Consider the following 45,926-nt stretch of genomic DNA (forward strand, 5'->3'; position numbering starts at 1 on the left):
GCCTTTGGGCGATCACATCACCGTCGTGCCAGGACATGGGCCGAATACCACGATTGGCGATGAACGTCGCACCAATCCCTTTGTACATTGAGTCATGCTGCGTTCTCTAGCGCTCTTCACTTTAAGTTTAAGCTGTGCAGCTTGTGCGGTGACTTCAAGTGTACCAGCACGCTCCTTACCCATTAATCAACGCATGATGTTAGCTGCTCATAATGAGGTGCGTGCGCCGCTAGGGTTGCCGAAACTTACTTGGTCAGAGCGTTTAGCGGATTATGCTCAAGTTTGGGCAGCGACTTTAGCCAGCCGTTATGGATGCAGTATGCAACATCGTAGTGAGGTCGGCAGAGATGAATGGCAGGTCGGTGAAAATTTGTTTTGGGCAGGTACGCGGCGTTGGACGGATGGACGTAGAGAGTTGGAACCGATTAGTCCAAGACGTGTAGCTGCTTTATGGGCGAGTGAAGTGCGTGATTATGATTACCCGAGTAATCAATGCCGTCCTGGAGCACAATGTGGGCATTACACACAGATGGTCTGGCGCGACACTCAAGAGGTAGGTTGCGCTGCAGCCGTATGTGGAGATTTAGGGCAGATTTGGGTCTGTAACTATAGCCCTGCAGGCAATTGGTTGGGGCAGCACCCTTATTGAAGCTTGATACTGTAAAACACCTCATGGGGCGGTTGCCCTTTGAGGTCAGGTTGTTTAACCCCTAATTTAATTTGCTCCCCCGGCTTATATTTAGCGAGGTAAGTATATAAATCGCCTGCATTCTCGATCATTTTACCATTGATACTCGTAATCTTATCACCCTCATGTAAACCTGCCTTATCAGCAGCACTATTAGGGACAAGTTTGCCAATCGTTACTCCATTATTGGCCGGAACGAGCCAAGCGCCCAATTTACCTGTGGGTGGTAAGCTTAGAAATTGAGTCAGCAGTTGATAATCCACCTCATCATTTAGGCGTTCACGTACATCCACACTATGGATAGTAGCCTTGGAAATTTTGGGTAAGCGCCGACTCACATCATTCGGAATAGCAGCTTTAGCACTGACATGTCCAGAGCCTGCAAACACAACCATACGGGATTTTTCATTAGCCTGTAGAAACTTCACAATGTTAGCAGCCATCGTTTCGTCCCAAATCCGCTGTACCATGGCAAAGTTTTCAAATTGACCATGTCCATGTGCATGATCAGCAAAGACTTGACGTAGTTTGTTCAGATAAGAACCTGCGGCTGGAGTAATTTCTTCAGGGAGTTGTGCGCGCTCGGCTTTGGTTAAGCTGTCTAAGCCTTGCATGCCAACTTTACTTGTCAGTTCAGCCGGAGCGTTTAAAGCAATCACTGGTAGCTTATTTGCTCTGGCATATTCCAATATCGGGCGTAACATCCGAAAATCATAGCGCCAACGATTATAATAATCGGTTTGTGCAAGGAGCTGATCTTCGTCAATTTTACCGGCTAGATAATTATTGATAATGGGCTGAAAGCTTTGCTGAAACCACTCGACTCCAATGCCAATATTGGGATTTTGGCGGTGCATTGCGCGCAGGATCAACAGTTGATTCATGTGATGATCGTAGCGGTCATGGGTTTCACCCACGAAGACGACCCGCTTGTTTTGTAGCCTTTGCATGAGTTCTGGGAAGCTAATTTGCTTATTGCCATCAATAGCGACTGGCTTCCAGCCATCTAAAAAGGCATTTACCTCAGCTAAGTTTTGATGCTCAAGCGTCGTGGCTTGTACAGGCAAGGAGAGAGTGCTAGTGAGCAGACAGATTAAGGCTAAAAGTGAAGTAATTCGATCTCGCAGTATCATAGCTGTATTTTGTATCCTTAAGCGAATCTTGGTGTCAGGTAGAGTTTAAAACTCTGTGTGCTAACAGATGCTTCCATGCCATCTCTGTTATGTTAGCACCCTGTCAGAAAAGTGCGCATTTCCCTTAGATAATCGGATAATCCAATGATCTTAATCAGGCTTTTCATGATTTGTGTTGTGCTTATCTTAGCTTGGACTGGGCAGGTAAGTGCTAACCCAAGCAACGCTAACTCAACGATCCTGCTACAACATCAACTGAAATTAAAAATTGATCTCGTATCTACTCGTTTGTCGGTGGCTGACCAGTTAAGGTTCAGCACTGAGGACGCGGAAACTTGGCAATTTAGCTTAAGTGAGCATTTTAATTTAGAGCCTAATCCTGCCATAGAGTTACTCAGGAATGAGCAAGGTCTGAAGTATTATCGCGCTAAACAGGCAGAGCTCAGTTTAAGCTATAGCGGTCAGCTTAAGTCTACTCCAGATTGTGCTTGGTTAACCCAAGTTTGTGTACAGTTTGATGCTAAAGGCATCTATTTAGACGCGAATAGCCAGTGGTATGCCGATGCGCCGAACGCGTTACATAATTTTGAGTTAACAGCGGAATTACCCAAAGATTGGGTGAGTTTAACTCAAGATGAGCAAGTACAAAGCACTTGGAAAGAATTGCAGCCACAGCAGGCTATTTACTTCTTAGCAGGGCCATTTAAGGTCTATAGTGAGCCTGGTAAATATGCAACTGCTCAAGTTTATCTACAAAGCGCGGATGATGAGCTTGCCAAAAAATATCTTGCAGCGACTCATCAATATTTGGAGGCTTATTCCAAGCAGTTGGGGGCGTATCCTTATCGTAAATTCGTCACTGTCGAAAGTTTCTGGGAAACAGGCTGGGGAATGCCTTCCTTTACCTTATTGGGTTCTAAAGTGATGCGCCTGCCATTTATTTTGAGCAGTTCCTTCCCACATGAAATCGTGCATAACTGGTGGGGCAATAGTGTCTATGTGGATAGCTCACAAGGTAATTGGAGCGAGGGCTTAACGGCTTACTTAACTGATTATCAAAGCAGTGCGGGCAAGGGTGAGGCGATGAATTATCGGCGCGATACTTTGCAAAAATACGCTAGTTTCACCAGTCATTTTCAGGATTTTCCGCTCAAAGATTTTCAAAGTCGTCATGATCAAACGACGCAAGCGATTGGCTATGGCAAATCGCTGATGCTGTTTCATATGCTCAAACACCAAATTGGTGCAGCCGCTTTTGAGCAAGGGTTGCAGGCTTTATATAAGGATTATGCCTTCAAGGCAGCCAGCTTTACTGATGTGCAAGCAGTTTTTGAAAAAGTCAGTGGACAGCATTTACAAACTTTCTTTAAGCAATGGCTAGAGCGTACCGGTGCACCGCATTTGGCTTTAGGCGAGCACCAATTTACCGATCAAGAAGGTAAAGTACAACTGAGGATTACCTTAAAACAAACTCAAGCCAGTGAGCCTTATCAACTTAAAGTACCTATCGTAGCTGGCTTTAAAGATGGAACAACTGCAACCCAATGGCTTGATTTTAATACGGCACAGCAAAGCTTTAATTTAAGTTATACACAAAAGCCGGTGGCAGTCAGTATCGACCCTGAATTTGAAGTCTTGCGCATTCCCGAATTCGGCGAGGTGCCTGCCGCTTTAAATGTTTTATACACTGCTGAGCCGAAAACTTTTGTAATCGCACGACAAGTGCCTGCTGGTATGGAGTTAGCTTGGGAAGAGGCAATTACTGCTTTCAGTCGTGGTGATAAACCTAAGCAGCAATACGATGATGCCCCTTTACCGGATGAAGGTACTGTAATTTTATTGGGGGGCGATAATACGGCCTTGACAGGTTTATTAGAGCGCGCTAAGCAGCCCTTTAAACTCAGCGAAACGGCTTATACTTTAAACAGTGTGAATTATACTTGTGGTTTGCATTCTTTAGCTTTGACTCTAACAGCGGGTAAACAGCAATTAGTGCTCTTAGATGCAACTACGCCTGAAGCTTTGCAGCAGCTAATTAATAAGCTGCCGCATTATGGAAAATATAGCTATGTGCTGTTTAATAGCGCTAGCGGCGAAAATGTAGCCAAAGGCCAATGGGAAGTGAATGATTCACCGTTAACTCTGCATTTTGATTAGTTAGGCGATTTTAACCACCGTGCGCCCGACAATTTTATTCTGTAAATAGTCGGGGAAAGCTGTTAAGAGTCCGTCGAAATTAATTTCACGCTGGATGATTTTATCCAAATGCTGTGGTTTTAAATCAGCCCCGAGGCGCTGCCAAGCCTCATCGCGCATTTCCCGTGGTGCTTCAATATTAATTCCAATCAGAGATACACCGCGCAGAATAAATGGCATGACAGTGGTAGCAAGCTCAAAACCACCCGTTAAACCGATGCTAGCGATACTGCCGAACGGTTTAATCGTGCGGGTTAACCAAGCTAGCGTCTCGCCACCCACATTATCAACCGCGCCACCCCACAGTGCGGTTTCGAGCGGACGTTTACCCATCGCTAAACTATTGCGATCCACAAAGCGGCTTGCACCTAGTGCGCTTAAATAGTCGTGATGTTCGGTTTTGCCGGTATAAGCAACTACTTCATAACCGCGTGAGGACAATAAATCTACCGCGAAGCTACCCACGCCACCCGTTGCACCCGTGACTATCATTGGGCCATGCTGCGGTGTTTGCCCCATGCGCTCTAAACGAATCACCGCTAACGCAGCGGTAAAGCCTGCTGTACCAATCGCCATCGCTTCACGTTCACTTAAGCCATGCGGAACTGGAACTACACAAGCTGCTGGTACTCGTGCATATTCAGCATAGCCACCATCAAGGGTTTCGGAGATACCACCACCCACGACTAATACTGAATCACCCTCCTGAAAGCGGGTATCAGTGGAGCGATGAACTTTGCCAGCTAAATCAATACCACCATTGAGGGGAAATTGACGCACAATCTTCGCGCTACCCGTTGCGGCCAATGCATCCTTGTAATTAATGCAGGACCAGCTAACCTTAATTACCACCTCACCCGCGGTTAAGTCGTCTAGCTGCATAGTTTCAAACGCAGCACTGACTTTATTTTCATGCTGACGAATACGTAAGGCTTTAAATGGATGCATCGCAGATCCTCTCCTTGCGATTAAAAAGATTGGGTGTGCTTGAGTCTAGCGGTGGCTAATTCAGTTAGTCCAGCAAAAACGGGTTTTAGGTTACAAGGATAAACATAGTTTTCCTAAGGGATAGACGCTATTCAGTACTAGCTATCCTAGGTTATCATCGGCGCTCCTTGCCATGCATCGGATTGGCTGAATACGAATGATCGATTTCCTGATTCTCTTGCTGCTGATGCCAGTAGCAGGTGCACTATTTATTCTGTTTTTGCCCGAGCAACGACAGCCTTGGATTCGCCCGACGGCTCTAATCACTGCCACCCTCACTTTACTCTATACCCTCTATTTGGCAACCCAAATGGATTTCAGCAATCCAGCCGTGCAATTAGTCGCTGAATATCAATGGAATAAACGCTTAGGTACTTATTTTTCCTTTGGGGTGGATGGTTTGTCTTATCCCTTAGTGGCTTTAACCAATCTATTAACCTTGGCAGCAATTGCTGTTTCTACACAAATTAAAGAGCGTATTAAAGGTTATTATATTTTGCTCTTACTATTAGAAGCAGCAACGATGGGCGTGTTTCTAACTCAAGGTTGGGCGCTCTTTTATGTTTTCTGGGAATTAGTATTGATTCCGCTGTTTTTCTTAATTGATCGTTGGGGCGGAGTGAATCGCCAACGAGCTGCCTTAAATTTCGTGTTGTATACCATGGGTGGCTCGGTATTTATGCTCTTAGGCTTATTAATGCTATTTGATGCTAATCCAGAACACCGCTTTCTCTTTGCCTCAGTTAAACGTGCCTCTGCAGTGATTCCGCCTGAAACCCAAACTTTAATTTTTTTAGGGTTAATGATTGGCTTGGGTGTGAAAATGCCGTTGTTTCCTTTGCATGGTTGGTTGCCCTTAGCCCATGTGGAAGCACCTAGTCCCGTGAGTATTTTATTATCAGGTATTTTGCTCAAAATGGGGGCTTATGGGCTGATCCGTAGTGCTGAAATGCTGCCTGCGGCCGCGCTTAATCTGCAGAATTTTATGATGGCGCTGGGCATGATTGGTATGTTGTATGGTGGCTTGTTAGCTTGGCGGCAAAGCGATTTGAAGAAAATGATCGCTTATTCCTCGGTGAGTCATATGGGGGTAGTGATGATTGGCATTGCTGCCTTAAATGAAAATGGCTTAATGGGGGCAGCTTATCAGATGGTGGCACATGGCTTAGTTGCGGGGGCTTTGTTTATGCTGATTGGCCTCTTATATGAGCGTACACACACCCGCGATATTAATGATTATGGCTCACTGTTAAGAGCGACACCACGTTTTGCAGTCTTAATTATTTTAGCTTTGGTTGGTGGTGTGGGTTTGCCAGGAACAGCAGGCTTTATTGGTGAGTTGCATGCTTTAATCGGTGGCTTTGAGCGTTGGGGTTGGTTAGTCGCTGTTCTATCCTTAGGCATGTTAATTACTGCGACCTATAGCCTGCGCACAGTTAAGCAACTTTACACTGGGCCGGTGAACTTGAGTATGCAACAAGTGCCAGACTTAAAGCCGCTAGAACTAGCTGCAGGCGGGATATTGGTAGCGGGTACGCTCTTACTGGGCTTTTATCCTTTGCCTTTACTCAACGTACTACTCAGCAGTTTACAAGCAATTGCTGCACCTTTTGGAGCTTAAGCGATGACTGAATGGCTGCATCGATTACTCTTACTGATTCCTCTCTTGCCCCTGCTTGCCGGTTTTTGGATTGGTTTAGGGGTAATTTTCAAATGGAATCGTGGTGAACAAGGTGAACGTGAAACCGCCTTGCTTGCGGTGGGTTCGGCGCTGTTAGTGTTTTTGGCTTTGCTGGGTTTAGCCGTTTATAGCGCTGTGAACGGTTCTCTAGGCACTATTATAATTTCCCGCTGGCTGGAAAGTGGCAATATCCAAGCGAGTGTTAGCCTGCTATTCGACGGCTTAAGCCTGAGCTTAGCGACGGTTTTCAGTTTTATTATTTTGCTGACTTTACACTTTTCAGTGAATTACCTACATCGTGAAGCTAGTTTCCAGCGCTTTTTCCTGATTATGTGCCTGTTTCATACCGCTATGCTGTTGATTGTCCTTGGTGGCAATCTGATGGTGACTTTTGTTGGTTGGGAACTAGCAGGGATTAGTTCTTATTTATTGATCAGCTATTCATGGCAACGTGAATATGCTAGCACCAATGCTACGCGTGCTTTCGTGACCAATCGGGTGGGTGATGCTGGCTTTCTATTGGCTATTTTCATGGCTTTAATTTACTGGGGCAATTGCGATTGGGAGGCGCTCTTAGTGCAAAGCCAAATGGAGCCGGGTTTGGTCGCCAATCTGATAGTGCTGGGTCTGATTCTGGCAGCCTGTATCAAATCTGCACAGTTTCCATTTTCAGCTTGGATTTCGCATGCCTTAGAAGGGCCAACGCCTTCCAGTGGGGTTTTCTATGGCTCAGTGATGGTACATGCGGGTATTTATCTTTTATTGCGCTTATCGCCCATGTTGGAGCAAATGCCGATTATTGCTTGGCTCTTAGCGGCAATGGGTTTAGCAACGGTCGTTTATGCTTGGTTTTTAGCACAAATGCAGACGGATATTAAAAGCTCGCTAATTTTCTCAACCCTGATGCAGGTGGGTATGATGGTGGTGGCGATTGCAGCAGGTTGGACGACCTTAGCTTTAATCCATTTAGTGCTGCATGCTATTTGGCGGATTTATCAATTTTTATGGTCACCCTCATTTCTACAGCAAACTTCTAGTCCTGCCCCCGCTGCACCCGCTTGGTTTCAGAACAATTTATGGCTGCATAATGCTTGCCTACAACGTTTCTGGTTGGATCGGTTAGCGGATACTTTTTTAGTGAAGCCCACCCGCTTATTGGCACATGAAGCACAGTTATTTGATCAACAAGTGGTAGACCGTTTAACCGGTACACCCTCTCATACCAATGTCTTGTCGACGTTAGTACAAATGCAAGCCCTTCAAACTGGGAGTTTGCAGCTTAGTAATCAGGTGGGAATAGGCTCGGGGATCTTTGGTAAGCTCCTGCAACGTATTGCTGAAATCATGGAGTGGTTTGAAGAACGCTTAGTCCTAAAAAGTAGTAGTGATGGTTTAGCTGGTTTAGCCACAGTTTTAGGTGAACGAGCTGAGTTGGTGGAAACTTATCTGCGGCAACCCCGTTATATGCTGGTCTTGATTGCTGCTACTTTAGTGGTTGTGTTATGAGGGCGCGCTAGTGGAATACCAAACAATCAGCGCCACCTGGCCACTCTTAAGTTTATTACAGCTTGTGCCTTTACTGGCTGGCTTGCTGCTGATTCGAATTCGTCAGCGGAATGCAATGATCTTAGCTTTAGTGGCTTCTTTGCTAGAAATTGCGTTAGCGCTCACCTTGTATCTAAATTTTGACAGTACGCAGCCTACAGGTGTCATGCAGTTTGCTGAGCAGGTGCCGTTTTGGGCAGCGGTTCAGTATCATGTGGCTGTTGATGGTATGAGCGTCTTATTTATTCTGCTCACGACCTTGCTGGGCTTTTTGTGTGTGGTGTTTATTCTCTTCCGGCGCTTACATGGTAGCTCTGTGCTTGCTGTCATGATGTTGGTGCAAGCAACGCTAGTAAGCCAGTTAGTCACTGTGGATTTACTCTGGTTTAATCTAGCTTCCATTCTGGAAATGCTCTTGATTGCTTATCTAACCAAACGCTGGCCTGCCTCTGACGATGTCATGCCTGCTTTAGTGCGCTTTTTGCAATTTATGGCCGTCGGTTTGATTTTGTTATTTGCCGGCACTTTATTACTGGGTTGGAATTACGCCGCGCTTAAAGGTAGTTGGTCGTTTGATTTAGCTAAGCTTGCCACCGTAAACGTACCAGAAGAAATGGAGGGTGTTCTGTTCTTTCTCCTGTTTTATGGTTTAGCAGTGCGTATTCCTCTCTTTCCTTTTCATGGCTGGCTACCGGATTTTCTACGTTTTGGGAATGTGGCGATTGCCCCAATTTATCTTTTAGGTTTAAAACTTGGTGTATATGGACTATTGCGTTTTGTGTTTCCACTAATGCCCAATGCGATTTGGCAATGGCATTATGTCGCGGTGGCCTTTGCCATGGTGGGGGTATTTTATGCAGCTTTACTCGCTTTAAAGCAGCAGAATCTACGTAGCCTTTTAGGGTTTGCGGTGGTGAGTCATACCAGTATTCTAACCATTGGCTTGTTTAGCCTTGATCCTTTGGCTTTGCAAGGTAGTGTCTTATTAGCCGTGAATTTTGGTTTAGCTATTTCAGGTTTGCTGCTAATGACCGGTTTGGTTTGGCAACGCACTCGTACCACGAACTTGCATCGTTTAGGTGGCATGTTTGATTACATTCCTTTAGTAGGCATTGCTTTCCTGATTGCAGGTTTAGCGATTGTGGGGATGCCGGGTACACCGGGCTTCAATGCAGTCCATTTTGTGTTAGAAGGGGCGATTAAAACCTTCGGTGCACCGGTCACGATTGGTGCAGCCATTGGTAACTTAATTGCCGCTGGTTTTTTATTGCGTGCTTTCCAGCGAGCCTTTTTAACGAAACCGAGTGGTAACACCAGCCATTGGAATACTGAACCTTCTCAACTCACTGAAAAAATCTTAGCTGGCACCGTGATTTGTGTAATTGTGGTGGTAGGTTTTTATGATGTACCTTGGCTGACTTTAATTGCTGAACCTGTCGGCGGAGTAGGCGAGTTATTTAATGAATTACGGGCTATGTCTGGGATAGCGAATCATGACTGAAGCCATTCCAATGACGAGTGCAGCCTTTCCTTGGTTGAGCTTACTGATTCTATTGCTCCCTCTAGGGGGGCTGATTGCAGCAAGTTTAGCGCCACGTGAAGCCCGATGGGCGGCTTTGGCTACTTCAGTCGGGGCACTGCTGATTTCATTAGTGATTGTGGCAGGTTTTAATCCAGCCCAGTCAGGCTTTCAATTTGTTGAACGTAGCCCGTGGATTCCCTCGTTAGATATTAATTATTTGCTGGGGGTCGATGGTTTATCAGTACTGTTCTTGCCGTTTACTGCTTTGCTGTTTATTGGTGTGATTTTAGCCTCATGGAATGCGATTCAAACTCTGCCACGGTTGTTTTTTGCCCTACTGCTGCTGCTAGAAATGGCGATGATGGGGATCTTTTCGGCTTTAGACACCATTCTGTTCTTTCTCTTCTGGGAGCTGAGTGTCTTACCGATTTATTTCCTGATTAGCCTTTGGGGTATCGGGCCAAATCGGCGTTATGCAGGGGTGAAATATACCTTGTTTATGCTAAGTGGTGGAGTCCCGCTCCTCTTAGGATTTGTGGTCTTAGCTTTACAAGATCCTAATGGGGTTAGTTTTGATTACACACGTCTTTTACATATTGCACACACGCATGACTATCAAACGGCGATCTTTATTCTGTTAGCCGTGGCGTTTGCGGTGAAGCTCCCGCTATTTCCCTTGCATTCATGGTTGCCAGTGGTCGCGCAAGAAGCACCTACGCAAGTGGTGGCTTTATTGGTGGGCTTAAAAGTGGGTGTGTATGGAATGATTCGCTTTGCCTTTCCTTTAGCCCCGAGTGCTGCTCAGGATTTCCAATATATCTTAGTCGGTTTAGGCATGTTAGGTGTGCTCTATGGTGCCTTAGCCGCTTTAGGACAAACTAACCTACGGCGAATGTTAGCCTTTTCAAGTCTAAGCCATGTAGCAATGGTGTTTCTGGGCGTGGTGAGTATGACGCAGCAAGGTTTGCAAGGGGCAATTTTTCAATTACTGAATTTCACCGTTATTGCTGGAGGTTTATTTATTCTTATTGGTTTTATCTATCAACGAGTAGGCTCTAGCGAAATTCCAAGCCTTGGGGGTATTGCGAAAAGTATGCCCTTATTGACTAGTTTCTTTTTTATTTTAGGGGCTGCTAGTTTAGGAATTCCGGGGACTAGCGGTTTTCCGGCAGAGTTTTTGCTGATTGTGGGTGTTTTGGAAACGTATTTGGGGGCGGGTTTACTTGCATTGTTTAGCATTATCTTAGCCGCCGCTTATTTCTTATCCGCTTATCGCCAAGCTTTTCTAGGGAAGACTCGGCATGCCTCGATTGGTGAATCACCTGATCTTAAACCGCGGGAGCTAGTGATTATGCTGTTATTCACTGCGATTGTTTTACTGTTTGGCTTTTATCCGCAAGGACTACTAGACTTCATCTCTACCAGTAGTATGAGTTGGTTGGAGCGCATGACCTTATTAGTTGAGTAAAGTTCCCTATATACCCCTAACGGCTAGTGCGTATAATCGCCTTGCTGGTAGGTTTCCACCTAGAATAGCACCCCCGAAAATAAGCAAAGAATTGAACCTATGGAACTGCTGCTAGACATTAATGTATGGAGCGCCTTCTTAACCTTAACCCTATTAGAAATAGTGTTAGGGATCGACAATATAATTTTCTTAACCCTTATGGTGAATCGCTTACCACCAGAACAGCGTGCTTTGGCGCGTAAGCTGGGTTTATTTGGCGCTATGATTAGCCGTGTCTTACTTTTGCTCTCGATTGCTTGGGTGGCAAAGTTAGTTGAGCCTTTATTTACGATCATGGGGCATGCTGTTTCAGGTCGAGATCTAGTTTTAGTATTTGGTGGTTTATTTTTGATTTATAAAGCAGTCACCGAGATTCACGGTAGCTTAGAAGGCGGTGTTGAAGACGGTGAGAGTGCGATTAAAAAAGGCGCTTCAACCTTTATGGGAGTAATTGCACAAATCGCAGTGATCGATATTGTGTTCTCACTGGACTCAGTGATTACTGCGATTGGTTTGGCTGACCAAGTTTTTGTCATGGTGGCGGCGATTGTAGTCGCGATTTTAGTGATGATGTTTGCAGCTGGGCCAATTGGTGATTTCGTTGAGGCACATCCAACAGTCAAAATGTTGGCACTTACTTTCCTAGTCTTAGTGGGAGTCGTGCTGGTGGCTGAAGGTACAGGCCATGAAGTACCCAAAGGTTACCTCTACTTCGCGATGGCTTTCTCGTTTGGTGTGGAAATGCTAAATATGAAAATGCGCAAAAACTCCAAGAAAGTGGTGGATTTGCACGATACCATGCCGCAAAAAGAGCAGGATGTAGAAAGATAAGATGCGACTGCTTAGCCGTTACGGGAGTTTATTAGTGTGCTGTGGGGTTTTAGCTGCCTGCAGCGCCCCGCCTGTAACGGCTGCTCCTAAAAAGACCTATTCCAAAATCAAGCTCTTAAGCGAATTTACAATACCCCGTGCCAGTTTTAATGGTTTAACTATTAGCGAGCTTTCTGATCTGGCTTGGGATCAGGATGAGCAACTACTTTATGCTGTTTCTGATCAAGGGCGTATTTTTCATTTCAAGCTTAAGCTGGAAAATGAGCAAATTACGGCAGTAGACCCTGTTTTTGCAGCCGGTTTAGTGGATAACAAGGGTAAGCCGATTAAGCTGCGGGATTCGGAAGGTTTATTTGCGCTTAATGCGAATAATGGCAAAAAAGGCGATACCCAATTAATTGTTTCCTTTGAGCATGGCCCCCGAATTTATCGGATGACTCCACAAGGCCGCCAAGTGGGTGTCGTACCCATTCACAAAGATTTGCAAAACGCCAAAGCTTATCGCTCGCAAAACGCTATGTTGGAGTCGGTAGCTTATCATCCTAAATACGGTTTTCTTACTGCGCCCGAGCGTAGCCTTAAAGGTGAACCGAATAATTTACAGACTATTTATTCGGCTAAACAAAAGTGGTCTTTTTTAGCTTATCCTGCTGAAAATAGCTCAGTAACTAGTTTGGAAATTCTGCCAGATAAAAGTGTCTTAGTGTTGGAGCGGGCTTGGGTTGGTATTTTACATCCAATGGTGATTAGTTTGCGTCGAGTCGACTTGGATGCCTGTGCTAAAGCGGAAGTCTGTGAGGTGCAAGATTTAGGGGTTTATTCAAGCCTAATCCAAGTAGACAATTTTGAGGGTCTCACCCAAATTCGCGATAATCTGTATTTAATGGTGAGCGATGATGGTGAACGTGATTTACTACGGAATCAGTTAAGCTTATTTAAAGTTGAATAACTTCAGGTTCAGGGTGTCGAAGCATGCCAATTAAACAAACTTGGAAAAATGTCTTCTGGTTGCTGTTGGGGGTGCTGCTAGCTTGGTTAGTGTTACCGTTTTTCCAGCGTTTACCCGGAACTAATCCTGTTGCTGAACCACTTAAAGTTACCCCTGCTGCTGCTTTTACCAATCAAGAAGAACGCACAATTAATGTGTTCCAAACGACTAGCGCTTCGGTCGTTTATATCACCACAACGGATAAAGTTATCGATTATTGGACACGTAATGTCAGTGAGCGCCCCAGTGGTACCGGCACAGGTTTTGTCTGGGATCAGCAAGGACATATCGTTACCAATTATCACGTGGTTGAAGGCTACAAAACTGCCAAAGTACGCTTATCCGACCAACGGATTTTTGAAGCAGATGTGGTAGGGGCGAGTCCACGCCATGATTTAGCGGTCTTGAAATTACGCAATCCTAAAGATCTACCATCGGCTGTAAACATTGGTAGTAGCCATGATTTAAAAGTGGGTCAAACGGTTTTGGCGATTGGTAATCCGTTTGGTTTAGATCACACCCTTACCACTGGGGTAGTTTCTGCTTTAGGTCGCAGTATTGATGGCGAAGGCCAGGGCAATACGATGGAGGATTTAATCCAGACTGATGCAGCGATTAATCCGGGTAATTCAGGTGGTCCTTTACTGGATTCATCAGGTCGCGTGATTGGTGTCAACGTAGCAATTTATAGCCCCTCAGGTGCTTCGGCAGGGATTGGCTTTGCGATTCCAGTCGACACAGTGAATCGTGTAGTGCCTCAGCTGGTACAAAATGGTCGCTATATCCGCCCCGTATTAGGGATCACTATGAATGATGGGGTGAATGAGGGCGTAGGCGAGCGTTTAGGTGTAAAAGGTGTTTTGGTATTAGAGGTTGCGCCTAATTCTCCCGCAGCTCAAGCTGGTTTACGTGGCACCGTAGTACAGGCTAATGATGAGTTAGTGTTAGGTGATATTATTCAATCGATTGATGGTAAACCAGTTACTAGTACTAGCGAGCTTTCTGCAACAATGGACAAATATAATCTGAATGACACAATTAGAGTTCAGATTTTACGTGATGGTAATACGAAGCAAGAGCTAGATATTAAGCTTACCATGCAACACTAGCGTGTGTAGTTTGAGTATTTGTTTGGAGTTCATCTTTAGGGATACTGACTTTCAGACCTGAATCTAGAATATAGGATTCCGCAATAGTGGATACCTGACCCTGCCACAGCGTAGGACCATAAGCGTTAAAAATTTTAGAATCATAACCGAATAATTTTAAGGTACTTGAGAAAATCTGCTCTTGAGCATACAGGCGATTTGTATGCTTCGGAAAATGCTTTTTGGCCTGCGCCGCAAATACCATCAAAGGCACTTTAAACTCATCTAAAGGCAAAGCAGCAGGGTTGGTATTAAAGTGGCAATGCGTCAGCGCGCTATTATCATGGGTAAATAAGCTCTGCCCATGATCTGAGGTATAGAAAATCACCGAGTTATCTGGGCGCTGCTGGCTAATTAGCTGTTTTAAAAACCTATCCACACTGTGCTCAATCGCGTTCAAATAAGCATTGATAATAATCTCCTTATTATCGACGGTCATTTCGGTAAACGAATCAGTCGCTGCGGGTTGGAACTGTGCGTTTTCTTGAGGATAAGCTAAAGGATACGGCCAATGTGCTCCCCATTTCACAGCTACAATGAAGCGTTTTTGTTTATTTCCTTTCATTAAGGTCGCGAGGCTTTTTAAAATTTCACTGTCTCGATCTTTCGGATAAATACTACGTGGATACCCGATATAGTGGTCGATAGACTTTAAGTCATAGCCGGTTAGATGATTTTGCACTTCGCCCGGAGCCATTTGCCCATCCATTAAATAAGTTTCGAAGCCAGCACGCTTAGCGTATTGAAAAATAGTTGGTAGATTATGTTGGGCAGTTTTAAAGTCTTGTTGGATTTTTGAAGTTAACCCAATACGTAAGAATAGATTGGAGGTATTGGAGCAATTTGAAACAGAATTGACTACTCCATAGTTTTGCATATCCTTGCTGAATTGAAGCGAGCTTAAAAAGGGAGTAGTATTTTTAGGATAAGCATTCACTCCCAAATAATTCCCTGAAATAGATTCATCAATCACCCAGACGATTGTTTGATATTCAGTGGTTTTGCTAGTCTGAATACTGGGTGCTAGGATACGCTCTTCGTGTTTAGGTAATGCCGAAAAATATTGATGCAGCACTAAAGGTAGTTTGATTGGAGCTGGATAAGATTGAGTGGTAATCGAGAAAATTTTATAACTAAGTAAACCAATACTGGCAATCGATAGGGCTAAGGCTAATACACTCCAACCAAACCAAATGCGCTTCTTTTTGACAATCAAAGAACGTAGGCATAAAGCAAAAATCAAAAAGAAGGTACTGGCTGCTAAGGCATAAGTTAAGGGTTTTTTATAAACCAACAAATCAGCCGCCCGCCCTGTTTCAGTTAAGGCTGTCGCTAGGATAGCAACTGTAATCCCGCTAGGACTACTGCCTAACATTTGCGTGTAAAAATCAACACCAAAAATAATCGAGCAGAGTGCTATTAGGCTTACAGCCATCCAGCGATTAGCAATAAATAAAATAGAAATTAGAGCTAGTAAACTAAATAGATAACTAAATAAAAATAAACCACCTTTAATAAGACCTTTTTGATCATAGGGTTGACTGAGGTAATTGGTTTCAATGATAAAGCTGATCGGGTTAATAATCGATTGCTCGAAAGCAATTAAACCAGCAAATAATAAAAGACCAAGCAGCAGTAAAGGCAGCTTTAAATTCATTATATAAATCTCTGATGCTTGAATTTATTTTATAATAAAGATATTTGGCATCAATTAAATTTATATTAAGATTAACTGGTGAGTTTTCAGGATAAAAGTAAGCTTATTTTAGGTAAGCCAGTTCTATTTGGCTTACCTAATTTGCGAACTAGTTCAAGCTTAACCCTTGTTTGCAAGCGGGATCTGTTGCTGAGGGCGTGGCATCGGGATAGAGGGTACGAATACCAACACTACGGCGGGCAAACACTGCAGTGAAATGTTGTCCATCATCTTGAACTGGCAATAAGCAAGCGGTGGTTTTGTCACGGCTATCAGTTGGGTTTTCGGCAAAAGCGCGCGTGCCTAATTTCAATAAATCTTCAGCACTTAAAGTTAAACCATAACCTTTAATCGAGGAACGCGCAGTGTAATTACCAAAGCGCATGGTAGCCCCCATAGAGTACAAGACATTAGGGACGACTTCATTCTGCCGATAGTTATCCATCCGGCATAATTCACCTGTTTGCTGAAGCTGCACATAGCGCCCCACATAATGCAGACCACCAATCGGGCCATTAGCCTCAGGCTCACCACAGAAAATATGGTCAAAGGCATGTACTGCAAACCAAGCTTCGGTTAAGTCATTTAAATAAGCTTCAGGATTGGGTTTAGCCGGTCGATTTGCAAATACTTTATCTTGAGTGAAGGTTTTAATCCGTGCTAGTACCTCAGGATGATTATGCAGCATCTGCTTAAATTCTTCAGGGCTGACTTTATTCCCAGCCGGGCCACAGACTGCATTTACCGCTTGCCCGAAAGCATCCAGGCTCGGGGCGGGTGGCGTTATATCGGCTAGGCCATTTTTGAGTCTCACGGGATTATTGCTGTTATCAAAGAAAGCTAGGCAATTGTTAGCAGGCGTGTTAATGGGGCGCGATTCGGTCGGAGTAGTTGCGGTTGCATTGCTGTAATGCCCGCAGCTTAATTCAACCCATTTCTTATCCGCGCCAATCTGTAGATAAGCATGCGTCGGATTGGGTTCGCGGTTTGTGCCTAAAGCAGGAAAAGTTTGGCCTGCCGTTAATGGGCTAACATTGCTGTGTTTTTTAATAGAGGTCACTGCATCGCAAGCGCGATCAAGTACAAATTCATTAGCTTGAGAAAAATAAACTTGAGCAGTGGCGCTCGTGGCTAGAGCTAAAGCCCCTAGCCCTAAACCGATTTGAAGTGATTTCAAGATGCAAAGTCCTTATAAAAAGAGGCAGGCTAACACAGCTGATTAGCTGTGTTGAGCTGGAAGTTTGGACTTAGCTTATTGATGATAAGTTCAGACTAAAACCGCTACTAAATATCCTTCATCAAGCGCAAAGCATCATAAATTGCTGCATGAGTATTGCGTGCCGCCACTGCATCACCAATCCGATACAATAAGAACTGACCTTCAGGATTTTTCAGCAGAGTTTGTGCTTGGCCGTCAATCAGTTGTTCATAATCCACTGCGCCTAGATTTTTCGATTGTGGTTTGAGTTCAAAATAGAGTTCATCTAAGGGTTGAGTGCCGTGATTGACAATAATCTGATCGTAGTCTTTACGCTGCTGCCAAGAGCCATAATCACTGCCAATAATCGCGGTTAAACCTTGCGTTGATTTTTCCACGGCTAATAAGCGGTAGGTGACGGTGAAAGTCACTTGATGCTGCTGTAAATTGCGTAGGTAAGGGACTAGGTTCATGCCCATCACTTCCGGCGCGAAACTGCGATCTGGCGTCATAATTTCCAGTTCAGCACCACTGGCAGCAATCCATTCGGCAGCTTGTAAGGCGGCATGATCGCCCGCATCATCATAAAGCAGCACTTTTTTCGCCGGTTTGGTACTGCCCGCTAAAATATCCCATGTTGAGACCACATGCTCATTGCCGCTGGCTAAAATTTCAGTATTTGCCAAGCCACCGGTGGCAATCACCACCACATCTGGTTTAAGTTCCAACACATCTTCGGCTTCAGCCCAGCAATTAAAACGGAATTGCACGCCATAGTGCTCACATTGCGCTAAACGCCATTCCACAATGCTGATCATTTCGCGCCGATGCGGGCTGCGTGCAGTTAAGCGAATTTGTCCACCCGCTTCACTATCCGCTTCTAACACAATCACTTCATGCCCACGCTCACCTGCAACGCGCGCTGCTTCTAAACCAGCAGGGCCAGCGCCGACAATCACGATGCGTTTTTTCACCGATGCAGCTTGAAGTTGATGCGGCATGGTTAGTTCACGACCTGAGGCCGCATTGTGAATGCAATAAGCTTCACCACCTTGATAAATCCGATCCAAGCAATAGGTCGCACCAACACAAGGGCGAATGCTGTCTTCTTGGCCTGCGATAAGTTTGCGCACAATATGTGGGTCGGCTAAATGTGCGCGGGTCATACCCACCATATCGAGTTTACCGCTAGCAATGGCATGGCGAGCGGTGGCTAAATCGGGAATTTTCCCCGCATGGAAAATTGGGAAGCGGGTAATTTCACGTACTTCACCCGCAAAATCTAAATGCGGTGAATTACGCATGCCTTGCACGGGAATAACGTCAGTCAAAGCTGCATCGGTATCAATATGCCCACGAATAATATTCAGGAAATCAATCAAGCCTGAATCACGCAAACGGCAGGCGATTTCAATACCCTCGGCTTTAGTTAAGCCACCGTCGAGGACTTCATCGGCGACATTACGCACACCAATAATGAACTCTTTCCCAACACGCTCACGAATCGCTTTTAACACTTCCATGCTAAAACGTAGGCGATTCTCTAAAGAGCCGCCGTAGTCATTATCTAAAGCATTGGTATAAGGCGACCAGAATTGATCGAGCAGATGTCCATAAGCTTCTAACTCAATCCCGTCCATACCCGCCGCCTGCATGCGTTCGGCAGCATCGGCGTAATCACGAATAATCCGCTCAATATCCCAATCTTCAATCACTTTGGGGAAAGCACGATGCGCTGGTTCGCGTCGCGCCGAGGAGCTAACTACCGGCAGCCAATCGCCGCGCGACCAATGCGTGCGCCGCCCTAAATGGGTGAGTTGAATCATCACAGCCGCACCCTGCTCATGGCAAGCATCGACTAAATCGCGCAGATGGCTAACGACTTCATCTTTATAAGCCAAAATATTATTAAACGCGGGTGCACTATCTTTCGAGACAATCGCCGAACCAGCGGTCATGGTCAGGGCAATACCCGCTTTGGCACGTTCCACATGATAGGCACGATAGCGGGCGGTGGGCATGCCATTTTCAGGATAAGCCGGCTCGTGCGCGGTAATCATAATTCGATTACGCAAGGTCAAATGCTTGAGTTGAAAGGCTTGTAAGAGTGGATCATTAGTCATCACAGAGGTCTTCCTTGCTTAATACCACATATCAGGTTTGGCGGATTTTTTCCCACGAATAAAGGCTTGCAGCGCTTCATCAATGCTGGGGTCTAAAGGTGGCGCGACATACTCAGCTAATTGCTGCTTCCAAATGGCATTGGCGCGTTGTTCAGCGGTTTTGCTGCCATCCATTTCCCACTGCTCAAACGAGCCACTATCCGCTGTGGTCGATTCATAAAATACGTCGCTGTAGTTGGCGAGGGTGTGCGCTGTCCCTAAAAAATGCTCATTGTGACTATGGCGCTGGCGGTACGAATCGAGTGCAAAAGCATTCTCATCCAACGCCAAGCCTCCCAGCATCCGCGCCATCATCCCAAGCCGATTGGTATCGAGAATAAATTTCTCATAACCCATGGTCAGGCCGCCTTCTAACCAACCGGCTGCATGCAAAATCCAATTTGCACCAGACATTAAGGCTGGGGTTAAAGCATCGGCGCTTTCTTGCCCCGCTTGGAAATCACTGACTTTGGAGGAGGTAAACGCGCCCCCGCAACGCAAAGGTACGCCTGCACGCCGCGCTAATTGCCCAATCGCAAAATAAGCCAAACTGGCTTCCGGTTGCCCAAAGGTGGGCGAGCCATTGCGCAAGGACATGGTGGTAAGGAAATTGCCATAAATCATCGGTGCACCAGGCCGCACTAACTGGGCTAAAGCAATTCCTACCAAGGATTCGGCATGGGCTTGTGCAATCGCACCCGCTGGCGTAACGGGTCCCATCGCACCGCCTAACACGAAGGGGCAAACAATAATCCCCTGCCCTGCAGCGGCATACGTGCGAATGACGCGCGTTACATCGCCATCAAATAAGAGCGGCGAAGTGGCATTGATATTCCCCATCACCACACAGTGCTGCTCGACGAATTCCTTGCCGAACAAAATCCTCGATAATTCAATCGAATCTTCCGCACGCTCTGGGCTAGTAATCGAACCTAAATAAGCCTTGTCCGAATAGCGCATATGCGCATACACCATATCCAAATGGCGCTTATTCACTGGAATATCTACCGGCTCGCAGATCGTACCGCCGGAATGATGAATATGCGGGCAGGTGTAAGCGAGCTTAATAAAATTCTGAAAATCTTCTAAAGTGCCATAGCGCCGCCCGCGCTCTAAATCGGCGACAAAGGGCGAACCATACGCGGGTACAAACACCACATTATCGCCACCGACGGCAATTGAACGCGCCGGATTACGTGCATGATGGATAAATTCGCGTGGCGTGGTTTTAATCAATTGCTTAATTAAACCCGCTGGAAAACGCACAATCTCGCCTTGCGCCTCTGCACCCGCGTCCACAAATAAACGAATGGTTTCTGCGTCGCCGCGAAATTGCATGCCAAATTCTTGCAGGATTAATTCGGCGTGATGCTCAATCGCCTCCACACCATCCACACTCAATAATTCATAGAGTGGAATTTTGCGTTTTAAATAGGGTGGAAAGGCTGCCGCATCTGTGCGATGCGTGTTACGAGCACGGCGACGGGAGGAACGATCCGTAGAGGCTTGAATTGTATTCATAAGACCACCGGTGGCGAAGCTATGATGATTAACTGTAGCAGTGTTTTGCTTGACCCACGACTGGGCTTGTGTTCATGTAAGGCATGAAAAAAATTAATGTTCATCTGCTATCGATGCGTTCTTTGCTCGCTTTCCATATCGCTGCGCAAGAGCAAAGTTTCACACGGGCGGCTGCGGTCTTACGTTTAGGACAGTCTGCAGTTAGTCATAGTGTGCGCCAATTAGAGACGGTGTTAGGGGTAAAGTTGTTTGAGCGTGAAGCCCAAGGTGTGCGCTTAACTGCGATTGGGCAACGCTTAGCGAAGCGCATGCAATTAGGGTTTGGCGAAATTCAAGCCGGTTTAGAAGAGGCGATTAGCAGCCAGCAAGCTTCGGTGTTGACCATATTAGTTTCTACCTCGCTGGCTAGCCATTGGTTGATGCCACGGATTGCGCGCTTTAAGCAAGCTTATCCCGAAGTACAATTGCGCATTATTACCCAAGATGCCTATCAAGATATTGCCAAACTCGAGTTTGATTTATGTATTCCGGTGGGTGGTGTGCCAGAGGGGGCTTATCAAAGCTGGAAATTTGTTGATGAGGTCTTGTTTCCGGTGTGTAGCCCCGCTTGGTTAGCTCAACAAGAACAGATTCAGCAGCCTAGCGATTTATTAACGAAGCCACTGATTCATCTAGAAGAGCATTACATTCCGCGCTTTAACTGGCCACAATATTTTCAACATTATGGCTTGAAGCTCAGCCATACCCGCAAAGATGTGAGTTTTAATGATTATTCAATTGTGGTGCAGGCAGCGATTGAAGGCCAAGGTGTTGTGTTAGGTTGGCATCATATTGTGCAGCCTTTGATTGAGCAGGGGAAATTAGTCGCACCTTTGCGGGAGCGCATTCTCACTCCTGAGCCATTTTATGTGATTGCCCGCGAAGATAAATCTTTGAGTATGGAGGCGCAGGCTTTATTGGAGTGGCTTTTAGTGGAAATGCAGCAGACTGTAGCGGAAGAGTAGCTTTACAAGCCAAGCTCATAAAGCTACTAACAGATAGTTTATTCAATAACTTTCGGCACTAAATACAAGCCATCTTCCACTTCAGGCGCAACGGCTTGATAAGCTTCGCGATGATTGGTTTCAGTCGCCACATCTTCACGTAAGCGCTGTACTGAATCCAAAGGATGTGCCATTGGCTCGACACCTTCTGTATCTATGGCACTGAGCTGAGCAACCAAATCAATAATGCTACTGATTTTACTTACATAAGCAGCGGTTTGATCCGCTGGAATTGCTAAGCGCGCTAGGTGCGCTACTTTTTGCACTTCTGCTTCACTAATCGTCGACATGCTTAGCCCTCCAACTTTTTTTTCAGAATGTCATTCACGGTATTCGGATTGGCTTTGCCTTTAGACGCACGCATCGCTTGACCGACAAAGAAAGCAAACAATTTATCTTTACCGCTACGATATTCAGCCACTTGCGAAGGATTTTTCGCAATGATCTCATCAATCATTGCTTCAATCGCGCCGGTATCACTGATTTGTTTAAGCCCCTTGGCTTCAATGATCCCATCTACGCTACCTTCATTATTCCAGAGCGCTTCAAGTACATCTTTAGCGGCGGTTGCGGAAATGGTGTTATCTTTAACCCGCAGCAATAAACTGGTTAAAGCATCCGCCGCAACCGGTGAAGCACTAATGTCAACTTCATGCTTATTCAAGAGTGCAGCTAAGCCACCCATCAGCCAATTCGCGGCTAATTTTGCATCATTCGTACCTTGAGCCACGGCCTCGAAATAATCACCTAATTCACTGCTAGCAGTTAAGGCTTCGGCTTCATAGCTACCTAATTGATAGGTTTCAATAAAGCGTTGCTTCTTAGCATCGGGTAATTCCGGCAAGCTAGCACGTACTGTTTCAATATCCGCTGGAGTTATTTCTACCGGCAGTAAATCTGGATCAGGGAAATAGCGGTAGTCATTAGCATCTTCTTTGCCACGCATGGAGCGCGTTTCGCCTTTATCGGGGTCATAGAGCCGCGTTTCTTGTACCACTTTGCCGCCCGATTCAATCAACTCAATTTGGCGCTCAACTTCATAATTAATCGCCCGCTCAATAAAGCGGAAAGAGTTCAGATTCTTGATTTCAGCACGCGTACCAAACGGTTGCCCTGGTTTGCGTACCGAGACGTTAGCATCACAACGGAACGAACCTTCCTGCATATTGCCATCGCAAACCCCTAAATAGCGCACTAAAGCGTGCAGCTTTTTCATATAAGCCACCGCTTCTTTGGCGGAACGCATATCGGGTTCAGAAACGATTTCTAATAGCGGTGTGCCAGCACGGTTTAAATCAATGCCGGTTTTGCCATGAAAATCTTCATGTAAAGATTTGCCCGCATCTTCTTCTAAATGCGCACGGGTAATGCCGACCCGCTTAGTGCTGCCATCTTCAAGTTCAATATCTAAATGACCTTGAGCAACCACCGGCAATTCAAATTGACTGATTTGATAGCCTTTCGGCAAATCAGGATAGAAATAATTCTTCCGTGCAAAGATCGAGCGCGGGGTGATATTGGCATTGATCGCTAAACCTAAGCGAATCGCCATTTCGACCGCTTTCTTATTCAATACTGGCAAAACACCTGGCATCCCCAAATCAACGAGGCTGGCTTGTGTATTCGGCTCGGCACCATAAGCAGTGGAAGAGCCGGAAAAAATTTTACTCTTCGTGGCAAGCTGAGCATGGATTTCCAGCCCAATAACGGTTTCCCATTCCATGACTGTCTCCTTATGCAAATTGGGCAGGCACTTGTTTGTGCCAATCACTATTTAATTGGTACTGATGCGCCACATTCAACATCCGTGCTTCTTGGAAATAATTACCAATCAGCTGCATACCCACGGGCAACCCATCAGCCGCAAAGCCAATCGGGAAAGTCATCCCCGGCAAACCCGCTAAGCTAGTCGGAATGGTGTAAATATCCGCTAAATACATCGCCACCGGATCATCGGCTTTCTCACCAATCTTGAAGGGCGTGGTGGGAGCAGAAGGACCCATAATCACATCCACATCTTTGAAAGCATCCACAAAGTCTTGCTTAATCAAGCGTCTGACTTTCTGTGCTTTGAGGTAGTAAGCATCGTAATAGCCCGCGGATAAAGCATAAGTACCGAGCATAATCCGGCGTTTGACTTCTTCACCAAAGCCCTCCCAACGACTGCGTTTATATAAATCCATTAAATCTTTCGGATTTTCACAGCGATGCCCAAAACGCACCCCATCAAACCGCGAGAGATTAGAGGAGGCTTCCGCTGGTGCAACTACATAATAAACGGGGACGGCTAAATGCGAGTTCGGTAAAGATACCTCTTTAACTACTGCGCCCAGTTTTTCAAATTCTTTCACTGCACGTTCAATCACAGCAGCCACATTTGAATCTAAACCTGCGGCAAAAAACTCTTTCGGTAAGCCAATCCGTAAGCCTTGAATCGAGTCCGTTAAGCTCGCGGTATAATCCGGCACTGGCTCATTCGCACAAGTGGAGTCGCGTTCGTCAAAGCCTGCAATTACATTTAAGGTAAGCGCGCAATCTTCAGCCGAAACCGCCATTGGCCCACATTGATCAAGGCTGGAGGCAAAGGCAATCATGCCGTAACGCGAAATCCGTCCGTAGGTGGGCTTAATCCCAGTCACGCCACAGAATGAACCTGGTTGGCGAATCGACCCGCCCGTATCGGTGCCTAAGACCATTGGCGCTAAACGCGCTGCAATCGCTGCTGCGCCACCGCCTGAGCTACCACCTGGAACACAATCCGTATTCCAAGGATTGCGTACTACACCATAAGCTGAATTTTCATTGGATGAACCCATCGCGAACTCATCCATATTGTTCTTACCTAAGAGCACACCACCAGCTTTTTTTAATTGAGTGGCTACATGCGCGTCATAAGGCGAAACAAAGTTAGCTAGCATCTTCGAGCCGCAAGTGGTCAAGATACCTTCAGTGCAGAATAAATCTTTCAGTGCATACGGAACGCCCGCTAATGGCCCCGTCAATTCACCTTTACGGATTTGCTGGTCAATCGCTTGGGCTTGTTGCTGAGCCTGCTCGCGTAGCACCGTAATATAAGTATTTAAGTTCCCATCTAAACGCTCAATACGGTCTAGATAGGTAGCAGTGGCTTCCATCACTGAGAACTGACCGCCATGAATACCGCTATGCAGTTCTTTGAGTGATAAAGCGCTAATAGAATCTTGGGACATGCTGTCTCCGAATTTTATAAGCGTGTGAGAGTGCTGGTAATAGAACTGCCCACTTGATAAGTGGGCAGGTTTAGCCAGTGAATTAAGCGGATAACTATAGTTCAAGCACTCAGTGAGTCGCAAGCAACCCTAAACTTATTTAAATGCAGGAACTGTTCCATTCAAAATGAAGTTGGCGTTAAACGTGGTGTTTTCAGGGTGTAATAACACATTACCTAAAATGACATTGGTATCATTATTGGGTCCTGCATAGATAGTAGTTCCATCTAAGTTGACATCGGTAGCGAAATAGCCGGGCATTAAATAGGCCGTATTCACACCCGTATTACCGGGTGCGATTAGGAGAGCACCTAAGGTCACATTCAAATCGCTACCAGGGCCATTGGAAATAATTGTATTACTATTATTCACATCCCCAGACCAAAGCATCGCTACTTTAGTATTAGTCAACTGGGCATTTTTGCCATAAGTCGCTGTTTTAGGGCTACTAAAGTCTACTAAAGTGCTTACAGAGGACAAAGCAATGGGTGTCGCGGTCATTGCACCCATATGGTTGCGATGATCGATTGCTACATAATAATTACCTGGTTTCACATCATGAATTAGGATTTCTTTAGCACCGGTTTTACCATCGACTAAATCACCATCGCGTTGTAGGATGCTGGCATGCGTCATCAGGCGCTTCTCAGGAGCATTTGGATCACGTAACTCAATTAGCACCCAATCGACCACTGCATCATTGCCAGTAGCTGCATAGATGCTATCACTTAGGGTTTCTTTACCTAAATGCCCAAAAGGTGAGACTGCATAAGGCGAATTAGTATAGCCAAAAGAGTCACTGAGTGATCCATACGGTTGCTGCTTAGGTAAATAGTTTAAGCGCCGTAAATCGTCAGACATTAAGCCCGTACTAGAGTTATAAGCACCCTGCAAAATGGCGCGTACACTCAAACGAATATAGCTATTCGTAATGGGGTCTAAATAATCCAAGACCTCATCTAGATCAGCATCAACTGCATCACTAGGATTTCCATCTGCATTGGGATCTGGTTTCTCGTCACGTGTTAAGACGCCATCCCTATCATCATCAGAATCTAAATAGTTGTGAATACCGTCTTTGTCAGAGTCAATCCCATCATCTGGATTCCCATTCCCATTCGGGTCGGGCTGTTCGTATTTAGTCAGAATCGTATCGTTATCATCATCGGCATCTAAATAGTCGGGACGACCATCTTTATCAGTATCATCATCAGTGGGTGTATTGCCATTGTAGTTTTCATACCAAGTACTGATCAGGTCGCCATCGTCATCTTTATCTAGATAATCAGTAATACCATCTTTATCCGTATCATCATCAGCTGGAGTACCACCATTATAGTTTTCTAACTTGGTGAACACACCGTCGTTGTCATCATCGGTATCAATGTAGTCGAAGCTACCGTCTTTATCGGAATCTATAGTTGGTGTGTTTTTGCCCGCATTTTCGGTGATAGTGGGAACGCCATCATTATCATCATCTGGATCAATGAGATTGGGAATACCGTCACTATCATGATCAAGCGGAGTGGTAACCGATGAACCCACCTCTAAATTATCCGGTAAACCATCTTTATCACTATCAGTGCTATCGGGATTAGAACCTAAACTGGCTTCTTGAGCATTCGTGAGACCATCACCATCATCATCTTTATCTGCACTATGGGCGTCATCTTTATCTAAGTAATCAGGCGTTTTATCACCATCCGTATCTACAGCATCTTCAGGTTGATGATTGCCATTGGGGTCATTATTTTCAGAGAGTGACAACTTGCCATCGCCATCATCATCCGCGTCTAGATAATCTGCGATACCATCTTTATCGGTATCATCATCGGTCGGCAGCCCAGCATTATAGTTTTCGTATTTGCTGTACAAACCATCATTGTCATCATCCGCATCGAGATAATTCGGCACACCATCGGTATCGGTATCTTTTGTCCCTTCATCCTTAGTAAGAATACCGTCGCCATCATCATCAGTATCTAGATAATTAGGTAGTCCATCGGCATCAATATCCTTAGTGCCTTCGTCTTTAGTAGTAATACCATCATTATCATCATCGGTGTCACGATAGTCATACACACCATCCTTGTCGGAGTCTTTAATCCCTTCAAGTTGAGTAGACAGTCCATCGCCATCATCATCCGCATCGAGATAATCAGGCACTCCATCTTTATCGCTATCATCATCCTTAGGGGTGCCAGCATTATAGTTTTCAGAGTCAGTACTGATTCCATCACCATCATCATCTTTATCGAGATAATCAGGAGTACCATCGTTGTCGGTATCTTTAGTGCCTTCGTCTTTGCTAGGAATTTCGTCGCCATCATCATCGGTATCGAGAATGTCTGCAATTCCATCATTGTCAGTATCGCGTGGATTTAAAGGGTCATTGCCGACTTCCGTTTTATCATCAATGCCATCACCATCGGTATCTGGATTGTCTAAATTACTGCCTAAACCGGTTTCAAAATTGTCATTTAAACCATCATTATCCCGATCTTCTGCTACATCGGTAACTCGGATGGCTAAGGTTTGCTGATCACAGGCTTGATAGCTGTCACAGAGCTTGATAGTCACATTGTAGATATTATCTAAGCCTTGATCTTGTGGTTTCTCGAAGTCAGGTGGGAGTTTAAAGCGTAATAAACCTGCGCTATCAATGCTGAAGAGCGCATCATCTGCACCACCACCTAAGCTCCATACTAGGCCTTTGCCTTCAGTTTCACCTTCTGCATCAGTCGCTGCATAATCGACAAGCGCATTACTATTATTTTCAGCGGTGGTGACAGAGGCGGTGGCGGCACTGCCTGCATTACTAATACTCGGTGCAGTATTGCTAATCGTATTTAAAACTAAAGTCGCTGTATCGTCTTCATTCGGCTTAGCTAAGCGGTTGTACGGGGTGGAGTCTGGATCTTCATTGAAGGAATAAGTAATTTCAGCAGGAATGCGATAACTAATATCAGTCCCGACTTTAGCGCGAATGGTTAAAGTGCGTTTGCTATTCGCTAATACTTTCCCGACCGACCATTGACCCGATTGAGCATTAAACAAACCTGTGGAATTATCACTCAGATAACTCATCCCGCTTGGTAACTCAATATTCGCAGTAACCAAACGTGAGGCGGTTGCAGATGTATTACTTAAAATATAAGTGAGATCAACAACACCATTCCGATCAGGTTTTAAGGGACTAGCTGTAGCTGCTAATTCCAAATCAATTTCAGTCGAGGAGGTACTAGTAAGCCATTTAAAAAATGCCGCTGAATCATAAGCTTGATCACCCGTATCGGCTAAGGCTAACTTGACATGATAACGCTGATTAGCTTGCAAACCACCTAAAGATGCAGTCAAGGGGGTGGTAAAACCATCTAATTGAGTGCCGGTTTTACCGCTGCCATTACCATTATCGATGAAATAAGCTGAGTTGGTTAATTGGCAAGCTGTACCATCTTTGAGGCTACCTGCGACTCCAGCATTGACATTATTGACCGCAATCGCTTGTTTAGTATCTGGTAAGAAGGCCGCATTTTGAGTACCCGTTAAGCCAGGGCCTGAAATAAATAAACCAAATACATCGTTGAATTTACTACAAACATATTCAGGGTATTCGTCGGAGCCAAAGACTAAAAGGAAGTTAATCCTATCGCCTTCGGGAACAATATCAAACTCAATGATAGCGGGATCATTGATTGCCGTAGCTGCTAACTTGGTTAGGTCAGGGTCGGCATATTTGATGGTAGTGTTAAAGGTATATTTTTGACTGCTATTCGGGCCAAGGATACTGCTTAGATTGCCCGTACTCATGAACAAACCTTCATTGATGCCTAAAATAGGATCAGCCCCTGAAGGATCAATACCACCGGTAAAAATACCATATTGATTTTTAATGCCTTTAGTAATTTGCAGATTCTCAACAGCCAAACCAGGTCCATCCAGAATCAGACGCATATCACTTAAAGTCGGTGATGCATTTAAATTCAGTGCTGCCACAGCTGGCAAGCTACTAAATATTAAAACGCTTAAGAGCAAAGGCCGTACACGCCCGAGAGTGCGTTGGGACATAAGCAAGTCCTATTGTTTTTATTATCAAGCCCAAATAGATAGATAAATAGCGGCAGTAGCCTAGAGATAAGCGCGCTAAAAATCCTTTATGACGCAACTAGGCTATAATATAAATTTATTCATGTCAAATTGCTGATTAATACCATTAATCTGAATGCGCCACTCATCCCTTCCAGAGCTAACTACAGCAAGGGATAATGTCTTAAAACCCCAACAACTATAAAAACAATTTAGGGTGTCTACGTGAAAACCCATCTAGTAGTACCAGTAGCTACGGCTATGCTTTATGCGTGTTCCTCGTGTAGTGGCGTGTTACAAGCCGGGGTATTGCCTTGGTCTGATTACAATGCCCCTGATTCACCATTGCCTGTGTATAACCCGAATCCTAGTGGTTATCAGGAAGAGTTAGCAGCACCAGTGAGCCAGCTAACTCCCCCATTGATGCAACAAACTAATTTCTCGCAGCTAGCTGAGCCTAAAGCGTCGTTTTTTCCGCAAAACCAACGCTGTGATCCTCAAAACTTCTCTTTGGATGCTTGCATTGTCAAAACGATTGGCAGTCAAGAAGGCTTACTTCAGCAAGTCACCTATTTGCGCTCTAAAAATCCCCAAATGCGCGAAGGGGCTGGCTGGGCTAATTTGCCCAATAATGTCTTATTGCAAACCGCTTTAGAGTTGATGCGTTGGGAGCATGGACAGAGTGCGTACGCCTTACAAGAGCGTTTTAATTTAATGGAAATTCCGTCAGCAAGACATGCTGGCCAAGCCCAATACACAGGCTATTTTACTCCAGTAGTAGAGGTACAAAATTGGCCAGATGAAAATTATCGCTATCCTATTTATTCCTTGCCACCGGGTGAGGATTGTCATTTTACGCGTGCTGAAATTGATGCAGGTGCACTGCGTGGGCGTGGTTTAGAGATTGGTTGGACGAATGATGTGGTGAATCTATATTTTTCACATATTCAGGGTTCGGCCATTGCCCGCTTTAGCGATGGACAAGAAGTGTTTTTAGATTATGCCGGTACTAATGATAAGCGCCATGTGAGTATTGGTCAGTATTTACAAGCTCAGGGCTATCAAGGCAGTTTAAGCAATGAGAGTATTCGCCAGTGGTTGCATCAGCACCCAGAACGTATTACCGAAGTCTTGCACCAAAATCCACGTTATGTATTTTTTAAGAAAACCGAAAATCGTCCTAAAACCTCAATTGGTTCAGAAGTAATTCCTTGGCATACCGTCGCAGTAGACGATAATTTTATTCCTCTAGGCTCAGTGCTTTTAGCGGAGATTCCACGAATTGATCATCATGGTGAAATGGTCGGATCCGACTGGCGGCTGTTATTTGCCCAAGATCGCGGCAAAGCGATTAAAGGACCCGGTCGCTTGGATTTCTATACCGGTGCTGGCCCACAAGCAGAAAAAGCCACTTATCATATGACAGGCTTCCGTAAGTCCTATTTAGTCGTGCTAAAACCAGAGTTTTTTAAGAATAGTTTCGCGGGGCTTTGAACTAAGCGTCTATTCATCTAACTAAGCTTATGGTAACTAATATGGGAAAGTTTTATTTTCACTATGCTAGGCTTGGTTGGTCTCTAATAGGATAACAAACTCATGGTAAACCTGATTGATGTTGTCATCATTGCAATCGCTTTGATGGCTGCCTTGGGCGCGCTTTTATTGCTGCGACCTCAAGCACACCAACAAGACGCACATGATGTGCGAAAAATTCGTTTAGGCGCCGAGCTTGATCAGCAACGTATTGCCGAGATTCTTAATACGATTCAACATGGCGCGCAAGATGCAGACTACCTGACTTCGCAACTCAAAAGCCGTGTTGAGGATATCAATCGTGAAGCCCAAACCAGCCGTACTGTAGCCGAAGAAGCTGAGCGAACCATTAATCGTGTCAAAGAAGCAGAAGGTGAGTTGCGTAGTATTTCTACTCAGCTTGGGGAGCGTATCCAATATGTCCAAACTTATTGGGATGGTCAGCTAACAGATACTGTCGAAGCAGTGCGGAACGTGCATAGCAAGCTCACTCAAGGGTTAAGCCAAGTGGATGAGGGCTTAGTACGGGTGCGTGAACAAGAAAAAATGGCACAGGGCTTTACACAAAAACTGATTGAAAATCAGAAACTGCAGTTTTCTGCCCAACAGGAAAATGCACGTTTAGCCACAGATATTAATGCACAGCTCGAATCTATGCTGCGTGAGTCCAGCAAAACCTTACATAGTATGCAAGAGCAGCAAAAGCAAGCGGATAGTCTGTTCGCTCATTTCACTAATGAGCTTCAAAGCTTAGAGCAACAAGCCCAAGAATACTTTACCAGTACTTTCCAAACTACCGATGTAGCACGTCAAGAACTGATTCAAGGTTTGGATGAGACTCGCGAAAAAATGGCTAAACTGCGGGAGCAAGATGAACAAGGCAGTTTGATGGGGCAACGCATTCGCCAGCAGTTTGACAAGGTTGATAAATTACAAGTAGATCGTTTAGCTAAAGCAGTCGATTTGACAGATGAAATGTGTGTTGATTTGCAAACAGGCTTAGAAAACGCGCGTAATCTACTCAAACTGCTGGAGGAGAAAACGCAGCAAGTTTTGAATGAAGTGGAGGGAGAGCCAGCGAAGCCACAAGCGTCTACTGATGCCACTAAGCGTAATGACAACTTGTTTTCTTTGAGTGCTTATCGTTAGGGAAAAGAGCCATCCGTGGCGTCCCGAAGGTAGCTATCCGTGCATGTTACCTTGACCTTTTAGCGTAGAGACTGCAGCTCAAACATTCAGAATATGTTTGAGCTGCGATATTGAGTGTAGACGCTTTTTTCGATTCCGCTGATAAAAATGTATGAATTCTTACCAAGTTTATTTATCAGCAGCCTTTAAGCTTAATTTTTCATCTTGCTCATGCAACTGTAAGTCCCACATTTGCTTATAAATTCCTGCTTGACTCAGTAATTCAGTGTGTGTTCCTTGCTCAACGATTTGACCTTTTTCCATTACTAAAATCTGATCAGCATCCACAATGGTCGAAAGGCGATGGGCAATCATAAGAGTAGTGTGTTGTCCTGCGACTTCATTTAAAGTCTTCTGAATAGCTTGTTCAGTCGCACTATCGAGTGATGAAGTAGCTTCATCAAAGATTAAAATCGGTGGCTGCTTTAAAATTGCCCGTGCAATTGCTACTCGCTGCTTTTCCCCACCTGATAGCTTCAAACCCCGTTCTCCCACCACGGTATTCCAGCCTTCAGGTAAGCTTTCAATAAAGCTACGAATCTGTGCCATTTCTGCGGCTTGTTCTAAATCAGTTTGGGTCGCTTGTGGATTGCCATATTGTAGGTTATAGCGAATGCTATCATTAAAGAGCACCGTATCTTGAGGAACAATGCCAATCGCTTTGCGTAAGCTATGTTGCGTCACTGCGCGAATAGCTTGGTCATCAATCAAAATCTGCCCACTATTCACATCGTAGAAACGATACAGTAAGCGCGATAAAGTCGACTTACCCGCACCACTATGCCCCACAACAGCCACCTTTTTACCTGCAGGCACGGTAAACGAAACTTTATTTAAAATTTGCCGCTCTGGGGTATAGCCAAAATCAACTTGCTCAAAACGAATCTCACCTTGCTGGATTTTTAACTCAGATGCATTTTCTTGATCATTAATTTCAGGGGGTGTTTCCAGCAAATGGAAGAGCATATCCATATCTGCCAGCGTGTATTTCAGTTGGCGATACATAATGCCTAGCGCACCTAAGGGGATGAATAATTGCAGCATAAAAGCATTCACCATCACCAAGTCCCCCAAAGACATCGTGCCTTTGACTACTCCATTGGTGGCCAAAAACATAATCATAGTGACGCCAACCGCAATAATCGCACCTTGCCCAAAATTGAGAATTGACATGGACGTTTGGCTTTTGACCGCCACATCTTCCCATTCGGCCAAAGTACGGTTATAGCGTTCGAGTTCGAGTTGCTCATTATTGAAGTATTTGACCGTTTCATAATTGATTAAACTATCAATGGACTGGTTGCTACCTTGGGAGTCGAGACGATTCATAGCATGCCGATGATCCATGCGCCACTCGGTGATTTTCACCGTAAAAATTACATAGACAGCAACTGTTGAGAAAGTCACTAAAGCAAAAATCGGAGCATAGTTATGCAGTAGAATCGCTGCGACTAAAGTGAATTCAATTGCAATCGGTACAATGCTAAACACCAGATAGTTGAGCAAGGTGCTGATCGAGCTAGTACCACGTTCAATATCCCGTGCAATTCCACCCGTTTTGCGTTCTAAATGATAACGCAGCGATAATTTATGTAGATGCTCAAGGACGCGCACCGAGACTTGTCGAATCGCGTGATAGCGCACTCGTGCAAATACAGTATCACGTAGTTCATTGAATAAAGCCCCTGCCAAACGTAAAGCACCATAAGCAAAGAGTAGGCTGAGCGGTAAAATTACAAGCTGTTGAGGCTTATTTTCGAGGCTATCCACAATTAGTTTTAATACAACCGGAATGCCTACATTCGCTAGTTTGGCAGCCACTAAGCAAGCTAAAGCAAAAAAAACTCGACCACGAAAATCAATCAAGAAGGGCAACATGGATTTTAAATTGTGCCAATCGCGGCGATCAGTATGAGCACGTTCGGTGCGTGCAGCCGGCATCATCATGGAGTGCATATCAAACCCTATAGAACAAGGCTGGTAATAGTACGCCGGTTCATTAGGGGTGTCACAAACGATAAAGTTTAGCAGGGTATTTCGGCAGTAGTTAAAAACAGCCCCGTCCTAAGAGCAGGGCTGTACCTCTAGCGGTTTATCTATTGAATTAGTTAGATTTATTGATTGGCGCGAAATTTACACAGATCAAGGTGAATGCACTCTGAATAATGATTAATATTTAACCAACTGCTTAAGCGAGTGCTTGTGTCATAATAGGATTTTTCTGACCAGCACGGCTGGCATCTAAAGGTAGTAGAGATGAAAGAACGTATTCAGAAGCTGCTGTCCCGTGCAGGTTATGGCTCGCGCCGTGAGATTGAACGTTGGATTGAGGCAGGCGAGATTTTGGTTAATGGCAAAGTCGCAGCACTCGGCCAGCCAATTAGTGAAAGCGATAAGGTGATTGTGCGTGGTAAAACTTTGCATTTAGAGTCTAAGCTGCGGGCGACACCTAAAGTCATCATGTATCACAAAAAAGCAGGCGAAATGTGTACTCGCCACGATCCAGAAGGTCGCCCGACTGTATTTGACAACTTACCTCATCTACGCCAAGGCCGTTGGATCATGATTGGCCGTTTGGATGTGAATACCGATGGCTTATTGCTGTTCACGACGGATGGTGAGCTTGCAAATCAACTCATGCACCCTTCATCAGAAGTGGAACGCGAATACGCAACGCGTATTTTGGGTGAGGTTACGGATGAAATGCTACAACGCTTGCAATCTGGTGTACAACTTGAAGATGGCCCAGCACATTTCTTGCGTATCCTGGAAGGTGGGGGTGAGGGGGCTAATCATTGGTATCATGTGGTACTGGCAGAAGGACGGAATCGTGAAGTGCGACGTTTATGGGAATCACAAGGGCTAAAAGTGAGCCGCTTGATTCGGGTACGTTATGGCTTCTTGAGTTTGCCACGCTCTTTACGCGGTGGGCAGTATGAAGAGTTGGATGTAAAAACACTACGGCGTTTGTATGAGTCAGTTGGGATGAGCTTTGAGGAAGTTGCTCCTACCGAAACTACAAAACCTTCGGCTTATCGACCAGCGTCAAAAGAGCAAAACAAGCCCCGTTCGCCTAGCCCCTATAATAAAGTGCGCAACCCGACTAAAAAATCTGCTGATGCCAGCAGCAAGCTACAGCGCCCAGCTCGTAGAGATTTTAATCGACCCAAATAAGCATTCAGGTTCAGCGGCTATTTTGAACGTTTAATCTACGCATCATTATAAATTCTATTCATTTAAGACCATGCTAGCCCTCAAGCTTTTTAGGGAGGGCTGGCGATGTTGAACCCCAAATATTGTTGTCTGGGCTTAGCCTTACTGAGTTACCAAGCAATAGCACAACCACAAGTGGAGTTAACACTCAGGCAACTGCTTGATCCCACTTGCCAGGGGATTGGTTTAGTGGAAACAGCTAGTGCTGAACCCGGTCAATGTATCCGCTATCAAGTAAAAATTAGTAATAGCGGCAGTAGTGTTGCTCAAGCGGTGAAACTTAATTTGCCGATACCTAACTACACCGCTTTAAAGCAGGATTTAGCCAGCTCTGAACTGATTGAAGCACTCGTTTCACAGCAAAACAATCAGCTATTACAAGCTGAAATTGATCAGCTAGAAGCGCATGAATCAGTGAGTTTGCATTACACCGTGCAAGTGCTGTAGTTACTGCACTAATTCAGCCAGTAAATTGGCGTGATGCAATTGCTGGCGTTTTAGACGTAAGCGCTCGCTACGGAAAATGGCAACTAAATCAGCCAGTGCATCCTCAAAGTCATCATTGATGATTACATAGTCATACTCAAAATAATGAGCGATTTCATTACGTGCATCGCGCATGCGACGTTGAATGATTTCCTCGCTGTCTTGTTTGCGATTGCGTAGACGTTCTTCTAAAGAGGCTTGACTAGGTGGTAGGATGAAAATACTAATGATGCTATCAGCGCGCTCACGCACTTGACGAGCGCCTTGCCAGTCAATTTCTAAAATCACATCTTTGCGCGCAGTTAAGAGTGAGTCGACCGCTGTTTTTGAAGTACCATAGTAGTTATCAAAGACTTGGGCATATTCTAAAAATAAGCCCTGCTCAATTTCCTGTTGGAAGGTTTCCACATTTACAAAATGATAATGCTCGCCGTCGACTTCGCCGGGGCGAGGTGCGCGAGTGGTATGTGAAACTGAAATCGTTAAATGCTTAAGTTGTTGGCAGAGTGCATTCAATAAACTAGTTTTGCCAGCCCCAGAAGGCGCAGACACAATATACAGCTGACCAGGTTTCATCGTTTTGAATTCCTCTTAATTAAGCACCAAGCATTCGCTTGAAAATATACGTTTGAAATAGTTCTACTAGTAAAATGGCAAAGATGCGAGTATAGAAACTGAGGGAGCGTCATTCTAATCAAAACCCATAGAATGCAAAAGCAAGCGAGGTCATAGAACGATGATTCAAGTCATAAACATTCCAGCCTTTTCCGATAATTATATTTGGCTGATTACCCATGAGGAGCGTAAGTTCGGTGCAATTGTGGATCCGGGCGATGCTCAGCCCGTGTTAGCGGAGTTAGAGCACCGTGGGATTGAGCCGATTGCTTTGCTGATTACTCATCACCACCGCGATCATGTGGGCGGCATTGCTAAACTATTAGAGGTTTATCCTCAGCTCAAAGTTTACGGCCCTGCACGCGAGAATATTCCGCAGATGACACATCCCCTACAAGAAGGTGATGTGGTGGACTTACCCGAATTAAAGACAAGTTTTCAAGTAATGGATGTAGCAGGGCATACCGCAGGGCATATTGCCTATTATGGTGATGCTAGCCTGTTCTGTGGCGATACTTTGTTTGGCAATGGTTGTGGTCGCGTGTTTGATGGCAGTTTAGATGCACTGCATGCTGCTTTGCAGCGGATTGCGAAGTTACCTGCTGAGACTTTAGTGTACTGCGCGCATGAGTACACGATTGATAATATTGGCTTTGCGAAGTGGGTCGAGCCGGACAATAAAGATTTAGATGCTCGCTTAGAAGAGTGCTGGCAATTACAAGAAGAGACTCCCAAACGTGCCACTGTGCCATTCAATCTAGGCAATGAATTTCTCACCAATCCTTTCCTGCGCACCCATATTCCTGAAGTGATTGCGCGCGCAGAGAAAGTGGCTAAACGCGATTTGAAAACGCAAGCCGAGATTTTCGCAACTTTGCGTATTTGGAAAGATACCGAGTATGACTAAACAGTCTACTCTTTAAAATCCTTACAAGCTCATGAAGTGCTGGCGATAAAATTTTAATTCATTAATCGAATCATAAATATCGTCCAGCGCTAAATGGCGAGATTCCTTGGTGTATAGCTCTAAAATGCTCGGCTTCCAGCGCTTTGCTAGTTCTTTCACGGTGCTCACGTCCAAGTTGCGATAATGGAAGAATTTTTCTAATTCTGGCATTAAGCGGGCTAGAAAGCGCCGGTCTTGGCAAATGCTATTCCCACACATCGGTGAAGCACCTGCTGGCACATGCTCTTTAAGAAAATTTAAGGTCGCTTGCTCAGCCTGTTCAGCCGTCCATTGACTATCGAGTACCCGTTGAATTAACCCTGAGCTGCCATGCTGCTTTTGATTCCACTCATCCATTTGTGCCATTCTTGCATCTGTTTGATGAATTGCTATCACGGGGCCTTCAGCCAGAACATGCAGATCTTTATCGGTGACAACAGTGGCAATTTCAATAATGAGATCATTGAGGGTATCTAGACCGGTCATTTCTAAATCGATCCAGATCAAATTATCCTGATGGGCAGCCATGACTTGTTATACTCGTTTACTTGAAAAATGAACTAAGACGCAGATATTTACCTGAATCTCACTACTGAGTTCAAGTGCTAATTAGGAAACGGCTTGATGCAAACTTTTACATTGATTTTTTTAATTTTTTTATTTGCCTCCACTCTGGTGCAAATCTGGCTGTCTTTGCGCCAAAAGCAAGCGGTACAAACGCATCGTGACGCAGTGCCAGAAGCTTTTGCGGGTAAAATCACCTTAGCGGAGCATCAAAAAGCGGCTGATTATACTTTGGCTAAAGGCCAGTTTGGGCGTATTCAACTCATGCTGGGGGTTATTGTGCTGTTAGCTTGGACTTTGGGTGGAGGCTTGGAATGGTTAGATCAAGTTTGGCGTAGTCTTGGCTGGGGAGCCTTACTCACAGGTACAGCCGTGATTTTAAGCATGACTTTTATTTCCAGTCTGATTGATCTACCTTCTTCCCTGTATAGCACTTTTGTTTTAGAAGAACGCTTCGGTTTCAATAAAACTACGTTCAAAACCTTTGTAGTGGATATGCTCAAAGGCACAGTTTTAGGTTTAGCCATTGGCGTGCCCCTAATTCTATTTGTACTCTGGTTGATGGAGTCAGCAGGAAGTGCATGGTGGATTTATGCTTGGGTCGGGCTAACCGTATTCTCCTTGCTGATGACTTGGGCGTATCCCAAATTTATTGCACCTTTATTTAATAAATTCCAGCCACTAGAAGAAGGCGAAGTGGCCAATCGTATCCATGCTTTATTAGAGCGTACAGGCTTTAATAGTAAAGGTGTGTTTGTGATGGATGGCTCAAGGCGTTCAGCACATGGCAATGCTTATTTCACCGGCTTTGGCAAAAATAAACGTATTGTGTTTTTCGATACGTTGCTTAAGCATCTCACTCCTACACAAATTGAAGCAGTATTAGCCCATGAATTAGGCCACTTTAAGCGCAAGCATATTGTGAAGGGGATGATTTTGTCCGTATTGATGACCTTAATAGGCTTTGGGGTTTTGGCTTGGTTGATGCAACAGCCTTGGTTTTATACCAGTTTAGGCGTTTCACAACCATCCACTTATATGGCTCTTATCCTGTTTATGGTCGTTAGTCCGGTATTTACTTTCTTTATTACCCCGCTGATGGCAAGGTTTTCACGTAAGCATGAGTTTGAAGCTGATGAATTTGCAGCACAACAATCCAGTGCGACGGAACTGATTGCCGCTTTGGTAGGTCTGTACAAGGAAAATGCCAGTACGTTAACACCCGATCCGCTGCACTCGGCATTTTACGATTCGCATCCTCCGGCTGCGATCCGCATCGCTCATCTACAGAAACAGACCTAAACGAGGATAACCATGAAATCCATCGCGTTTTGCACTGCTAGTTTAGTGCTTAGTATGTCCGCTCACGCTGCCGCCCCTGATCCTATGAATGGCAAGCGCTTATTCGAGCAATCGCGCTGTTTGAGTTGTCATACGACCGAAGTCTTTACCAGTCCGACGCGAAAAGTAAAAACTTATGCTGCACTTGAAAGCCAAGTGCGGCGTTGCGACGCTAATCTTAGTACTAACTGGTTCGATGACCAAATCTTAGATGTGGTTTCTTATTTGAATCAAATGTATTACAAATTCCCAACACCTGCTTCTGCTACCCCAAAACCGCAATAGTTTCAGTTCGCTTTCTGGCAGTTTTGCTTCACAATAAGGCCTATGATGAAAACTGCACAGGATATTGGTCGAGTTATCACCCGTTATGGAGCTGAACTCATTCTAGAAACCGCGAGTGGTGAGCACCTACGCTGTACCACTCGACGCAAATTAGAAAATGTGGCTTGTGGCGATTATGTGCGTTGGCAAGTGGAACAGCAGGGTAATGCGAGTGTCCTCGCTATTTTACCCCGCCAAAATGTCCTCGAGCGCCCTGATTTTCGCGGTAAGCTGCGTGCGGTTGCTGCCAATATTGATATTCTGCTAGTTGTGAGTAGTTGGCGTCCTGAGCCGAATTGGGAAATGCTGGATCGTTATTTAATTTCAGCACATTTACTACCCGCTGAAGTTCTGATTGTTTTTAATAAAGCGGATTTGCGCGATATTTATCCGAATGCTGAACACGAAGCTTGTTTGCGTGAGTATCTTGAGATTGGTTATCAAATTGTTCATACCCAAGCGAAGGGGGGTGAGGGATTGGTTGAAATTGAAGAGGCCATTCAAGGTAAAACTGCTATTTTTGCCGGTCAGTCAGGTGTGGGTAAATCATCCTTGATTAGTCAACTAGTTCCTGAAGAAGAAATTCGAGTGGGTGAAATTGGCGAAACAGGTGAAGGTCGGCATACTACTACGGTATCGAGTCTGTATCATTTGCCCGGTCAGGCAAGCTTGATTGATTCGCCAGGTGTGCGCGATTTTCCGCTGCCGAAATTAACCGTAAGCCAATTACAAGCCGGTTATCCAGAATTTTCTCGCTTTGCAGGGGAGTGCCGATTTAATAATTGCACTCATCAACATGAGCCGGGTTGTGCTATAAAGACGGCACTCACGGTCGGAGAAATTCCGCCGCGACGTTATCAGCGTTATTTAACCCTATTAAAAAGCCAAATTAATAACTAATTTAAAACTGGCTAATCCCAAGAGTTTATTAGAGTGATGAAGGATCGTTTTAAGCTCAACTGGAGTATAGGCTGTTTGCTCAGCTGCTTGAGCTTAACGCAAAGTCTCAAGGCCAGTACTCTCGAAGAGCAACGGATTAATTTCCAAACCGCAAGAGCTGCACTACAAGCTGGTAAGGTCGAGGAGGCTCGCCTGTTAGTGCCACAACTCAAAGATTACCCTTTAGCAACTTGGTTGGAAGCACAACTCTTGACGGCTGATTTAGCACAAGTATCGGACGCTAGTTTAGCTAAGTTTGTGCAGAATAATCCAAATTCTTTAATGGGCGATAGTTTCAGTGCGCGCTTAGCTGAGCGTTTGGCTGCTCAAGGCCAATGGGCAGAATTATTAAATACTATTCCAGATAACCCTGAGCAACTGACGACGCAATGCTATCGCACAGAGGCTTTATTAAATACCGGGCGAATCAATCAGGGTTTAGAACAAGCCAAAGCTATTTGGGAGATAACGAAAAAAGATTTCCCTAATGATTGCGCAAGTATGCTCTTACAGCTACAAACTAATAAGATTCTGGGCTATAGCGATTATTGGCAGCGTATTAAATTATTAATGAGTAATAATCGTGTAAGTGCCGCCCGTGACTTAACTCCCTATTTAACTGAAGAAGATAAAAAATTCTTCGAACTCTGGTTAGAGACCCGTGCTTCACCCACAAAAAAATTGCCTGAGTTATTCACGCAAACTGATAGTCCACAACTACGAGCCATTATTGTCGATGCTATTAAAGAAGTTGCCGATGATAAATTAGAAACCGCTTTACCACTTTGGACCCAAGCTCAAACGATTTTTAAGTTCACTAGTGCGGAGAGGGGCGAGGTTGAAAGTCGTTTAGGCATGTGGGAAGCCTGGCGACATAATGACGACGGCTTGCAGCGCTTAAAGCGAATTGCAGTAGCGGATCGGACGAAAGAAGGGAATGTGTGGCTAGCCCGTTTAGCGATGCGCTTACAGGATTGGCCTGCTTTATTGGAGTCTTCTATTGCTTTAGAAGCGGCTGAAGGTAGCGATGATGAATGGGATACTTGGTTTTATTGGCAAGCACGCTCCTTAGAAAAGTTAAAACAGACCGCAGAGGCACAAACGGTCTATGAACGTTTAGCAAAGAATTCGACCTATTACGGCTTTTTAGCTGCAGATCGGATTGGGCAAGACTATACAAATTTAGATCAAACTCCACCGGATCGTAGCCAACGTATTCAAGGCTTGCAGAAATTGGCGGTTTATCAGCGCTGGCAAGAGTGGAATGCGCTAGGTGAACGCAGTCAGGCACGTAAAGAATGGTTTCGTTTGTTGCAAGCGATGGACAAGGAAGGGGTATTGGCTGCCGCTGAATTAGCTTTGCGGCAAAACGATGCCAATTTAGCGATTTGGACAGTCTCTAAGGTCAGAGATTGGAATAGCGTCGATGTGCGTTTTCCCTTGATGTATGAACAAATTGTAATGGATCAAGCACGCTTGCAGGGTATACGCCCCGAGTGGATTCTAGGTATTATGCGTCGAGAAAGTGCGTTTGATGCAAGTGCAGAGTCCAATGCTAAGGCTTTAGGTTTAATGCAATTAATGCCCGGAACCGCGCGTGATATTGGTCGGCAGATGGGCATGCAGTTGGTTGCAAAAGAGGATATTTTGCAACCAGATCTGAATGTTAAGCTAGGAAGTGCCTATCTGCGTGATATGTTAAAGCGCTTCTCTGGAAATTATGCACAAGCAACAGCAGCGTATAATGCAGGGCCAGGGCGGATTCCTAAATGGGCGCCACCCCAAATGCTTGCAGCTGATCAATGGGTGGAAAGTATTCCCTTTGATGAAACGCGTAAATATGTACGAGCAGTGATGGCTTATACCACGGTCTATGATCATAAGCTCAATAAAGATCAACACTTGCGTTTATCAATGCGCTTGCAACCGATTCCAGCCAAATAAACGGCTTGGAATTGAACGGGAGAATGTTTCGGCATGAAGTCGCAGCGGCGACAACAAGGTGTAGCTATGCTCACTGCGCTGCTTATTGTGGCTTTAGCAGTGATTGTCGTTACCTCTATTTTTGTGCAGCAGCGCTATAGCATTCGTCTAAGCAATAATTTGCAAGATTTGGAGCAAACTTATCAATATGCCTATGCAGCAGAAAAAATGGCGGGTGTTTGGTTAGCAGCAGATATTAAAGAAACCAAGGATGGTGCTTACGATAGCTTGAAAGATAATTGGGCGCAAAAAATCGATCCGAAGCCGATTGATGATGATAATGGACAGCCGATTGGCGAGCTCCAAGTTAAAATTGATGATCTGCAAGCCTACTTTAATGTGAATAATCTTTATGATGTCAAGACTAAAAAACCAAGCCCCTCGATGATGAAAGTTTTTCAGCAGATATTAGTCTCTATCGATTTATCACCGACTAATTTTGCTAATGCTATTGTCGATTGGGTTGACCCAGATGATCAGTTAACCAATAGTAATAGTGCTGAATCTGATTATTATTTACTGCAAGAAAAACCGTATAAAGCCAGTAATGCCTTAATTTTAGATACTAAAGAGCTTTATCTGATTAAGTTAGATGATGTGAGTGACAATGAGCAAAGAAAAACATTGCTGGCTGAGTTAATGCCATTGATCACTGCTCTACCAACAACAACCTCGATAAATGTAAATACAGCGCCTGCAAATGTATTGACTGCAATCGGCTTAACTGATCCACAATTACAAGCGATAGTACAAAAGCGTAATGACACTCCGATTAAATCAGTGGAGGCTTTGCAGCAGTTAGTCCAAGGTTTGACTAAAGAGCAAAAAAATTTATTAGGGGTAAGTTCGAATTATTTTCGCTTAAGTGGGGAAGTGCGTTTAAGGAAAAGCCGCTTGTTTTTGAATAGTGTGTTATTTCGCTCAGCAGAAGGAAAGGTTCATGTGATAATGCGTCAGTTTAATCGAGTGAGTCCACCACCTGAAATTGAGCCAGAAGCATCCTAAACCCTGCTACTTTTAGTATGAATAACTAGTTGATAATTACTTATGTTGATCCTGCGTTTACAAACACCTCAAGATACCGAGTTTGCGTATGCAAAATTGGACGGCAATGCTGTTGCAGGGGAATGGCATTCGGGTACTTGGGAGCAAGTTAATAAACTTAATGGTAATCAGCCAGTTATTTTATTAATTCCCAGCGCTGATGTGCTACTGACACGCACTGTCTTAGTGACTACGAATACTCGCCAATTAAAACAAGCCTTGCCTTATGCTTTAGAAGAAAGCTTAGTCGGCGAGGTTGAAGATCAGCATTTTGTGTGGCAAGCCGAAAACGATAATACCCTAGCCGTTGCGGTCATTGAGCGGGAGCGTCTAAAGGCTTGGATGCAACTTTTAAAGCAACAAAAACTGCGTGCCAAGGCTATTTTACCCGATGTGTTTGCTTTGCCAGTGAATGAGGCGATGCCTACTTTGTGGCAACGCGAAGGGCAGGCTTGGGTACGCACTGATGCCTTGAGTGGCTTTAGTTGTCCTGCGGCTTCTCTATCTTTATTAGTGAATAGCTTGTTTGATCCGGAACTACAGGAGCGCAAACTGCAGCTGTACACGGATCAGCCGGCCGATTGGCAGCAAGCTTTTACTATTTTGCCAGAGCCTCAACCTAATCATTTATTGCAGAAAAGCTTACAGGCTGGCATGGGTTTGAACCTGCTCGCCGGTTATCAAGATGACAGTATGTCTAGTTTCAACCGCAATTGGCGGCGTTGGAAGCTAGCGGCAGGTTTAGCAATCTTCTGTGGTGCAGTGTGGGCGGGTATTCAAGGAATGGATATTTGGCACAGTTCTGAACAATTGAAACTCGCTGAGCAGCAAAATTTAGCCTTGTTTCATGAAATCTTTCCAGAGGTGAAAGATATTGAAGTGAGTGCTCTGCGCTCGCGAGCTACCTCAGAAATGGCGAAACTTGAAGCTCTGAATCCAGCAGCGACCGACAAGATTAGTCTTTTACCTTATTTGACGATGGTGGGTAAAGTTTTTCAGCAAGAGCAAGGCTTAAAAATTACCGAAATCCGGGCGCGGGATGGACGTTTAAGTGTAGTGTTTGAAACCCCCGACTTAAAAGCGACTGAACGTATTGGCCAAGGATTAACCACTTTATTGGGGCGTGAGGTCAATGTGAAGTCTACACAAGCCAATAATGTGGTACGCGGCGAAGTGACCTTAGGTGCTGGAGGAGAAAATACATGAAAGCTTGGTTTTCAGCGCTCTCCGAACGCGAACGCTATTTATTAATTATGGGTGTCACCATTATTTTAGCCACTTTGCTGTGGTTCTATGCGTGGAAACCGCTGGTGAAATATAAAAACCAAGTTACCGCTGATTTAGTGACGGCTGCTGAAGATGCTAGTTTACTGAAAAGTGCGAAAGCACAACTAGTTGCTGATCAAGCTGCTGCTAGCACTCGGCAACCTATTGATACCACGACTAGTGTACAAATCGCGATTACGCCCGTCTTACAGAAATATCAATTAGATAAGCCCGAGATTTTGGTACGTTCTGAGGCCAAAGGTAAAGAGGGTGTCAATATTCGTTTAGATAATGCGCCGTTTGATCAAGTGATTGCTTTTCTGGCTGAGCTTGAAACCCAATATGCGATTTATGCGACAACCATTGGGCTTATTCCGGGGGCTGCTCCGGGTTTAGCAGGTTTGCAACTGACTTTAGAACGATGAAAAAACAAGTATTTTGGGTTTTAGCGGGTCTTACCAGCTTCACAGTGTCTTTAGCAGTGTTAGCACCTTTGAGTTTTTTTACCCAACAAGCGACTAAGGCTAGGCCAGAACTTAGCTTTGCTGGGGTAAGTGGTAGTTTGTGGAATGGTAAGATTGCTAAGGCGACTACACCTCAAGCGCAAATTACGGATTTAACTTGGAAGTTTGCCCCCAGCAAATTACTCAGTGGCATGTTTGCCGCCGATATGGAAGGTAATGTTCAAGCAGTGCATCTAAAAGGCCAATGTGGTTTGGCTTGGAATACTAATTTAGCTTGCTCACCCTTGAATTTAGAGTTGCCTGCTGCTGCTTTAGGCCAAGTTAATCCAGCTTTGCAAAATTTACCCATTGCTTTGGGCGGTACTTTTCGCGCTATTGTTGATGATATTCATTGGGATCGGGAAACGATGCCGATTATGAATGGCTCGCTGATTTGGGATGAGGGCAGTGTGCAAACCCCGATTGCGGTGAATCTAGGTGGGCAATATCGCGCACGTGTTAGAGAGGGCAGTGGCAAGCAGGCTTTGAATATTGCTTTGCAATCCGATCAAGCCAAAATTGTGTTAGACGGCAAAGTAGATGTTGAGAAAGATGGTTTATATACCGCAGAGATTTTTCTTAAGCCTTCAGCAGAGGCTGATCCAAGTATTGCCCAAGGCTTGAGTTTATTAGGCTCTGTACAAACTGATGGTAGTGTGCAACTTAAGCACAATGGACAGCTTGCTTTAAAGTTTGATGCAACACCTGCAGCGGTAGCCGTAGCTGATCCAGCAACGCAAACTGTGCCAGCTCCAGCTCCAGCTCCAGCTCCAGCTCCAGCTCCAGCTCCAGCTCCAGCTC

At 45.0% G+C, this 45,926-nt stretch carries 37 protein-coding genes (1 of these 37 only partly in view); 24 read left to right on the forward strand and 13 right to left on the reverse strand.

Annotated features, from left to right (window positions below):
- A protein-coding gene (locus Q0230_RS10385) for an MBL fold metallo-hydrolase (RefSeq protein WP_298609933.1) crosses the window boundary here: on the forward strand, positions 1 to 91 show its final stretch. It extends 539 nt beyond the left edge of the window; 91 of the gene's 630 nt are visible here — the last part of the coding sequence; its start codon lies off the left edge, out of view; the stop codon is at positions 89 to 91.
- A 3-nt stretch (positions 92 to 94) separates the two neighbouring features.
- Positions 95 to 649, forward strand: coding sequence for a CAP domain-containing protein (locus Q0230_RS10390; RefSeq protein WP_298609934.1), 555 nt, complete (start codon positions 95 to 97; stop codon positions 647 to 649).
- Here Q0230_RS10390 and Q0230_RS10395 read toward each other — a convergent pair.
- A complete protein-coding gene (locus tag Q0230_RS10395) occupies positions 643 to 1,821 on the reverse strand; it encodes a ChaN family lipoprotein (protein WP_298609935.1) in 1,179 nt (392 codons plus the stop codon). The genes Q0230_RS10390 and Q0230_RS10395 overlap by 7 nt on opposite strands.
- A 177-nt stretch (positions 1,822 to 1,998) precedes the next feature.
- Here Q0230_RS10395 and Q0230_RS10400 point away from each other — a divergent pair, with 177 nt between their 5' ends.
- Entirely contained in the window at positions 1,999 to 3,978 is a 1,980-nt protein-coding gene (locus Q0230_RS10400; protein ID WP_298609936.1) for a M1 family metallopeptidase, read from the forward strand.
- Here Q0230_RS10400 and Q0230_RS10405 read toward each other — a convergent pair whose 3' ends face one another.
- Positions 3,979 to 4,965, reverse strand: a complete 987-nt coding sequence (locus tag Q0230_RS10405) for an acryloyl-CoA reductase (RefSeq protein ID WP_298609937.1) — start codon at positions 4,963 to 4,965, stop codon at positions 3,979 to 3,981.
- A gap of 196 nt (positions 4,966 to 5,161) precedes the next feature.
- On the opposite strand from Q0230_RS10405, the gene Q0230_RS10410 reads away from it, so the two are divergent.
- The 7 genes from Q0230_RS10410 (at position 5,162) to Q0230_RS10440 (ending at position 14,187) form a co-directional block, all read left to right on the forward strand.
- Positions 5,162 to 6,625, forward strand: coding sequence for a NuoM family protein (locus Q0230_RS10410; RefSeq protein WP_298609938.1), 1,464 nt, complete (start codon positions 5,162 to 5,164; stop codon positions 6,623 to 6,625).
- A 3-nt stretch (positions 6,626 to 6,628) separates the two neighbouring features.
- Positions 6,629 to 8,191, forward strand: coding sequence for a proton-conducting transporter membrane subunit (locus Q0230_RS10415; RefSeq protein WP_298609939.1), 1,563 nt, complete (start codon positions 6,629 to 6,631; stop codon positions 8,189 to 8,191).
- 10 nt (positions 8,192 to 8,201) lie between these two features.
- A complete protein-coding gene (locus tag Q0230_RS10420; protein WP_298609940.1) occupies positions 8,202 to 9,731 on the forward strand; it encodes a NuoM family protein in 1,530 nt (509 codons plus the stop codon).
- The gene (locus Q0230_RS10425) at positions 9,724 to 11,220 is read left to right on the forward strand and encodes a NuoM family protein (RefSeq protein WP_298609941.1); all 1,497 of its coding nucleotides are present in this window, start codon (positions 9,724 to 9,726) and stop codon (positions 11,218 to 11,220) included. The genes Q0230_RS10420 and Q0230_RS10425 overlap by 8 nt, the downstream gene beginning before the upstream one ends.
- Before the next feature lie 99 nt (positions 11,221 to 11,319).
- Positions 11,320 to 12,090 carry a TerC family protein gene (locus Q0230_RS10430; RefSeq protein ID WP_298609942.1) on the forward strand — a complete coding sequence of 257 codons (771 nt, stop codon included), beginning with the start codon at positions 11,320 to 11,322 and terminating at the stop codon, positions 12,088 to 12,090.
- A gap of 1 nt (position 12,091) precedes the next feature.
- Complete coding sequence (locus Q0230_RS10435) at positions 12,092 to 13,039, forward strand: esterase-like activity of phytase family protein (protein WP_298609944.1); 948 nt, start codon at positions 12,092 to 12,094, stop codon at positions 13,037 to 13,039.
- A gap of 23 nt (positions 13,040 to 13,062) precedes the next feature.
- A complete protein-coding gene (locus tag Q0230_RS10440; RefSeq protein ID WP_298609945.1) occupies positions 13,063 to 14,187 on the forward strand; it encodes a trypsin-like peptidase domain-containing protein in 1,125 nt (374 codons plus the stop codon).
- Here the strand turns inward: Q0230_RS10440 and Q0230_RS10445 are convergent.
- The 4 genes from Q0230_RS10445 to Q0230_RS10460 form a co-directional block, all read right to left on the reverse strand.
- Positions 14,171 to 15,883, reverse strand: a complete 1,713-nt coding sequence (locus Q0230_RS10445) for a sulfatase-like hydrolase/transferase (protein WP_298609946.1) — start codon at positions 15,881 to 15,883, stop codon at positions 14,171 to 14,173. The two genes, Q0230_RS10440 and Q0230_RS10445, sit on opposite strands and share 17 nt — an antisense overlap.
- 148 nt (positions 15,884 to 16,031) lie before the next feature.
- Positions 16,032 to 17,099: an EndoU domain-containing protein gene (locus tag Q0230_RS10450; protein ID WP_298609947.1), complete on the reverse strand. Its 1,068-nt coding sequence runs from the start codon at positions 17,097 to 17,099 to the stop codon at positions 16,032 to 16,034.
- 107 nt (positions 17,100 to 17,206) lie between these two features.
- Complete coding sequence (locus Q0230_RS10455) at positions 17,207 to 19,243, reverse strand: NADH:flavin oxidoreductase (RefSeq protein WP_298609979.1); 2,037 nt, start codon at positions 19,241 to 19,243, stop codon at positions 17,207 to 17,209.
- Between the two features lie 18 nt (positions 19,244 to 19,261).
- Positions 19,262 to 20,803: a trimethylamine methyltransferase family protein gene (locus Q0230_RS10460; RefSeq protein ID WP_298609948.1), complete on the reverse strand. Its 1,542-nt coding sequence runs from the start codon at positions 20,801 to 20,803 to the stop codon at positions 19,262 to 19,264.
- An 83-nt stretch (positions 20,804 to 20,886) separates the two neighbouring features.
- Between Q0230_RS10460 and Q0230_RS10465 the strand changes: the two genes are divergently transcribed.
- Positions 20,887 to 21,807 (forward strand): LysR substrate-binding domain-containing protein, encoded by a 921-nt coding sequence (locus tag Q0230_RS10465; RefSeq protein WP_298609949.1) that lies wholly within the window; start codon positions 20,887 to 20,889, stop codon positions 21,805 to 21,807.
- A gap of 38 nt (positions 21,808 to 21,845) precedes the next feature.
- Here the strand turns inward: Q0230_RS10465 and gatC are convergent, their stop codons facing one another.
- The 4 genes from gatC to Q0230_RS10485 all read right to left on the reverse strand — a co-directional run bounded on the left by gatC (position 21,846) and on the right by Q0230_RS10485 (position 29,162).
- Positions 21,846 to 22,136, reverse strand: coding sequence for an Asp-tRNA(Asn)/Glu-tRNA(Gln) amidotransferase subunit GatC (gene gatC / locus Q0230_RS10470; RefSeq protein ID WP_298609950.1), 291 nt, complete (start codon positions 22,134 to 22,136; stop codon positions 21,846 to 21,848).
- A 2-nt stretch (positions 22,137 to 22,138) separates the two neighbouring features.
- Positions 22,139 to 23,569, reverse strand: a complete 1,431-nt coding sequence (gatB, locus tag Q0230_RS10475) for an Asp-tRNA(Asn)/Glu-tRNA(Gln) amidotransferase subunit GatB (protein WP_298609951.1) — start codon at positions 23,567 to 23,569, stop codon at positions 22,139 to 22,141.
- 10 nt (positions 23,570 to 23,579) lie between these two features.
- Positions 23,580 to 25,040: an Asp-tRNA(Asn)/Glu-tRNA(Gln) amidotransferase subunit GatA gene (gene gatA / locus Q0230_RS10480; RefSeq protein ID WP_298609981.1), complete on the reverse strand. Its 1,461-nt coding sequence runs from the start codon at positions 25,038 to 25,040 to the stop codon at positions 23,580 to 23,582.
- Positions 25,041 to 25,190: 150 nt separating this feature from the next.
- Positions 25,191 to 29,162 (reverse strand): choice-of-anchor L domain-containing protein, encoded by a 3,972-nt coding sequence (locus tag Q0230_RS10485; RefSeq protein ID WP_298609952.1) that lies wholly within the window; start codon positions 29,160 to 29,162, stop codon positions 25,191 to 25,193.
- A 243-nt stretch (positions 29,163 to 29,405) separates the two neighbouring features.
- Between Q0230_RS10485 and Q0230_RS10490 the strand changes: the two genes are divergently transcribed.
- Both Q0230_RS10490 and Q0230_RS10495 read left to right on the forward strand, forming a co-directional pair.
- Positions 29,406 to 30,674: an MltA domain-containing protein gene (locus tag Q0230_RS10490; RefSeq protein ID WP_298609954.1), complete on the forward strand. Its 1,269-nt coding sequence runs from the start codon at positions 29,406 to 29,408 to the stop codon at positions 30,672 to 30,674.
- 102 nt (positions 30,675 to 30,776) lie between these two features.
- Entirely contained in the window at positions 30,777 to 31,862 is a 1,086-nt protein-coding gene (locus Q0230_RS10495; RefSeq protein ID WP_298609955.1) for a hypothetical protein, read from the forward strand.
- Between the two features lie 168 nt (positions 31,863 to 32,030).
- On the opposite strand, the gene Q0230_RS10500 is transcribed toward Q0230_RS10495, so the two are convergent.
- Positions 32,031 to 33,857 (reverse strand): ABC transporter ATP-binding protein/permease, encoded by a 1,827-nt coding sequence (locus tag Q0230_RS10500; RefSeq protein ID WP_298609956.1) that lies wholly within the window; start codon positions 33,855 to 33,857, stop codon positions 32,031 to 32,033.
- Positions 33,858 to 34,157: 300 nt separating this feature from the next.
- Here Q0230_RS10500 and rluB point away from each other — a divergent pair, with 300 nt between their 5' ends.
- Together rluB and Q0230_RS10510 are read left to right on the forward strand one after the other, a co-directional pair.
- On the forward strand, positions 34,158 to 35,075 hold the full coding sequence (gene rluB / locus Q0230_RS10505) for a 23S rRNA pseudouridine(2605) synthase RluB (RefSeq protein WP_298609957.1): 918 nt from the start codon (positions 34,158 to 34,160) through the stop codon (positions 35,073 to 35,075).
- Between the two features lie 105 nt (positions 35,076 to 35,180).
- On the forward strand, positions 35,181 to 35,561 hold the full coding sequence (locus Q0230_RS10510) for a hypothetical protein (protein WP_298609958.1): 381 nt from the start codon (positions 35,181 to 35,183) through the stop codon (positions 35,559 to 35,561).
- Here Q0230_RS10510 and gmk read toward each other — a convergent pair whose 3' ends face one another.
- Complete coding sequence (gene gmk / locus Q0230_RS10515) at positions 35,562 to 36,176, reverse strand: guanylate kinase (RefSeq protein WP_298609960.1); 615 nt, start codon at positions 36,174 to 36,176, stop codon at positions 35,562 to 35,564.
- A 160-nt stretch (positions 36,177 to 36,336) separates the two neighbouring features.
- Between gmk and gloB the strand changes: the two genes are divergently transcribed.
- Positions 36,337 to 37,122 carry a hydroxyacylglutathione hydrolase gene (gene gloB, locus Q0230_RS10520; RefSeq protein WP_298609961.1) on the forward strand — a complete coding sequence of 262 codons (786 nt, stop codon included), beginning with the start codon at positions 36,337 to 36,339 and terminating at the stop codon, positions 37,120 to 37,122.
- A 21-nt stretch (positions 37,123 to 37,143) separates the two neighbouring features.
- Here the strand turns inward: gloB and orn are convergent, their stop codons facing one another.
- A complete protein-coding gene (gene orn / locus Q0230_RS10525) occupies positions 37,144 to 37,689 on the reverse strand; it encodes an oligoribonuclease (protein ID WP_298609963.1) in 546 nt (181 codons plus the stop codon).
- Between the two features lie 96 nt (positions 37,690 to 37,785).
- On the opposite strand from orn, the gene Q0230_RS10530 reads away from it, so the two are divergent.
- The 8 genes from Q0230_RS10530 to Q0230_RS10565 all read left to right on the forward strand — a co-directional run.
- The gene (locus Q0230_RS10530; RefSeq protein ID WP_298609964.1) at positions 37,786 to 39,027 is read left to right on the forward strand and encodes a M48 family metallopeptidase; all 1,242 of its coding nucleotides are present in this window, start codon (positions 37,786 to 37,788) and stop codon (positions 39,025 to 39,027) included.
- 12 nt (positions 39,028 to 39,039) lie between these two features.
- Positions 39,040 to 39,351, forward strand: a complete 312-nt coding sequence (locus Q0230_RS10535) for a hypothetical protein (RefSeq protein WP_298609965.1) — start codon at positions 39,040 to 39,042, stop codon at positions 39,349 to 39,351.
- Positions 39,352 to 39,393: 42 nt separating this feature from the next.
- Entirely contained in the window at positions 39,394 to 40,290 is an 897-nt protein-coding gene (rsgA, locus tag Q0230_RS10540) for a ribosome small subunit-dependent GTPase A (RefSeq protein ID WP_298609966.1), read from the forward strand.
- 36 nt (positions 40,291 to 40,326) lie between these two features.
- Positions 40,327 to 42,273, forward strand: coding sequence for a transglycosylase SLT domain-containing protein (locus tag Q0230_RS10545; RefSeq protein ID WP_298609967.1), 1,947 nt, complete (start codon positions 40,327 to 40,329; stop codon positions 42,271 to 42,273).
- A 33-nt stretch (positions 42,274 to 42,306) separates the two neighbouring features.
- Positions 42,307 to 43,317 carry a type II secretion system minor pseudopilin GspK gene (gene gspK, locus Q0230_RS10550; RefSeq protein ID WP_298609968.1) on the forward strand — a complete coding sequence of 337 codons (1,011 nt, stop codon included), beginning with the start codon at positions 42,307 to 42,309 and terminating at the stop codon, positions 43,315 to 43,317.
- A gap of 42 nt (positions 43,318 to 43,359) precedes the next feature.
- Positions 43,360 to 44,562, forward strand: coding sequence for a type II secretion system protein GspL (gene gspL / locus Q0230_RS10555; RefSeq protein ID WP_298609970.1), 1,203 nt, complete (start codon positions 43,360 to 43,362; stop codon positions 44,560 to 44,562).
- Positions 44,559 to 45,047: a type II secretion system protein GspM gene (gspM, locus tag Q0230_RS10560; RefSeq protein ID WP_298609972.1), complete on the forward strand. Its 489-nt coding sequence runs from the start codon at positions 44,559 to 44,561 to the stop codon at positions 45,045 to 45,047. The genes gspL and gspM overlap by 4 nt, the downstream gene beginning before the upstream one ends.
- On the forward strand, positions 45,044 to 45,926 hold an 883-nt coding region (locus Q0230_RS10565), incomplete at its 3' end, for a type II secretion system protein N (protein ID WP_298609973.1). The genes gspM and Q0230_RS10565, both read left to right, overlap by 4 nt.

Origin of the sequence: uncultured Thiothrix sp., from assembly GCF_937876535.1 — a bacterium.
In the GTDB taxonomy this organism is placed as follows: Bacteria; Pseudomonadota; Gammaproteobacteria; order Thiotrichales; family Thiotrichaceae; genus Thiolinea.

Bases quoted from the DNA above. Each gene is read 5' to 3' on its own strand.
- Q0230_RS10465 (WP_298609949.1), top strand. From the start codon at position 20,887: ATGAAAAAAATTAATGTTCATCTGCTATCGATGCGTTCTTTGCTCGCT.
- Q0230_RS10440 (WP_298609945.1), top strand. From the start codon at position 13,063: ATGCCAATTAAACAAACTTGGAAAAATGTCTTCTGGTTGCTGTTGGGG.
- Q0230_RS10435 (WP_298609944.1), top strand. From the start codon at position 12,092: ATGCGACTGCTTAGCCGTTACGGGAGTTTATTAGTGTGCTGTGGGGTT.
- gloB (WP_298609961.1), top strand. From the start codon at position 36,337: ATGATTCAAGTCATAAACATTCCAGCCTTTTCCGATAATTATATTTGG.
- orn (WP_298609963.1), bottom strand. From the start codon at position 37,689: ATGGCTGCCCATCAGGATAATTTGATCTGGATCGATTTAGAAATGACC.
- Q0230_RS10390 (WP_298609934.1), top strand. From the start codon at position 95: ATGCTGCGTTCTCTAGCGCTCTTCACTTTAAGTTTAAGCTGTGCAGCT.
- Q0230_RS10545 (WP_298609967.1), top strand. From the start codon at position 40,327: ATGAAGGATCGTTTTAAGCTCAACTGGAGTATAGGCTGTTTGCTCAGC.
- Q0230_RS10485 (WP_298609952.1), bottom strand. From the start codon at position 29,162: ATGTCCCAACGCACTCTCGGGCGTGTACGGCCTTTGCTCTTAAGCGTT.
- gatC (WP_298609950.1), bottom strand. From the start codon at position 22,136: ATGTCGACGATTAGTGAAGCAGAAGTGCAAAAAGTAGCGCACCTAGCG.
- Q0230_RS10430 (WP_298609942.1), top strand. From the start codon at position 11,320: ATGGAACTGCTGCTAGACATTAATGTATGGAGCGCCTTCTTAACCTTA.
- Q0230_RS10415 (WP_298609939.1), top strand. From the start codon at position 6,629: ATGACTGAATGGCTGCATCGATTACTCTTACTGATTCCTCTCTTGCCC.
- gspM (WP_298609972.1), top strand. From the start codon at position 44,559: ATGAAAGCTTGGTTTTCAGCGCTCTCCGAACGCGAACGCTATTTATTA.
- Q0230_RS10460 (WP_298609948.1), bottom strand. From the start codon at position 20,803: ATGAATACAATTCAAGCCTCTACGGATCGTTCCTCCCGTCGCCGTGCT.
- rsgA (WP_298609966.1), top strand. From the start codon at position 39,394: ATGATGAAAACTGCACAGGATATTGGTCGAGTTATCACCCGTTATGGA.
- Q0230_RS10510 (WP_298609958.1), top strand. From the start codon at position 35,181: ATGTTGAACCCCAAATATTGTTGTCTGGGCTTAGCCTTACTGAGTTAC.
- gmk (WP_298609960.1), bottom strand. From the start codon at position 36,176: ATGAAACCTGGTCAGCTGTATATTGTGTCTGCGCCTTCTGGGGCTGGC.
- Q0230_RS10500 (WP_298609956.1), bottom strand. From the start codon at position 33,857: ATGCACTCCATGATGATGCCGGCTGCACGCACCGAACGTGCTCATACT.
- Q0230_RS10455 (WP_298609979.1), bottom strand. From the start codon at position 19,243: ATGACTAATGATCCACTCTTACAAGCCTTTCAACTCAAGCATTTGACC.
- gspL (WP_298609970.1), top strand. From the start codon at position 43,360: ATGTTGATCCTGCGTTTACAAACACCTCAAGATACCGAGTTTGCGTAT.
- rluB (WP_298609957.1), top strand. From the start codon at position 34,158: ATGAAAGAACGTATTCAGAAGCTGCTGTCCCGTGCAGGTTATGGCTCG.
- Q0230_RS10535 (WP_298609965.1), top strand. From the start codon at position 39,040: ATGAAATCCATCGCGTTTTGCACTGCTAGTTTAGTGCTTAGTATGTCC.
- Q0230_RS10405 (WP_298609937.1), bottom strand. From the start codon at position 4,965: ATGCATCCATTTAAAGCCTTACGTATTCGTCAGCATGAAAATAAAGTC.
- Q0230_RS10410 (WP_298609938.1), top strand. From the start codon at position 5,162: ATGATCGATTTCCTGATTCTCTTGCTGCTGATGCCAGTAGCAGGTGCA.
- Q0230_RS10425 (WP_298609941.1), top strand. From the start codon at position 9,724: ATGACTGAAGCCATTCCAATGACGAGTGCAGCCTTTCCTTGGTTGAGC.
- gspK (WP_298609968.1), top strand. From the start codon at position 42,307: ATGAAGTCGCAGCGGCGACAACAAGGTGTAGCTATGCTCACTGCGCTG.
- Q0230_RS10530 (WP_298609964.1), top strand. From the start codon at position 37,786: ATGCAAACTTTTACATTGATTTTTTTAATTTTTTTATTTGCCTCCACT.
- gatB (WP_298609951.1), bottom strand. From the start codon at position 23,569: ATGGAATGGGAAACCGTTATTGGGCTGGAAATCCATGCTCAGCTTGCC.
- Q0230_RS10445 (WP_298609946.1), bottom strand. From the start codon at position 15,883: ATGAATTTAAAGCTGCCTTTACTGCTGCTTGGTCTTTTATTATTTGCT.
- Q0230_RS10395 (WP_298609935.1), bottom strand. From the start codon at position 1,821: ATGATACTGCGAGATCGAATTACTTCACTTTTAGCCTTAATCTGTCTG.
- Q0230_RS10495 (WP_298609955.1), top strand. From the start codon at position 30,777: ATGGTAAACCTGATTGATGTTGTCATCATTGCAATCGCTTTGATGGCT.